The following is a 57,671-nucleotide window of genomic DNA, read 5'->3' as shown; positions in this document are numbered from 1 at the left end:
CAGGACGTCATCAGGATCCTCGGAGCCTCATTCGACCTGGCGCATCTGCCCAACCGCGCGGAGATTCGACTCAAGCCATCCGGCAAGGTCATCGGCTACACGCTCTCGCTCATCCTCGATGAACGCGGCGAACCCGAAGGGGCGGCGCTGTTCTTCAAGGACCTGACGCTCGTCGAGCAGATGGAGGAGCGTGAACGGCTGCGCGATCGGCTCGCAGCGCTGGGCGAGATGGCGGCCACGATCGCGCACGAGGTCAAGAACCCGCTGGCCGGCATCGAAGTCATGGCCGGCCTCCTGCGCCGGCGGATCCCCGACTCGCCGGATGCGCAGTCCCTGCTGAACGACATCATCAGCGAGGCGAAGATCGCGAATGCGATCGTCCTCGAGGTGCTCGACTTCGTCCGGCCGATCCGGTTGCAGGTCGAGCGCACGTCGATCGCACAGGTGCTGCACGACGCGGTCACGACAGCCGAGCGCAAGGTGGCGCGCGGCGGCGTCAATGTCACGATGAACATCCAGGAACAGCTGCCGCTGATCCAGGCGGACCATCATCAGCTGTGCCAGTTGTTCAGCAACCTGATCATCAACGCCCTGGAGGCGCTGGGCGGCAATGGCACGATCGCCATCACGGCCGCTCAGGGCGAAGAGTACCAGGAACCGGTCGCGATGCCTGGCGGGCAGGATCCCTCTGCGACGCTGGTCGTCGAGGTGGCCGACGATGGGCCGGGCGTGCAGGCGGAGTTGCTCGAACGAGTGTTCAATCCGTTCTTCACGACCAAGCCACAGGGTTCAGGCCTCGGTCTGGCGATCGTGCGGAAGATCGTGGACGCGCACAACGGCCACATCGACCTGGCGACGGCGCCGGGGCAGGGGACGCGCTTCCGCGTCACCCTGCCGCTGACGACCGGCGAGGACTGGCTGCGGTAGGAAGTTGCCGGGCAGGACGGCACTCCTGGCCCGACAGGTGGGACCGCGAACACGCGGCCTCAGGCAGCGAGGACGACTATGGGGCGGATTCTGGTTGCGGACGACCATGACGCGTTGCGGCGTGGCCTGGCCAGGGCATTGACCGAGGCGGGGCACGACGTGGACGAGGCGCCCAACGGCAACGCGGCGATCGAGCGGTTGCACTCGGGCTTCTACGACGTCGTGCTGAGCGACCTCAAGATGGGTGGCAGCGACGGCATCGAGGTGCTGCGCACGACCAAGGCGCTGCATCCGTCCACCGCGGTCATCCTGATGACGGCGTTCGGCTCCGTCACGACCGCCGTCGAGGCGATGAAGAGCGGCGCGTTCGACTACGTGCAGAAGCCGTTCGAGATCGAGGAGATGGAGGTCAAGATCGAGAAGGCGCTGGAAGTCCGGCGCATGCGCCACGAGCTCGACTACCTCCGCCACACGCAGAACGACATCTACGAATTCGACCGGATCGTCGGCAGCAGCGGCGCGCTGGCCAAGGTGCTGGGCGTCGTGCGCAAGGTCGCGAAGAGCAACACGACCGTGCTGATCCGCGGCGAAACGGGCACCGGCAAGGAGCTGATCGCGGGGGCGATCCACCACAATTCGCTGCGCGCGTCGCGCAACTTCGTGCGCGTCAACTGCGCGGCCCTGCAGGAGAACCTGCTCGAATCCGAGCTGTTCGGCCACGAGAAGGGCGCGTTCACGGGCGCCGACAAGCAGCGCATCGGCCGCTTCGAGCAGGCCGACGGCGGCAGCCTGTTCCTCGACGAGGTCGGCGACATGGCCACGAGCACCCAGGCGAAGATCCTGCGCGTGCTCCAGGAGCACGAGTTCGAGCGGCTCGGCGGCACGCGCACGCTGAAAGTGGATGTTCGCCTGATCGCCGCCACGAATCGAAACCTGGCGACCATGGTCACCAACGGTCAGTTCCGCGAGGACCTGTACTACCGCCTCAACGTCGTCTCGATCGAAATGCCGCCGCTGCGCGACCGCAAGGACGACATCCCGGCGCTCGCCGACTGCTTCGTGCGCCGCTTCGCCGGCGAACTGAAGAAGAAGATGGATGGCCTGAAGCCGGAAGCGCAGAAGCTGCTGCTCCGCTACAACTGGCCGGGCAACATCCGCGAGCTCGAGAACTCGATCGAGCGGGCCGTGCTGCTCACCGAGAGCACGTTCATCGAGATCGATGATCTCCGCCTCGGTGAGGCCGTGACCGTCGGCTCCGGCCCGGAAGGCGCGCCCGTGGTCCGCATACCGCCGGTCGGCATCCCGCTCGAGGAAATCGAACGGCGTGCGATCGTCGAAGCGTTGAAGATGTCGAACTGGGTGCAGAAGGACGCGGCAGAACTGCTGTCGATCAGCCCGCGCGTGATCAACTACAAGATCAAGACGCTGAAGATCGAGTTCCCGAAGAGCCGACGGGAGGCCGCAGAGGAATTCTGACGTCGACGTGCTACCTGGCCCTGGGGTGCGCGCGGCGGTAGACGTCCATCAACTGCGCGGCGTTCACGTGGGTGTAACGCTGGGTCGTGCTCAGTCGGACGTGGCCGAGGAGTTCCTGGATCGCTCGAAGGTCCGCGCCCGCTTCGAGCAAGTGCGTCGCGAACGAATGGCGGATCGCGTGCGGGCTGATGCCGAAGCGGGTGCTGCACGCCGTGACGTAGTGGCGCACGAGGCGGTGCACGTGGCGTGACGACAGCCGCGTCCCCCGATAGTTCAGGAACAAGGCGTCATCGCCGGACCGCCGCCGCGCGGCTCTCGCCCCGGGGGCGACCCTCGGCGCGCGGCTGGACGGGCCGGCGCCCGCGATCGCACCGCCGCCACGACCCTGCAAGGCGGCACGGTCGGGCAGCCAGGCGCGGATTGCCTCGGTGGCGCTCTGGTTGAACGGCACCACGCGCTCCTTGCGCCCCTTTCCCATCACCCGCACCATTCGGCCCCCGAGATTCACATCCTCGAGATCGAGGCCGACCAGTTCGCTCAATCGAAGCCCCGAGGCGTAGAGCAACTCGAGGATCGCCCGATCGCGGCGCCCGAGCGGTGTCGCGGTGTCGGGCGTCTCGAGCAGGCGCGACATCTCCTCCACCTCGAGGTGCAGCGGGATCTTCTGCTCGCGCCTGGGCGTCGCCACCAGCAGACCAGGGTCCTGCTCGATGAACCCCTCACGCCGCAAATACTTGAGGAACGTACGAACGGCTGCCAGCTTCCGCGCCGCGCTTGCGCGCGACTCCCCCTGCCGGAACAGGTCGGCGAGGAACCCGCGGATCACGACACGGCTGATATCCGACGGCTGCAGATCCGGACGCGGCCGCTGATAGTGGCCCGCCATGTAGGTAATCAACTGCGACAGATCGCTGTCGTACGCCCGGACCGTGTGCTCCGAAGCGTTCCGGTTCAGCCGGATGAACGCGAGGAAGGCACGCAGTGTGTCTTTCACAGCCTCGCTCAGCCCTGAGTCGTTCGGGCGGCCTAACGCGTCACCGGGACAGGCGGGACGCCTGTCCCACTCATCAGTTCCCGAGAGGCACAAGCGTCTCGCCCGTGCTCCCGGTGCCACACGTCCAGTTCTGTCAGCGCCCGCGCCGAGATCGCCTCGTTGCGGGCCTTGCGATCGCGCCGCAACCGTCGGTCCATCGGCTCGAGAGGCGCCATGATCCCGAATGTGACATTGCTCGGCTGGTAGTGTTTCGGCTCGGCGTGCGACACATAGTACCCCAAGGCCCCGATGGCCGTCGTCCTCGGCGGCGCCGACGTGGCTCGTCCGTGCGCCACCGCAGCCGCGTTGATTCCAGCCAGCAGCCCTGAGGCCGCCGACTCCACGTAGCCTTCCACGCCGGAGACCTGTCCCGCGAAGAACAGCAGCGGCCGCGTACGGACTTGCCACGTGTCGGCCAGCACGGTCGGGCCGTTGATGTACGTGTTGCGGTGCACGAGGCCGAACCGCACGAACTCGGCATGCTCGAGCCCCGGGATCAGCCGGAACACACGCGCCTGCTCGGCCCACTTCAACTGCGTCTGGAACCCGACGAGACTGTAGTGATCCGCCGCGAGGTTGTCCTGACGCAACTGCACGACCGCGTACGCCCCGCGTCCGGTCTTCGGATCGACGAGCCCCACGGGCTTCATCGGGCCAAACCGCAGCGTGTCCGGCCCGCGATGTGCCATCACCTCGATCGGCAGGCAGCCCTCGAAGAACTTCTCCTTCTCGAAGTCGTGCAGCGCCGCGCGCTCGGCCGTCATCAGGGCGTCGTGGAAGCGCGCATACTCCTCCGCGGTGAACGGACAGTTCAGATAGTCGCCTTCGCCATCGTCCACGCCGCAGGCCCTGGCGGGGCCGGAGCCGGACCGATCATCGGCGGGGCTGAGGTCCTGCGCGACGTTCGCGGCCTCGGCGCCTCGAAGGCTTCGTGCCCATCGTGACGCCCGAAACACGCGGGATTGGTCGACCGTCTCGGCGAGAACGATGGGACTGACGGCGTCGTAGAAGTAGAGGTGGGCCCGGCCGACGAGCGCGGCAATGCGGTCCGACAGCGGCTGCGAGGTCAGCGGCCCGGTTGCGATGATGACGGGCCCATCCGCGCCTTGCGGCTCGGGAATGTCGGTGATCTCTTCCCGCACCAGCGTGATGAGCGGATCGTGGGTCACCAGTTCGGTGACGCGATCGGCAAAGCGCTCGCGATCGACGGCCAGCGCCGCGCCGGCCGGCACGCGCACCTCATCGGCCACGCGCATCACCAGCGAGTCGAGATGCCGCATCTCCTCCTTCAGGAGCCCGACGGCGTTGTCCAGCTTGTCGCTTCGGAAGGAGTTGCTGCAGACCAACTCGGCCAGCCGGTCGGTCTTGTGGACATCGGTCGGACGGACCGGCCGCATCTCGTGGATGGTGACTGCCACGCCCCGCCGCGCGAGCTGCCAGGCGGCCTCGCACCCCGCCAGCCCGCCGCCGACGATGTGCACCATGGTCAGGAAACCCCGGCTGCGGCCCGCTTGCGCCGCGCGCCACCCTTCTTGCGTGGTCCGAGAGCCGCACGCGCGTCGATCAGTTCGACCGCCTCGCGCAGGCCCAGGGTGGTGGGATCGGTCCCCTTCGGCAACGACGCGTTGGTCTTGCCGTCCGACACGTACGGGCCGTAGCGGCCCTCGAACAGCTTGACCGTGGCGCCGTCTTCGCGGGCGCCCAGTTCGCGCAGCACGGTCAGTGCCGCGGACTGGCGACGACGGCTCTGCTTGGGCGCCTGGAGCAGGGCGACTGCCCTGTCCAGCGTAATCGTATAGACGTCGTCGTCCGGTTCGAGCGACCGGAACTCGTCGCCGTGTTTGACGTACGGACCGAAGCGCCCGACGCTGGCCGCGATCGACTCGCCACTCTCGGGATGCGTCCCAAGGACCCGCGGGAGACTCAGCAGCTTGAGCGCCAGTGGGAGGTCCATTTCCGCTTCGGTGACGCCGCGCGGCAAAGAGGCACGCCTCGGCTTCTCGACCTTCGCGGCCTTCTCGGCCTTCGCACCCTTCGCACCCTTCGCGCCCTTCGCCGGTTTCTCGGGCGTCTCGCCGAGCTGAACATACGGGCCGAACCGGCCCGTCGCGAGGTACACCGTCTGCCCGGTGGCCGGATCGACGCCGAGTTCGCGCGGCCCGGCGGCCTTCGCGCGGACGAGCGACATCGCGCGTTCCACGGAGAGATCGGCCGGCGGGAGGTCGTCCGGCAGCGAGGCGGTGTTCCCGGCACCACCATCGCCCACCTGCAGGAACGGACCGAACTTCCCGATGCGAACCCGAACCGGCTGACCGCTGTCCGGATCCTCGCCGATGTCGATCACCGGGTAGTCGATCCGCTGCTCGCCTTCCTGAGCCATCCCTTCGAGGCCCTTGTGGTGCCGGCCGTCGCCGCGGAAGAACTCACGGATGAAATCGATCCAGGGACGCTCGCCGTTGGAAATCTCGTCGAGGTCCTTCTCCATCTCCGCCGTGAAACTGATGTCCACGAAGTCGGAGAAGTGATCGCGCAGCAGATAGGTGACCGCGAACGCCGTGAAACTCGGGACCAGTGCCTTGCCCTGCCGAAAGACATAGCCGCGCTTGAGAATCGTCTCGATCGTCGGCTCGTAGGTGGACGGCCGGCCGATGCCTTCCTCCTCGAGCTTCTTGATGAGCGACGCCTCGGTGAACCGCGCCGGCGGCGTCGTCTCGTGCTTCTTCGGATCGAGGCCGACGAGCGAGGCCCGTGCCCGTGCGTCCGCTGCGGACCCGGGCGCCACGACCAGATCACCCTCCTTGAATGCAGGGAGAATCGTCTCCTGCGCCTCGAGCTCGCTGTCAGGATCGTCGCTGCCCTCGACGTACGCGCGGCGGTAGCCGGCGAACTCGATCGCCTTGCCTGTCGCCGTCAGCGCGCACGGCTCGTCGTCCGGGCCGGTCGCGGTGAGTTCGACGGTTGTCTTCAGGATGCGCGCGTCGGGCATCTGCGACGCCATCGTGCGCTTCCAGATCAGGTCGTAGAGGCGCAACTCGTCGGCGTCGAGCACCCCGGTGAGTTGCTGCGGCGTCAACCTGAAGTCCGTCGGCCGGATGGCCTCGTGGGCCTCCTGCGCGTTGCGGACCTGCGTCTGGTAGCGGCGTGGGCCCTGGTAGTACTCGTCGCCGAACATCGCGCGGATCGCCCGGCCCGATTCAGTGAGGGCCTTGTCGCTGAGCGTCGTGGAGTCGGTTCGATGATAGGTGATGATGCCTTCGATCGTCCCGTCGGCCAGTTCCACGCCGTCCTTCAGCCGCTGCGCAATCCGCATCGTCCGGCTCGTCGAGAACCCGAGCTTGCGGCTGGCTTCCTGCGTGAGCGTGGAGGTGGTGAAGGGCGGCGCCGGGCGCTCGGTGCCGGGACGCAGGTCCACGGCGGTGACTCGCCACGGCAAGTTGTGGCGAATGGCGGCGGCGACCCGGCGCGCCGCCGGCTCATCGAGGTGTCGCACACCCTTGCCGGTCAGTGCGCCGGTGGCGGGGTCGAAATCGCGACCGACGGCGACGCGCGCGTTGCCGACACGCACCAGCGTGGCCGGGAACTCGCGGCCTTCGCCCGACAGTCTGGCCTCGATGTCCCAGTACGTGGCCGTCCGGAACGCCCGCCTGGCTTCCTCGCGTTCGACGATCAGACGCACCGCAACGCTCTGAACCCGCCCGGCGCTGAGGCCTGTCCTCACCTTCTTCCACAGCACCGGTGACAGGGTGTACCCGTAGAGGCGATCGAGAATCCGCCGGCTCTCCTGGGCCTTCACCAGGTTCTCGTCGAGGTCGTGCGCCTGCGCGATGGCCTCCTGCACGGCCTCGAGGGTGATCTCGTGGAACGTCACACGGCGAACCGGAACCTTCGGCTTCAGCACGTCCTTCAGATGCGAGCTGATCGACTCCCCTTCGCGGTCGGGGTCGGTCGCGAGCAGCACCTGAGTGGCATCCTTCATCGCGGACCGCAGAGCAGTGACGTGGCGCCGTTTCGACGCGGGAATGACGTAGTAGGGCTTGAAATCTCCGTCGGTATCCACGCCCAGGTTCGCCCACTTCTTGTCACGAATCTCAGCGGGAACTTCTTCGGCGCTCTCCGGCAGGTCGCGGATGTGGCCGAAGCTGGCCTCCACGCGATAGTCCTTCCCCAGGAAGCGGGTGAGCGTCTTTGCCTTGGCAGGCGATTCCACGATGACGAGTGATTTGGCCATCAGTCTTCTACCGCCGAACTGACGAGGTTCGACCCCGTCCATCCGACTTACGTTAGCACGTTCGCCCGGCTCGCACGAACCTGCCGCTCCGAACGCGGCGAATCGAGCCCTGCAACTCGAGTTCGAGCAGACCGGGCAGGAGCTGAGCCGGAGTCTGGCCGGTCTGGCGGCCTATTCCGTCCAAGTCGTAGCTCTCGCCGGCCACCATCGCCGACAGGATGGGGTTGTCGAGGACGGTTGATTGGCCGGAGGATTCGAGCAGTGGCCGGAGGGAACTGGTTCGGAGCACCGCCAGCACGTCACCCGACGTTTCGACCAGCGTGGCGCCGTCGCGGAGCAGGTGGTGGCAGCCGGTGTGGCGGCCTGAGAGCACGCTGCCGGGCACCGCCATGACCTCACGGCCCTGCGACAGGGCGAATTCGGCCGTGATGAGTGACCCGCTCTTCTCCGCGGCTTCGATGACAATGACAGCCAGGGAGAGACCGCTGATGATGCGATTGCGCGCCGGAAATCGAAAGCGCTCGGGCGGCGTGCCCGGCGGCCACTCGCTGACGAGCGCGCCCCGCTCGGCTATCGTCGCCGCCAGCGCCCCATGCTCGGGCGGATACACGATGTCCGGCCCCGATCCCAGGACCGCCACCGTGTCGCCATCCGCCCCCAGGGCGGCGCGGTGCCCGGCCGAATCCACGCCGCGCGCCAGCCCGCTGACGATGGTGGCGCCGGCGGCGGCCAGTTCGCCTGCCAGCCGCGACACCACCTCGAGCCCGTATGGCGACGCCGCCCTCGACCCGACCATCGCCACGCAGGGCCTGTGGAGCGACTCGGGCTGTCCCTTCAGCCACAGCACCAGCGGCGGATCGGGAATGGCCCCGAGGAGGCGCGGATACCGCGGATCGCCCCACGGAATCGTCAGGATGTCGAGACTGGCGGCCTTGGCCAGGTCGTGGGCCGCCCGCGTACGCAGCCTTGCGGCAATCGCGTCGGGCGCGAGACCCGGGCGTACCGCGTCGATGACCTGCTCGAGCACCAGGTCGTCGGACGACCGCCGCAGGAAGTCCGGGACTTCCGTTCGCCGCGGTTTCCACCAGCCGGACAGTGCCACGTAGTCTTCGAGCGCCAGCATGTCCCCCCTCGCCTCCGCACGCGGCGGCCGACCGGCTTTCGCGGCTCCGACGTCGCGATTGGGATGAGAACGGCAAACTAGATGGGTGAGCAGGACACTCTGGCGGACAGAGATCCAGCGCACCGCCGGAACCGGCGGCGCCCGACCTCATCGTCAATATAGGGAGCGGAACGTGACGACGCAAGGGGTGGCGGCGATCCGTCCCTCCCGGGTGACGCGTCCGACGAATGTCGTAAACCGGGTCTCAACACGTGCCGGAGAATCGCAGGATCCTCGGTGGCACCGGCTTTGCTGTAGCACCTGGGGAGACGATGGTGTCGGTCAATTGCCAGTCCAGGGGCGAACGACTATAGTGGGATCATCCTTAGGAGTCCGATGCGCAGGATCGTTGCCTTCACTCTGCTGATGATTGCCGTTGCCGCTCCCCTGGCGCTCGCCGCGAACGCCAGGAGCGAGGCGAAGGCCCAGGTCGCGTTCGGCATCGACGTCGCCCAGAAGGGTCTCTGGAAAGAGGCCCTGTTCCGCTGGGAGAAAGCCGTCGAGCTCGACCCGCAATACGCCGCCGCGTACAACAACCTGGCCATCGCGTACGAGCACGAGGGACTGTTCGACAAGGCGCGCCAGGCCTACGAGAAGGCGATGGCGCTCGCCCCGAAGAACGTGCTCGTCCGTCAAAACTACGAATTCTTCAAGGAAATCAATGACCGCGCGAGCCGTCGTCGCACTCGCTAGCCTGGCTGCGGCGCTCTCGGTCGGCGCCTGCGGCACCAGTTCGTACGAGGTGGCCATCGAGACGCCGATCACGCCGAAGCTCGATGTCTCGCCGTTCCAGCGCGTCCTGGTCGCCGGCTTCGTCGCCGGCGGATCCGACGACGTGGATGCGAACATGGAGACGGTGCGGCTCCTGCGCAGCCAGTTGCGCACGAAGTCGAACATGAAGGTGATCGAGGCCGACGTCATCCCGCTGACCGAGGTGGCCGCCGAGCAGAAGCCGGCCGAAGGCGACGGCACGGGCGCCGGCGCGCCGGACCCCGCCAAAGCCTCGACGCTGCCCAAGCAGATCAAGGACGAGAAGGACCTCGAGGCGTACGACACCGTGTTCGCGAACGCCAACTACTGGAAGAAGCTCGGCGAGGAGTTCCAGAGCCCGCTGATTGTGACCGGCACGGTGCTGTTCACGCCGCATGCGCGGTCCGGATACGTGCAGCGCGAGCGGGAGCAGATCGATGCGTACGGCCGGCGCACGGTCGAGCCGGTTCGCGCATACATGGAGCGCAAGGGGTACATCCTCCGGCCGCGGTTCGTCTTCATCGATGGCCGGACGGGCGCGACGCTCTACTCCGAGACGTTCCGCGAAGAGGTGCTGTACAACCCGCAGCAGGACACGCCGGCGCTGTCCTCCTTCTTCGAGCTGATGGATCGCCTGATTCCCGGCTTCCTCGGCACGCTGAGCAGCCAGAAGATCAGGGGCACGAGGACGCTGCTGAAGTAGACGGACTTTGTGCTGAGCGAGCAACACCGGCCGCCTGACGGACACTCAGGCCGCGGACCGGCGCCTCGCCACGTGCCTTTCGCATCGCTGGCAGCAACTCCTCAATCAGCTTCGCCGCAAGCCTGCGCGCCGCACGCGGTGCCGGTTCATGTCGGCCTCCCCTCAGCAGGCCTGATCGCGTGCGTCAGAGCGAACGGCCTGGACGATACGACGCATACACCGCGTCTCCGCGGCGGCGGGTCACGTACTGTGGCGTGATCGGACGCCGTGGGCGCCGTTCGGAAGAGCCGCCCCGCCCGGGCACAGCAGTCGCTGCGGGACGGGGAACGTCGATAGGAATGAAGACTACTTCCGGTGTCGCAGGACGCGCAGCGCGTCTTCGAGGACGGGCAAGATGGCCTTGTCCTCGGGACGACCGGCCCGGCGTGTGCTGGCGATGATGCGATCGAGCGGCAGGACAGGAACCAGGAGCTTGCCGACCTGGATGGTGACCGCCTTGCTGAACTCGTCGCGAAAACTCTTGAGGCCGTGCATGTGCATCTCGATGTCGAAGAGATCCGTGCCGCCGCCAGCGCCCGCTGAGCCACCGATCTCCTTCCTCTCCATGGTCACCCGCGAGACGGATTGACGGACCGCGCACGTCCTCCCGGTCCCCAAGAAGCCGCAAACGCTCAGGCGGCCTTCACAAACCAGCCAAGTACTGGTAACCTAGTTGTTTCCCAGTGTCCGGGATGCCCCGGCAGGGGCTTGTGCGCTCGCGCGCAGCACCGCGGGCCGAGTCGCCCGCGGCCACTGCGACATCGACAGGAGATACAGGCGTGTACGCGATTGTTCAATGTGGCGGGCACCAGGTGAAGATGGTCCCGGGCGAAACGCTCGTGGTCGATCACCTCGGCAAGGACAAGGGCGCCGAGGTCAATTTTGACCAGGTGCTGGTCGTGGAAAAGGACGGCGGCGAACTGATGGCCGGCGCCCCCTTCGTGGCGGGCGCGCGCGTCGTGGCCGTCGTGGAAGGTACCTCGCGGGGCCCCAAGATCCGCGTCTTCAAGAAGAAGCGGCGCAAGGGGATGCGGCGGACCAAGGGTCACCGCAGCACGTACACGCGGGTCACCGTCAAGGAAATCGTTCTGTAGGTTGGGGTCATAGGTCATGGCACACAAGAAAGGACAGGGCAGCTCCCGCAACGGCCGCGACAGCAATTCCCAGCGGCTGGGCGTGAAGCGCCACGACGGCAACATCGTGACCGGAGGGTCCATCCTCATCCGGCAGCGCGGACGTCGCTTCAGCGCGGGTCTCAACGTGGGGCTGGCGAAAGACGACTCGCTGTTCGCCAAGGTGACTGGCCGCGTGCGTTTCGAGGATCATGGGGGCCACGGCCGCAAGATCAGCGTCCTGCCCATCGAATAGCGCGGGCCCGGCCCGCGCCGTGATTGCGACCTACTGAATGTTCGTTGACGAGGTCGACATCCGGGTGTCCGCGGGCGATGGTGGCCGCGGGTGCGTCAGCTTTCGCCGCGAGAAGTTCGTGCCCCGCGGCGGCCCGAACGGCGGCGACGGCGGCGACGGCGGATCGGTGTTTCTCGTCGCCAGCCCGCACCTCAATACCCTCGTCAACTTCCGCTTCCATCCCGAATTCCATGCCCGCCGCGGCGGCCACGGCGAGGGATCCAACCGCCACGGACACAACGGCGCGGACCTCGCCCTCGAGGTTCCGGTCGGCACGGTCGTCCACCGGATCGACCCGGAGGGCGGCGAGCCGACCCTCGTCGTCGATCTGACCGAGGAAGGTCAGCGGGCGCTCGTCGCCCAGGGCGGGAAGGGCGGACGCGGCAACGCGCAGTTCGTCAGCTCGACCAACCGCGCCCCGCGGCGCGCCGACCCCGGCACGCCCGGCGAGATCTGGGCGCTTCGTCTCCAGCTCAAGTTGCTGGCTGACGTGGGCCTGGTCGGTTACCCGAACGCCGGCAAATCGACGCTCATCTCGCGCATCTCGGCGGCCAAGCCGAAGATCGCGGACTATCCGTTCACCACGCTGACACCGCACCTCGGCGTCGTCCGGCTGGGCGACGACCGCAGCTTCGTGGTCGCCGACGTGCCAGGCCTGATCGAGGGCGCGCACCGGGGGCAGGGCCTCGGCCACCAGTTCCTGCGCCACATCGAGCGGACGAAGGTGATTGTCTACCTCGTTGACGTGTCATCCGCTTCCGGGCGCGAACCGGATGCCGACCTCGATGTCATCCGCCACGAACTGCTGCTGTTCCAGGCGGAGATGCTCGACCGTCCGCAGCTCGTCGCGGCGAACAAGGTGGATGCGCTCGACGATCCGGAACGCCTCGCGCGCCTGACGGCGAAAGCCGAGAGCCTCGGCCTCCCGCTGTTCCGCGTCTCTGCGGTAACGGGCGAAGGCGTGCGGGAGCTGCTCGAAGCCATGTGGCGCGGCATCATCGGCCGGCTCGCGGAGCCGGACGAATGACGGGCGCGGGCCTGACGGGGATTCTCGGCGGCACGTTCGACCCCGTGCATCTTGGACATCTCGCCGCGGCCCAGGCGGCCAGCGCCGCGCTTGCGCTCGACCGTGTCCTGTTGATCCCGTCTCACCATCCGCCGCACCGTCCCCGTTCGCCACACGCATCGGCGTTTCATCGGTTCGCGATGGTCTCGCTGGCGATCGGAGGCCATCCGCAGTTGACCGCGTCCGACGTCGAGCTGCGGCAGCCGGGGCCGTCGTACACCGCGGTCACACTGCGCGCGCTTCACCGGTCCGGCACGCCGGCATCGCAACTCTTCTTCATCACGGGCACCGACGCGTTTGCAGATATTGCCACCTGGCACGACTATCCGGCCGTCCTCGACCTCGCGCACTTCATCGTCATCTCGCGGCCGGGACGATCGTTCGACGCGCTCGAGTCGCGCCTGCCGGACCTGGCCCCACGGATGCGCATGGCGGAATCGAGGGCGAAAATGCCGGCCGGAGTGGTCGAATCCCCGCGCATCTTCCTGGTGACCGCCGACACGCCGGATGTATCGTCGACGGAAATCCGGGCGAGGGCACGGGCTGGTCAATCGCTCGAGACCTTCGTCCCGGCCGCGGTCGAGGACCACATTCGGCGGCACGGCCTGTATCGGGAATAGCCGCCAACGGGGAAAGGCGGACAGGCCGAACGCCAAGCAGGCGCGCTTGCCCCGCCGAAACGCGGACGGACGGTTGAGGCACGAAGGCGGCTCGCCCTGAGTGAGCGGAGCGAACCGAAGCGGAGAGCAACTTGCATGAGTACAACCGACGGTCGGAAGGCACACTCGAAGAACGAAGGCTTGCCCGCCGCGATTGAGCAGGCCGTCCAGGCCGCGCGCGACAAGAAGGCGGTGGACGTGGTGGCGCTGGATTTGCGCCAACTCGCCAGCTTCACCGACTTCTTCGTCATCTGCTCCGGCCAGAACACCCGGCAGGTGCAGGCGATCGCGGATGCAGTCGAGGACTCGCTCCGGAACGCCCAGGTGAAGCCTGCCCACGTCGAGGGCTTCGAGCGGGCCGAATGGATCCTGCTCGACTACTTCGATTTCATCGTCCACGTCTTCAACACCGAGCGCCGGGAGTTCTACGCCCTCGAGCGCCTGTGGGGCAGCGCCGAGCGCGTGGCGTTACCTGACGAGCCGAAGGCGAAGCGGAAGACCTAGCGCCCACCGCGGAGCACGGAGCACGGAGAAGGGCAGATGCAGTCAGCGACGACGGGGCATCGTTCCTCTCCGGTCTCAGTGGTTCGCTTTCGGGTCGCCGTTCTCCGCTCGCCGCTCTCCCTCCTCCGGTCCGCCTTCTCCGTGCTTCGTTCGACGTGCGTCGAACCCGTCCTGGGCATCCTCCTCGCCCCCCGCTGCCTCGCGTGCGATGTGCCTCTCGACACCCCGTCGGCCGGCCCCGTCTGCGCCGCCTGCTGGCAGTCCGTTCACCCGCTGACTCCGCCGCTCTGTGACGCCTGCGGCGACGCGGTGCCGCGCGAGGATCGTGTCGGGGCGTGCATCTGTGCCCGCTGCCTGAACCATGCGCCGCTCATCGTCCGCAGCCGGGCGGCTGGCGCCTACGACGGCGCGCTCAGGCAGATCGTCCACGCGCTGAAGTACGAGGGACGGCGCACGCTGGCTGCGCCTCTGGCCCGCCTCATGCGCGTCCGAGGGGCCGATGTGCTGGCCGGCGCGGATCTGGTCGTCCCGGTCCCGTTGCACTGGCGCCGCCGCTATACGCGCGGCTTCAACCAGGCGGAGGATTTGGCGCGGCACCTCGGGCTGCCCGTCTGCTGCGCGCTGCGCCGCGTGCGGTACACCCGGGCACAGTTCGGGTTGACGGCGACCGAACGGCGTCGGAACCTGGGACGTGCGTTCGCGCGGCGCCGCCGGTGGTGGCGAACGGGTGACGCGAACGCGAGACGCCTCGAAGGCGCGTGCGTGGTCCTGGTGGACGATGTGAACACCACGGGCGCCACGCTGGAGGCGTGTGCGAACGCGTTGCTGGAATACGGCGTGCGGGAGGTTCGCGCGCTCACGGCTGCGCGAGCGTTGTCGACGCGGCACGGGCCACATCCGCAGCCACGGCCTCGATCGAGCGCTCCCCGTCGACAGCGATCCAGCCCGGGCGGGTTGCCTGGCGCCGGTAGCTGACGCGGACACGGGCGAGCATGGCGAGGTCCTGCTCGAATCGATCGCGGTTCGCGCGCTTTCGGCCGGCGGCCGTCTCCGGGGCGATGTCGATCATCACGGTGAGCGCCGGCGCCGGCAGGTACTTCTGGGCGTCGAACAGCCAGTCGGCGTCGAGGCCCTGCGCCTCGCCGTACGCCACGCTCGACGCGAGGTAGCGATCAGCGATCACGACCTGCCCTTCGCCCATCGCCCGGACGATTGCCGGCTTCCACTCGTACCGGTTCGCGATCATCAGCATCTGGATCACGTCAGGCCCGTAGTCCCGTTCGCCGTGCAGCGCGCGGTGCAACTCGGTGCCGATCGGCGTCGAGTAGTCGGGAAACGTGACCGGCAACACGCGCCGGCCCGCCTCGGTCAGCCGCGCCCCGAGGAGCCGGGCTTGCGTCTCCTTCCCGCTCTGATCCAGTCCTTCGAACGCGATGAGAATTCCCGTCATGCAAGCTCGCCTCTCCGCCTCGCCGCCTGCTCCTTCGACTCGCTCCGCTCGCTCAGGGCAAGCCGCCTTGCCGCCTGCCCGCTACACTTCGAGCGCCGTCATGTCCTCGATCGTCTGCCGGCGACGGATGACGTCCCACTGGCCGTGGTCCACCATCACCTCGCAGGGCAGGGGCCGGCGGTTGTAGGTGAAGGACATGGCCGACCCGTACGCGCCCGCGTCGAGCACGGCCACCAGGTCGCCAACCTCCAGCGGCGGCAGCATCCGGTCCTTCCCCACCGTGTCGCTGCTCTCGCAGAGCGGCCCGACCACCTCGCACAGCGCCGGCTCGCCCGGTCGGGGCTGCACCGGCTCGATTCGGTGATAGGCGCCGTAGAGCGCGGGCCGCAGCAACTCCGTCATGCCGGCATCGAGCACGACGAACGGCTTGTCGCCGTCGTTCGACTTCACGTCGATCACGCGTGCGAGCAGCACCGCAGACGGTCCCACGATGACGCGGCCGGGCTCGAGGAGCACGGTGAAGCCGGTGTCCTTGACGATTGGCAGCAGCGCGTTCGCGTACTCGTCGACGGTGGGCGTCGAACTGCCGTCGTACGGGATGCCCAGCCCCCCGCCAACGTCCACGTGCTCGATGCCAATGCCGTCGGCTCGGAGCTCGAGAGCCAACGCGACGAGCGCCTCGGCCGCGCGCTCGAGCGGGTTCAGATCCGTGATCTGCGATCCGATATGGATGTGGACGCCGACGGGCCTGAGGCCGGGGCGCGCGGCCGCCTCCCGGTAGAGTTGCCGGGCCCGATCGATTGGAACGCCGAACTTGTTGAGGCGCCGGCCGGTCGAGATGTGGGGATGGCTGCCCGCGTCGATGTCGGGATTGAGGCGAATGGCGACGCGTGCACGCACCCCGCGGGCCGTGGCCAACTCGTCGATTCGCTCCAGCTCGCCCGCCGACTCGACGTTGATCGTCTTGACGCCCAGCTCGACGGCGCGCCGTAGTTCGTCCTGCCGCTTGCCGACGCCGGTGAACACGAGGTCCTCCGGGCCGAACCCGGCACAGAGCGCGACTTCGATCTCGCCAACCGAGTTCGCATCGCCGCCGCTTCCGAGCGCGCGCAGGAGGCGCAGGATCGCGCGCGTGGAGTTCGCCTTGAGCGCATAGTGCACGGCGTGGGGCACGGACGCGAACGCCGAGTCGAGCCGCGTCCACGCCCCGCGGATCGACGCCGCACTGTACACGTAGGTTGGAGTGCCGACGCGCGCCGCGATCTCGGCGAGCGGGATGCCGTCGCAGGTGAGCCCGAGCGTGGCGTCGAAGGCGAACGTCTGGTCGCGTCGTTCCATCACGTGCGTGATTCTACCCGACGGCGGCAGTTTGACATCGCGAAAAACGCTCTGCTATCATCCCCATTCCCGCCACGGCGCTACTGAATGACAGCCCAGCTCCTCACCCCGCAGCCGCCCGTCGTCGACGACCTGATCGAGCGCTGCCTCGGCGGGGATCAGTACGCGTGGGAGCAGATCGTCCGACAGTACTGGCGCAAGGTCTTCAATGTCGCCTACAAGTTCGTCGGATCGCACGATCAGGCCGAGGATCTGACGCAGGAGATCTTCCTGAAGATCTTCCGCTCGCTCGACACCTTCGATCGCCGGGCCAACTTCCAGACGTGGCTCATCAGCGTGAGCCGGAATCTGTGCATCGACCACTACCGCAGCGTCCGCAAGGAACGCCAGACGATCGACCGCGACGTCACAGCCGAGGACACCTCCCCGGTGTCACCCACGGCGAGCCCGCTGGCCACCCTCGAGAACCGCGACCTGGCGGCGCTGCTCCGCCAGGCCCTGCAAACGCTGCCACAGTCGCTGCGGATGGCCGTGCTGCTGCGCGACATCCAGGAACTCTCCTACCAGGAGATTGCCGAGCGCCTCCGTCTCCCCGAGGGGACGGTGAAATCGCGGATCAACCGAGGCCGGAAGGAACTGGCCCGGCAGATCCTGAAGCTTCGCGAGGAGGCCGATGGGCGCCGGGTGGAGGCGCGGCCGCTCGGCGGCACCTCGCGTGGGACGCACGTGCACCGGACCGGAGGGGCTGAATGAACTTGACGATCACTCGAACGGGAGACATCGCGATCGTCCGCGTCGGCGAGGCGCGGCTCATGTACCCGCTGCTGTCGGACTTCGCCGGTTCGGTCGCGTCGCTGCTCGCGAGCGGCGACAAGAAGGTCGTGATCGATCTGGCGGGTGTCAACTACATCGACAGCGCCAGCATCGGCTGCCTGATGGACCTGTACCGCCAGGCCACCAGCGCGGGCGGCAAGCTGAAGCTCGCCGGGGTTCAAAAGCGCGTCGAAACGATGCTCACCATGACCGGCGCGCAGAATTTCCTGGAAATCCATCCCGACGAGGCGAGCGCGATCACGAGCTTCGGGGGGTAACCATGCGGAACATCACCACCACAACCGGCGCCGATATCGCCCTCGACGGCGACCTGCTGGCCATCATCGAGACGCTCTTCCAGGAGGTGACGGCCAAGCGCCAGCTCGATCGGTCCTACGAGGACATGATGCAGGAGATCCGGCACCTGATCGACCAGATGACGGACGTCGAGCGCCGCGACTATCTCGCCGAGAGCCTGTTCCACAACACCGTGCGGTTCGAGAACGAACGGCTCGCGAGCTACATGCAGAAACTGGCGAGCACCGGAACCAAGAAGCACGCCCGCTGACCGACGCCCGCTCGCGCTGCTCGAAGGAGAACGGCGAACGGAAGACGGAAAAGCAAAACGCGGAACCAAACGGCCGTTGAGCCGGTTCGTTCCGCGTTGTCGTCTTCAGCCGTTCAGCGCACCGTGTATCCGGTTCTGAAATCTCCTCGTCCGCCAGGACCCGGCCGCCAGTGTCCCGTCACGGTGGTTCGTTGCCGAAGTCCCGGAGCAACGCCGCCAACCGGGACGCCCCGCCCGGGAATTCGGTGGCAGATTACGGTTACAGGACGCTAGCTGCCGACCGTGGCCGCGCTCCCGAGCGGAGAGGTGGCCGGGACGCCCAGCGGCGCGATCAGCGGCTGCTCGACGAACTCCCACGCGTCGCGCTCTTCCATGAGCCTCGCCGCGAACGCCGTGTGCAGCGCGTGACCGCCCCGGTGCGCGACCAGGTGGCCGATCACCGGGTGACCCAGAAGCGCCAGGTCGCCAATCGCATCCAGAATCTTGTGGCGGACGAACTCGTCGTCGAACCGCAGCGGGTTGTTCAGGACGCCCGTCTCGCCGATGACCACCGCGTTCTCGAGCGACCCGCCGAGCGCGAAGCCGTGCTGCCGCAACAACTCGACTTCCTTGAGGAACGTGAAGGTGCGTGCGGGCGCGATCTGCTCGGTGAACGCCGCCTCGGTGATGCTCATCGTCCGCGCCTGGTGTCGGAGGAGCGGGTGGTCGTAGCTGATCGAGTAGGTGATCTTGAAGTGATCGCACGGAAACAGGGCGATCCGCTTGTCACCACGCGTCAGCTCGATCGGCCGCGTAATCCGGAGGAAGCGCTTCGGCACCGCCAGCGGCTTGATGCCCGCCTCGTGGATCAGATACACGAACGGCGCCGCGCTGCCGTCCATGATCGGCACCTCGGGGTAGTTCAATTCGACGATGACGTTGTCGATGCCGAGACTCACCAGCGCCGCGAGCAGGTGCTCGACCGTCTCGACCGACCCCTCGTTCTGTGTCAGCCCGGTCGCATACTGGATGCCGGCCAGATTGCCGACCGTCGCGTCGATCTCGAGACCGCCGAGATCGGTGCGACGAAAACGGATCCCCGAATTGGCGGGTGCGGGCTTGAGTGAGAGGGTGACCTTATTGCCGGAGTGAAGTCCAATCCCGGCGCAGGAGACCTGTCGACGAAGAGTCCGTTGTGAGTCCATTAGCCTCTCATACGCACGAGTAGGGGAATAAGGCAACTAGCGGAAGAGCAAGCGCCATACCATCACGCCCTACTCCGGGACCCACTCGCCAATGAACTCTGCAGTAACGACTTAGCGTCAGAACGCGCTCCGATTTGCGGGGCTGGCCGAACCGCTTGTGGTGTCTCAACCACAGGTGCCCTGCCCATGAGTGTGGCGATATTACCACAGTTGACTATCCAGCCAAACGGGTCACCAGCCTCAAGGGCTTTCGCCCAAACATCTCGGCCAGAAAGCGGCCGGTATGAGATGCATGGATTCGCGACACCTCTTCCGGCGTTCCGCTCGCGACGACCCGCCCGCCCTCCTCGCCGCCTTCCGGGCCCAGATCGATGACGTGATCGGCCGACTTGATGACATCGAGGTTGTGCTCGATGACGACGACCGCGTTCCCCTGGTCCACCAGACGGCCGAGCACATCGAGCAACTTGCGCGTGTCCTCGAAGTGCAGGCCGGTTGTCGGTTCGTCGAGGATGTAGAGCGTCTTTCCGGTTCCCCGGCGCGACAGTTCCTTCGCCAGCTTGACCCGCTGCGCCTCGCCGCCGCTCAGCGTCGTCGCTGACTGTCCCAGCTTGATGTACCCGAGACCCACTTCCTGGAGTGTTCGAAGCTTGTTCGCGATCGGCGGGAAGTTCTCGAGCAGTTCGAGCGCCTGCTCGACCGTCAAATCCAGCACCTCGGCGATCGACTTGCCACGGTAGCGGATCTCGAGCGTCTCCCGGTTGTAGCGACGGCCCTTGCACTCCTCGCACGTGACGTAGACATTCGGCAGGAAGTGCATCTCGACCGCGATGACGCCGTCACCCTGGCACGACTCGCATCGGCCGCCCTTCACGTTGAAGGAGAACCGGCCCGGCTTGAAACCGCGCGCCTTGGCTTCGGGCAGCACCGCGAACAACTCGCGGATGAACGTGAAGAGCCCGGTGTAGGTCGCCGGGTTCGAGCGTGGGGTCCGTCCGATCGGCGACTGGTCGATCTCGATGACCTTGTCCACGAGCGTGATGCCGTCGATGGCGTCGTGCGCACCCGGTTCGTCCGCCGCGCGGTAGAGCACCTTCGCCAGCGACCGGTAGAGAATGTCGTTGACGAGCGTGGACTTGCCGGATCCGCTCACGCCCGTCACCGCCGTCAAGACGCCGAGCGGTATCCGGACGTCCACGTTCTTGAGGTTGTTGGCCCGCGCGCCGCGAATCACCAGTTCCCCGCGATCGGTCGGCCGACGCGACGCCGGCGTGGCGATGACCCGTTCGCCGCGGAGGTACTGGCCGGTCAGCGACACCATTCCCGGAGAGATGTCACCCGGTCGCAAGGACGTCTCTCCCGGAGTGATGTCGCGGGCGGCAGCCGCCAATAGCGCCGACGGTCGCCCCTGGAATATCACGTGACCACCGTGCTCCCCAGCTCCAGGCCCGAGATCGACGAGGTAGTCGGCCGTGCGGATCGTCTCCTCGTCGTGCTCGACGACGATCACGCTGTTGCCGAGATCGCGCAGGCGCCGCAGCGTCGCGAGCAGGCGGCGGTTGTCCCGCTGGTGGAGGCCGATCGACGGCTCGTCGAGCACGTAGAGCACGCCGCGCAGGCTCGCCCCGATCTGCGTCGCCAGCCGGATGCGCTGGCCTTCCCCACCGGAGAGCGTGGCCGCGCTCCGCCCGAGCGTCAGGTACGCGACGCCGACGTCGGTGAGGAAGTGGAGCCGCTCCTGGATCTCGCGCAGGATGCGGCCGGCAATCAACTGTTCGCGGTCGGTGAGCGGCATCGCCTCGAACGCGGCCAGCGCGTCGCCGAGCGGCAAGTCGACGTACTCGGTGATCGTCCGCCCTTTGACGCGCACGCTCCGGCTCTGCGGTTTGAGCCGCTCGCCGTGGCAGACCGGACACGGGCGGAGCGATCGATAGCGTTCCAGTTCCTCCTGGTCGCTCCACGTGCCCTGCTCGAACCGTCGGCGCAGGTTCGGAATCAGCCCCTCGAAGTCCCGCCCGTACGGATCGGCGACGCGACGGGGGCGCGTTCCGTTCCCGTTCCCGTTCCCATTGCCGTGTCCGTCCCCGCTGCCGTCGCCATTCGCGTGCCTGGCGGCGTCGGGTCCGAGCAGCAGCACGTCCCGCGAGCGGCGCGGCAGCTTCTCGAACGGCACCGCGAGGTCGATCGCGAAGTGCTGGCCGAGCGCTGTCAGCGCCTCCCGCACCAGTCGCTTGTCGCCTTGCGCCCACGGCGCAATCGCACCGTCGAGCAGCGACACCGACGGATCGGGGACGAGCCGCACCGGATCGAAGTCGAACATCGACCCCAGGCCCTGGCATTCCGGGCATGCGCCGTGGGGCGAGTTGAACGAGAAGGCGCGCGGCGTCATCTCCGGCATGCTGATGCCGCAGTCGACGCACGCCAGCCGCCGCGAGAACAGGCGGTCTCCGGCCTCGACGCTGTTGATGATGACGATGTCGTCGGAGAGCGAGAGCGCCATCTCGACGGAATCCGTGAGCCGGCGCTCGATGCCCGGGCGAACGAGCAGCCGGTCCACGACGACTTCGATCGTGTGGTTGCGGCGGCGATCCAGCGCAATGTCCTCGTCGAGCGCCCGCACCTGGCCGTCGATCCGCGCCCGCATGAATCCCCGCGCCCGCAGCGCCGCCAGGTCCTTCTTGAACTCGCCCTTCCTGCCGCGAACGATCGGCGCGAGCACGTTGATGCGTTCGTCCGACGGGAACGCGAGCACGAGGTCGATGATCTGGGCAAGTGACTGTGACGTGATTTCGCGGCCGCACGCATGGCAGTGCGGCACACCGATGTTGGCGAAGAGCAGCCGCAGGTAGTCGTAGATCTCGGTGACGGTGCCGACGGTCGACCGCGGGTTGGAGGCGGTGGTCTTCTGCTCGATGGAGATGGCGGGCGACAGGCCGTCGATCAGGTCGACGTCCGGCTTCTCCATCTGCTCGAGGAACTGCCGGGCGTACGCCGAGAGCGACTCGACATAGCGGCGCTGTCCCTCGGCGTAGATCGTGTCGAAGGCGAGCGACGATTTCCCGGAGCCGGACAGTCCCGTGATGACCACGAGCTGCCCGCGCGGCAGGTCCACGTCGATGTTCTTGAGGTTGTGGACGCGGGCGCCGCGAACGGCGATCCAATCGTGACCCATGTACCCCGGCTGCCGGCCCTAGGCCAGCGTCCTTTCCTGTCGCCCAAACAGGAAATTCTACCACGGTCGCCGGGTCGAGCCGCTCATCGGCGCTGCTACTCCCCTGACCAGCCGGCCCGCTCTATCTTGATCTCATCGAGCCGGCTCGTGCCGAGGCCGAACTTCTCGTCGGCCGCGGAGATGCAGAGCGGCGGCGGCGACAACGGCCAGTCCCCGCCCCTCAGCGCTTTCCGTTTCGCCATGATGATCTGCATCCCGACGGCGTCCACGGCCACAGGGTCGGTGCCGGCGATGAGTCCCTTGTAGTCCCACATGTACCGCGGGTCGGGCTGGGGCCCCTTGTCGCACAGGGGGCGCAGCGCGTCCACCAGCACGAGCTTCGTCTTCCCTTTCACGTCCGGCAGCAGCCAGGTCTCCGCGAGATTTGCGGCATCCTCCCCGTGATAACTGCTCGGCCGGCCGGAATACATGATGTAGAGCTTCATGACGGTGCCGATGCCGGTCAGCCAGTGGGCTTTCAGGCCTGGCATCGCGATGAGCGCGGTGCACGCCCTCGGCTTGTCGATGCCGCCCTGGGCCTCCATGATTCGGCCCGCTGGCACGCCCGCCTCGACGAGCGCCTTCCGCACGGCCTCGACCAGCTCGCGGTGCGTCGGGTTGAGGTGCGGCGTCGGCACGAGGCCGACCGTGTCCGTCGGTTTCACGAGCGACAGCCACGCGGCCTTTGCGCTGCGCTCCCCGGTGACCCGCATCACCGTGTCAGCCAGCATCCGATCGAGCACCGCTCGATTCACGTCGTGCGCCGCACCAAGCGCCTGCTGGTCACGCACGATGACAACGCGGGCCGCGCGCGGCGAACGCCTGGCCGGCTGCGGCAGCGCCGACACCGTCATCGCCCCCACCGTCCCCCTCACGAAATCCCGCCGCGTGATCGTGTGCTTGCCGCTCATACGTGCTCCACTCCGTTCAGTGTGACCGCGCGGCGGCATCGGCCAGTGCGCGCCCGGTCTGGGAATCGGCGGCGTCGACGACGATGGCCAGGGCATGTCCCTTCTGCGCCCACGCCACGAAGCCGTGTTCGACCTGGACGGCGCCCGCAGCGGCATGGCTCTCCTTCTTCGCGGCTTCCGGAACGTACGCCTGGACGAACGCCGTCAGCCCTGCCGCTGCGGCCTCAGGGGTCTGATAGCGCACGAGGATCAGGCGCATCGGCCGGTCCATGCCTCCCGGCCTGGCGTACTCCGTCGTCACCGCGTCCACGGCCGGACCGAGTCCGAGAATGTCCTTCGACGCGACGAAGAACGCCGAGTTGAGCACCAGGTGCGAGCGGAAGAAACAGGTGCGGTCGGTTCGAAGGACTGCGCCGTTGGCACGCTGCGGAACCGACACCAGGAACGCCGGCTGGAGCGTCGTCCGCCGTGGTTCGACGATGGCCCTGGCGAGCTGGAGGACGGCCCCGCGCGACGCCGGCGTCTCGCGCGACGCGAGGATTCTCACGTAGAGGTTGTCCGACCAGAGGCGCAGCAGCCCCGCGCCGTACAGCGCGCGATGCGGCGGCACGGTCGGCAACGAGTGACCGGCCTCGCCCCCGACGGGAATCGGTTCACCCGTCCAGTCGGTGGACAGCAACCCGAAGGCATCGTCCGATCCCCGCATCCAGTAGAGTTCGACGAGAATCGTGCCGACCGCCGCGTCGGCCGCCACGTACTCGAAGACGTCGAGATGGTCGAAACGGTAGGCGAGGTAGAGCTCGCCGCCGCCATCCATGTAGTCGAAGATCGTGGCTGCCGTGACGCGCCTCGGCGTCTCAGCCCGCGTCCACCCACCGACCCGCGATGGCAAGTTCACGGTCGGTCCTTTCGTGTCGCCTCGAGACGCGACGGCCGCAGAGGCCCGAGGCATCGACTGGCCCGCCGCCGGGGTCTTGGCCGGCCCCGAACACCCGGCAGCCAGCGCCACACTCATCAGCACAATGACAGATCTCATCGTCCGCTCACCCGCACACCGAAACGTGCGATCACCACGCCGCCATTATCCATAGGTTTTGCCGGAGCGGGTAGGTCCGTGACTGGCGCCGGGCGCACCGGGTCGGAGTGGCTTGCCCCGTCGCGGCCCCCTCCGGCATACTTGCCTCCCAGGAAAGCGAGAGTGCCATGCGTGAGAAGACCAGGGAGGTGGCAGCGCGGGCTGCGGCCTATACCGGCGAGATGACGACGTTCCTCCGCGACATGATCGCGATTCCCTCCGAGAGCGCCGGGGAACGGGCGGTCGTCGCCTGCGTGGCGCGGGAAATGCGCCGGGTCGGCTTCGACGAAGTGAAGATCGACGGGCTCGGCAACGTGCTCGGACGCGTTGGTGAAGGCCCAGTCGTGCTGGCGATCGACGGGCACCTGGACACCGTTGGCGTTGGGGACGCGTCCACGTGGAGACGAGACCCGTACCGAGGCGAACTGAAGGACGGCGTCATCTATGGGCGGGGCGCGTCCGATCAGGAGGCCGGTATTGCCGCGGCGGTCCATGGGGCGCGCATCGCGAAGGAGCTGGGGTTGCTCGATGGCGTGCAAGTCTGGGTGACGGGCACCGTCATGGAGGAGGACTGCGATGGCCTGTGCTGGCAGTACATCCTCAGAGAGGGCGTCCTGAAACCGGAGGTCGTCGTCATCACCGAGCCGACGAACCTCAACGTGTACCGCGGGCACCGCGGCCGCATGGAGATGGAGGTCCGGACGCAGGGCCTGTCCTGCCACGGATCGGCGCCCGAGCGGGGCGTGAACGCCGTCTACACGATGGCGCCGATTGTCGCGGACATCGAGCGGCTGAACGACCGGCTGGCCGAATCCGCCGATCAGTTCCTGGGCAAGGGTTCGGTGACAATTGCCGAGATCCGCTCGACATCCCCATCGCTCTGCGCGGTGGCGGATAGCTGCACGATCCACCTCGATCGTCGGCTCACCCGTGGCGAGACGCTCGAAAAGGCGGTCGCGCAGATCGGCGCGCTCGAGAGCGTGGCAGCGGCCGGCGCGACGGTCACCGTGCTCGACTACGCCCGCGAGTCCTACACGGGCCTCACGTATCCGACGAAGAAGTACTACCCGACCTGGGTGGTCGAGGAAGCCGATCCCGCCGTGCGGGCAGCGGTATCGGCGGCAGAACAGGCGCTCCACCGGCCACCGGTCGTCGACAAGTGGACGTTCTCGACCAACGGCATCGCGACGTGCGGGCTGTTCGGCGTGCCGACCGTCGGCTTCGGTCCGGCCAACGAGATCCACGCCCACACGCCGGAAGACCAGTGTCCGGTCGAACACCTGACGCTGGCGGCGGCATTCTACGCGGTGTTCGGTTCCGAATACTTGAAGACGAGGACGCGGTGATCTCTACAGAGAGGCCGCCGCGCCCCCTGTGTGGAATGACCCTCAATCCTGACCACTGACCCCTGACGTCTATGTCCAAGATCTCCACTGCACTCTCCGCGCTCGCGTCGATGCCGACCGGGCTGCACGACAAGGACTTCCTGCTCACGTGGCAGTACCCGGAGCAGACGATCCGCAGCGTGTTGCTGATCGCCGAGATCCTGCAGGACCTCGCGGCCGCCGGCGTGTCGGCGCGCGTGTTCGAAACCGGCCTCGGCATCTCGATCTTCCGCGACAAGTCCACGCGGACACGGTATGCGTTCAGATCCGGCTGCAACCTGCTCGGCCTGATGACCGAGGAACTCGATGAATCCACGTCGCAAATCGCGCACGGCGAGACGGTGCGCGAGACGGCGGCGATGATCTCGTTCCTCACCGAGGTCATCGGCATTCGCGACGACATGTTCCTCGGCGAAGGCCACAAGTACATGATGCAGGTCAGCGACGCGCTGTGCGAGAGTTCGCAGCATGGCGTCTTGCTGCAGCGGCCGGCCGTGGTGAACCTGCAGTGCGACCTCGATCATCCGACACAGAGCATGGCCGACCTGCGGCATCTCATCTCCACCTTCGGCAGCCTCGACGCGCTGAAGGGCAGGAAGATCGCGATGACCTGGGCCTACTCGCCGAGCTATGGCAAGCCGCTCTCGGTCCCGCAGGGCATCGTGTCGCTGATGTCCCGGTTCGGTATGCACGTGGTGCTGGCGCACCCGGAGGGCTACGACCTGGTGGACGAACCGCTGGACGCCGCTCGCAAGTTCGCCGCCGCGAGCGGCGGATCGTTCTCTGTCGCCACGTCGATGGACGAGGCCTTCCGCGATGCGGACATCGTCTACCCGAAGAGCTGGGCACCGGCGCGGGTGATGCGTGATCGCACCCGCCTGCTGCGCGCCGGCGAGTCGGCGAAGCTGGCCGACCTCGAGCGCGAGGCGCTCGCCAACAACGCACGGTTCAAGCACTGGGAGTGCACCGAGTCGCTGATGAAGCTCACGAAGGGCGGACAGGCTCTCTACATGCACTGCCTGCCGGCCGACGTGACCGACGTGAGCTGCCCGGCCGGCGAGGTGGGCGCGTCGGTATTCGAGCGCTATCGGCTGCAGACCTACCGCGAGGCCAGCCACAAGCCCTTCGTGATCGCCGCGATGATCCTCGCCACGAGGTTCAAGGACCCGGCGGCCGTGCTGGGCGCGTGCGTCGAGCGCAACGTCCAGCGTCGACAGGGGGGGACACGAGGATGACGGCGGCAAGGCGGCGGGCGGATGGGCGAAGGCGGACGGGTGAAGAATGACGGGTGGGCCATGAGCGCGCAGGGGCTGTTCCTGTTCCTCTTCATTCCGCTCGTGCTGTTTCTCTTTCTTCGCCAGCCGTTCGGGCCGGCATGGTCGGTGGGTCTCGGTCTCGCGGTGATGTTCGGCCACCGGATCGTCGCCATGCCGTGGGTGGCGAAGTTCGCTGACGTCCGGTGCCTGTGGTGCGGGCGCGTCGGGGTGAACGTCCGATTGCCTGTCGAGTCCGGTGGCCGCACGTGGTCGATGGCGGCGTGTTCGGAGGCGCACGCCGCGTCGGTCACGCGGTTCCTGGCGTTCGTCGTGCGCCACCGCTACCTCATCGCGATCGGGATCTTCGTGCCGCTCCTCGTGCTCCTCGGCAACTCGCTCGTTACAGCGGTCGGCCGACCGTTGCTCTCGCACGACCACGTCGCGGTGTTCTTTCGCGTCACCGTGGCACTGACGGTCGTCGCGGCCTCGGTCGGGTCGTTGCTCCGTTCTCCGGTTTCCGTTCCCGTTCCCGTTACCGGTGCGTCGTCGGCCATTCTCGGGGCGCCAGGCGAAGAGGCGCCCGGCCTCCGCTGCCCCTTCCCGATCCACAACCTGGCCCTGCTCGGGATCGGCCGCACGCTCTGGGTCTTTCGCCTGGTCGGCGCGTGGTGGATCGCCGATGCCGTCTGGCGTCTGTGGAACTGGTAGCGGCCTCGAGTGTTGGCCACACACACGTCCAGCCGTGCCGTGTGGCACGGGCGTCCCGCTTGTGAGGGAGTTCAGCACGACGCGTGGCCTCGGGTGACGATCGACGCCACGATCGCGCCGATCACGCCGATGAGAAACGTCAGCGGCGAGACGATCACCGCGAGGATGAAGAACACCGGCTCCTCGGCCCGGAGCAGACCGCTGACGAGATTGTGCAGGAGCACGCACACAACGAAGGCGATGACCGACACGGCGGCCAGCCACGTGAAGCGCCACGCCCAGGACGCGCTCATTGGCCGGACCTTCGCCACGAGGTAGATCGACGTGAGGGTCAGTACAAGCAGGGCGCCGACAACGTAACCCGATCGCAGCAGCATGGCAGTCCTCCTGTCGGGAGGATCTGACGGGCTCGCGGATGAAGGTTACGACCGGGTGGAGTGTACGGCCACCGGGCGGCGCAACGGACTGGTGCTGACGATGTTCTGCCGCAGTGCCCCAGGCACGCGAGATGCGTCTCCTCGTCCGCGAGCGTGCCGGGTGGCAGGCGTCTGTCGTTCGGTGTGAATCTGAGTGTTCAGCCCATCCAAATACCTGGGCGCCAACGTCCAACGAGTGTCGGTCGGACGTCAGGGGCCTACTTGATCTTCTTCTCGTCGACCTGCTGAGCTGCGGTTGCCAGCGCGCTCAGCACCTCGGCGGCCGCATACACCTTCCCCGTGTTTAAGCCAAAGCGCTCGGGGTTGGTCTCCGCCGGCAGCAGGAACTCGCCGCCCGATGTTTCGGCATAGAGCAGGGTGACACCAAGCGCCGGCACTCGAACGAGCGCCGGGGCAAAACCTGCAGCCCGAGCGATGCCTCGCTCCTCGAGCCGAACGGCGAAGTCGCTATTCGCTGCAGCCGTTGCCTGGGCGCTTCTCATGCCTCCGAACTCGCCAGCAATCAGTCTATTGTCCTTCCCCACAATCTCGACCTTCGTGATGACCGCGCCTGCAACGGTCACCGGGAACCAGAGCACCTCGGCATCACGGAGCATCGATTTCACTCCGGCACCAGACCGGTACGCCTTGAGACTCCTGAGGTCGATCTCGAAGACGTGCAGCGGCGTACCGACACGCGCGCTGCGAGCATCCGCGAGGCTCTTGAAGCCGAACCGGGCGTAATTCTCCTGGGTGACAATGTCCCGAACGTACTGGGCCAGTGCTGCTTGCGCGAAGACGCCGGTTCTTGCTTCGGCGACGAGCGCCCGTTCCTGAGCTGCCGTTACGGCAAGCAAGACAACCACGACAATGAGCACGCTTCCAGACGACACCATCATCGTCTTCATAACACCCCCCGGCCTGAAGACGCTTTACCGCGGGCTACGAGCCCTTGTGCTTGAACGCGTAGAAGCTGTCTCCCCAGCTATGACTGCCATCGCTCACGAATGCATCGAACGTCGATACCACATCGTCTCCCGCAGGCGACACGGAGGAGCATTGCTTGTTGTTGGTGCTGCAGCTCGGCGGCCACGGGTTCAGGTAGGACACGTATTTCTGGCCACCGACCTCGACGTAGCCGTACAAGGTGACCACATGCCCGCCGCCGCCGGTCCACCACCAGATTGCCTGTACCGGGCTGCGGCGGCAGAACGGCTGAGTTGACAGCGTCCTCCTCAGTTCATCCCACGCCAGGCTGCTCGAGACATAGGTGAACGTGAAGTTCCAGTGCTTCCAGTTGTTGCTCATGTCGGCGATTGAGGCTCCCCATCCCGATCCCCAACATGGGCAGTTCCCAGTGCAGCCGGTGCAGCAGTCCGGCGGCGTTCCGTGCACGAAGCCGGCTGATGAGCACTGGTCCACGCGGTGCCCGTACAGGGCAGAAATCTGCTCGGTTGTTGCTGCCCAGCACCACCAGTCGCGCTGCTGCGGGCATGGAGCCACTGCCACGCTCGACAGCTTCAGGGGCGTGCAACACCCGGCCGACCAGAGTGGGCCGATCGTACCCAGACAGATCGCGATGATCAGAGACGGCTTGATGACGAGGTGAGTCCGTCGCATCGCGCTTCCTCCTGTAATTCAGTCCGACGAGTCGCTGCGTCCCCTGCCCAGCCCGAACCGACTTCTTGGGGAGGACGCAGACTTGCCACAGGATTGGGGTCCGTTGGGGCGCAACCCGTCTACGGGCAGTTGCTGAGCTACCAGGAGGTGCGCGAGCTCGCGCCCCTGAGATGTGTGACGACATACGGCCTCGTGGATCCGGCGCAACCAGGGAGATACAGCCCGAAGAACACGGCCAACGGCGGGCGGTCAGGTTCGGCTCCGACCTGTCGCAGGGCTACGCCTCGACGATCTCGGGCGGACTGGTATCGAACGTAGGTCTGGGAGCGCTCTTTTCAAGGGGTGTTGCGCGGAATATTTCTCGATGATTACGAGACTGAGACGGACGTGTATTGGATCGCGCCGTCACCGCCGCCCGCGCTGCACCGCTCTCCTGCCGTTCCCCGGCGGACTCCAGAAGTCCGCGGCGCGAGGGTTGCAGTCCCGGATCATCTGGGCACAGTACTCGTTCGATTGCGTGGCGAGCCTGATGAAGGCCGCGATGGGCATGCGGCGGCGGGACAGGAGATCGACGCGAGGCACGCGAACCCACGGAGAACGAACATTCGAAGTCCGTTGGGGCGGCAACGATGAAGGCTACGACCGGGTGCGACCCGAGAAGATCACGGCAACCCGTTCGCCGGCCAGGCGCGTGTCGATGCCAATCGCTTTCATCAGGCCGGCAAGGCCGGCAGAGCCGGTATGGTCCACGTCGATGCCCGTTCCCTGATGGGCGGCGATGTTCGCTTCGAGCAGCCGGTCCTCCCCGACGACGAGCGGCCACCCGCCCGACCGCAACATCCCTTCGACCACCGCGGCCCAGTCGTAGGTTTCATCGTCCAGGATGCCGTGGGCGATGCTGTGCGGCTCCTTCTCCCACGGCCGCATGAATGCCGACCGGTGGGTGCGCGCGTGCTGCAACTCCTCGTCGATAATCGACGGGTGGGCGGCCATCAGGTCCGCGCGTTCACGATCGGCGGCCGGGCTGAAGCCCTGCTCGACGACCAGCGGCACGCGCTCGAGAATCCGCTCCGCCACCCCGTCGTACGCCCGCTTCAGCGGATACCCGCCGCTCGTCTGGACCGTATAGAACCGCGGCAGCCACGTCACCGCGCCCAGGCGATAGGCGTCCACGAATCCCTGGACGAGGGAACTGGCGAGAGCCCCGCCGCCGACCTGGACGAAGACCGCGTCGATCGGACGCCGCTGCGACTGCCAGTTGATGTCGGGCGACTGCTGCAGGCTGGAGATCATCTCCCACGCCACCGTTTCACCGCCCTCGATGGTCAGGCCGTTGTCGCTCCCCTGGCAGCAGAACGGCAGGGCGCCCGCCGACAGCGATTCCCGGAACGAAAGATAGCAGGGATCGCCTGCAACGCCGTCTCGGCGATGGGCGAGGTGGATCTGCGCCTCGAGCGCGATGAGTCGCGCGACGACCGCGGCGTCAGCCGACGGCGGGACGAAGACCTCGAGCGGCCAGCCGGCCGCGCGCGCCACGACGCCGGCCGCCAGCGCCGCGTTGCCGCAACTGGCGATGGCGAGCGTCGAGCGGTCCGTCGTGCCCGTGACACGCTGCAACACCTGCAGGTAGAGCATCACACCCATCAGGTGTCGCGCCTTGTGCGAGCCCGACACGTTCGCGGTCTCGTCCTTCACCCAGACCATCCCATCGTCCGCGCAACCGAGCTGTCGACTGAGGGCGGGCGCGGGAGCGAACGGCGTGGCCCGGAATCCCGCGCCGTCGACCGTCGCCACCGACGCGTCGAGTTCACGCACGATGCCGACGAACTGCTCGTCGGTCAGACCCCGTGCGAGCGCGAGTTGGTGCGCCGAGGAGAGGGCCCGATAGCGGACGAAGGGGTTGGCTTCCTCCGACGGCGGAAAAGAGCGCCCGGCGGGATCGAAGTGCCGCCGGACGACGTGGTCGATGTCGTCCCCGGGCCGTGCCGCGGAACACGCGAAGGGCGCGTGACCGCCATCCGCCGCCGGCATCATCGCGCCGCAGCCTGCGCAGGTGAACGTCGGTTCAGTGAGACAGGTCGGATCCATGGTTCAGTCTTGGACGGGAACTCAGACCACCACGCCGGTCCGCGCGTTGAACTCATCGATCATCGCATCCCAGGCCGGCAGGATGTGGCGTAGATCCTTCCAGAACGTCTGTTGGCGACGCGCGTTGAATTCGTGCACGGTAACACCCTGCTGCTCGACCCACGTGTAATAGCCGAGGTTGAAGATGCGCGTGCGATCGACCGTGGACAGTTCCAGCAGGTGATCCGTCGCCGCGCCGAGAAGGTGCTGCGCGAAGACTTCCCCGGCGTTCACCTGATCGAATCTGCCGCCGAACCGCCGCGTGAGCGCCTTGTCACGTTCGCTGCCGTACATCTCGGCGCCGTCGGTGGCCACGGTCAGCACCATCTCGTCGGGGCCGAGGTCGTAGTATTTCGCCGTCTTGATGGCCGCGAGCACGTTGCAGATGCTGGACAGGCCGAGCGACACCAGCGCGTCCACGACGGTCTGCGGCACCTCGCGGCGATTGACGAGATACTCGCGGCCGGCGGGCGAGCTGAACAGCACGCCGAGACCGTCCGTCGCGGCGTCCGACACCGCAACCGCCACGTCGGTGTTCATCACGTTGTGGATGAACGGCACGTGCTTGTCGCCGATGCCCTGGATGTTGTGCTCGCCAAATCCGTTGTAGAGGAGCGTCGGGCACTCCGCCGCCTCGACGGCGACAATACGCGCGCCGAACCGGTCCTTCAGGTAATCGCCGGCACCGAGCGTTCCAGCCGAACCCGTGGCCGACACGTACGCCGCCACGCGCTGATGACCAGCCGGATCGTGCGCGTCGACAATCCGCTCGAGGGCGCGGCCGGTGCACGTGTAGTGTGCCAGGTAGTTTCCGAACTCGCAGAACTGGTTGAAGATGATGTTGTGCGGGTCGCGTTCGAGCGCGGCGCACGCGTCGTAGATCTCCTTGACGTTGCTCTCCGAACCGGGCGTCCGGATGATGTCGGACGGGGCGCTGATCCACGCCTCCAGCCAGCGGAACCGTTCCTCGCTCATGCCTTCCGGCAGAATGGCGACCCCGTGACAGCCCATGATCCGTGAGATGGCGACGCCGCCGCGGCAGTAGTTCCCGGTGGACGGCCAGATCGCCTTGTGGACGGTTGGATCGAACTGGCCGGTGATGACCCGTGGCGCGAGGCAGCCGTACGCCGCGAGCACCTTGTGGGCGCGGATCATCGGGAAGCGATTGCCGAGCGCCACGATGATTGGCGCGCGAACGCCGGTCAGCGACTCGGGCAGGACGAGATGGTCCGGTGTCGGCACGCCGTGCCGGCGGTCACCCCCGTTGTACCAGTGCACGCGAAACAGGTTGAGCGGGTGCGGTGCATCCGGATCGATGCTTGCGAGCGCCTCCTGGATGGACGACGGAATCCGCGTCGGGTCGGCCAGTTGGGTGATCGTCGGCAGAAGAATGCGGGCGTCACGGAACCGCGAGACGGAATGGTCGTAGACCGACCGATCGATGATGTCCTTCTCAATCCCAAGTCGCTTCATGATATGTCCGCCAGTTGACTGAGTACGTGGCAGCCCCGCGTGGCACGGGCGTCCCGTCCCTGCGCCATCGGTCATCGTACTGGCGAAGGCTCACCATGTCCACAGAAGTGACACATGCCCCGATGGTGGGTGGCACGGGCGTCCCGCCCGTGACCGAGATCCTGAGTGGCACGGGCGTGCCGCCCGTGCACGAGATCTTGGGTGGCACGGGCGTCCCGCCCGTGCACGCCGCTCCGCCTACCGTGCCACCGCCGGCGGCCACACCCACCGGTACGCCTTCAGATTCGACCATCGCTTCCATGGATTTCCTGTGATGTACTCGAGCTTTTCGTCCAGCTCTCCGTCGGTGCGCAGGAGGCGATCGAAGTACTCGTCCTGCCACATCGGCGGCCGTCGCTCTCCATGGCGGCAGAATCGGTGCGACGTGAACGACTTCCAACTGTGCAGCAGACGTTCGAGGCGCTCGCCTGCCCTCGGAACAACCACAACGTGCACGTGGTCATCCATGACGACGAAGCCGATGAGTTGATATCGACGGCCGTCGAAATGCCGCAACGCATCGGCCACCACATCTCGCTCTCCGTCGGTCAATGCGGCCTGGCCGCGGGCGAGGCGCCATGTCACGAAGTAGGCAGGTGTGCCGTGCTCCTCACGCCAATGGGGGAGATTGCGCCGGTAGAAACGATCCACGCGGAGGCATCAAGCACGGGCGATGCCGGCGAAAACGCGCCGGAACCTGAGTACTTGGTGACACCGGGTGCAGAATTGCACTCAGTGGGGCGATGCGGGGTACGCAGATCCTGCGGCCAACACGGGCGAGACGCCCGTGCCACTCCGCCAAGCCCCACGGGCGAGACGCCCGTGCCACTCCGCCAAGCCCCACGGGCGGGACGCCCGTGCCACTCCGCCCGTGCCGCTCGAGAACCTCACCATCTGGCCCACAAGCGGGCCGCTTGCGCGCGCGCCTCGGCCTCGATTCCGGCGAGCGTGGAGTCGTCGATGGGCGGCGCTCCCTGACGAGCGCTCGCGATCTCCGCCTCCGGTAATCGGTCGGATGCCAGGCGCCAGCCGGCGTCGAGCCGCCCTTCGAAGGCGCCCAACTGTTCGCCGTGGTCCACCGCGGTCTCGGTCAGCGCGGCCGCTTCCTCCCGCATGTCCGACGGGAAGCCGTCGGTACCGAGTGCCACCCTCGACGCCGACCGGATCGCGGCCGGATAGCCGACGCGGTTGTTCCGGTTCGATCGCGGGTTCTGCACGAACCAGCATCCGGCGTCCGACGCCGCGCCGACCTGGGCGGCCGTCAGGTACACCCCGTGCGCGAGGATCGAACCGGCCGGCAGCGCATCGAGGGCGAACAGCCGTTCCAGAGGGCCAGCGTATCCTCGTTGTCGGGCGTCCTCCACGTCAGCGGAATCCTCGGCGACATGGACGTGCAGCACGGTCCCAAGCTCGCGACACAACCGGCCCGCCTCCCGAATCGTCTCGTCCGATACCGTGAACGACGCGTGGAGACCGACGACACCAGCCACGCCAGGCCGGCGGTTTGCCAGGATGAAACGCCGGCATTCAGCCAGACCGCGGCGCGCTTCGTCGCGGCCGCCGTTCCGTTCCGTCGCGCCGTAGCTGAGCACCGCACGCGCGCCGAACTCCGTGCACGCCTCCGCGAGCACGTCGAGCGAGCCGTCGATGAAGCCCGGCGACTCGTGGTGATCGACGAGGATCGACGTGCCAGCGCGCGCCGCGTGCGCGACGTAGAACCGCGCCGCCGCCCGGAGCGACGCCTCGTCCAACGCGCGGTCGAGACGCCACCAAATCTGCTCGAGTATTTGCGCGAACGTGCGGGGAATCTCCGCCGGCGCCGGCATCCCGAACGGCGCCAGGCCGCTGTAGAGATGGGTGTGCGCGTTGACGAACGATCCCCTCATCGCCGACGCCCGACACTCATCGCCCGCGCGGCGGGAGAGTCCTTCATCGGCAGCGTGTAGCGGCGGATCCCATCGAAGGCCTCGAGCGCGCCAGCCACGGCGGCGGCCGTCGGCACCAGTCCGATCTCGCCGACGCCCTTCGCGCCAAACGGCCCCTCCGGCTCCGGGTCCTCGACGATCAACACGTCGATCTCCGGCATGTCCCGCGCGCGCAGCGCGCCAATCTCTCGCAGCGCGAACGTCACCGGCATGCCGTCCTCGCACACCAGTTCCTCGGTCAGCGCGTACCCGAGGCCCATGTGGATCGCACCCTCGATTTGACCCTCGCAGAGCGCCGGATTCACCGCCCGGCCGACGTCGTGGGCCGCGACGATACGTGCCACGCGTCCCTGCCCGTCGAGGATGCAGAGCTGCGTCGCGTACCCAAACGCGGTGTGCGTCTTCACCTTCTCGACCGGCGCGCCGAGTTCGGTCGTGTCGTCCACCAGCACGTCCGCCGCATAGACTCGTCCGGCCAGATCGACCAGCCGGTGCCCTGCATCGAGGTCCGCGCGCAGCTTTTCTGCCGCGCTCGTCACCGCCCGTCCGCCGAACAACGTCGCCCGCGATCCGGTCGTCTGACCGCAGGCGAGTTGGAACGTCGAGTCCACTTTCGGACGGAAGCATGACGCGGGCAGCCCGGTCACTTCCACGGCGAACTGGACCAGCACCGTGAGCAGGCCCTGCCCCATCTCCGTGTAGCCGTTGTAGACCGAGACGGTGAGGTCGGGCTCCACGACGAGCCGCGCCTTGCCCCACTCCTTGGCGCCGTTGCCGATGCCGCTGTTCTTCAAGCCGCACGCGATGCCAACCGCCCGCCCCGCGGCCTTCGCCGCGTCGTAGTGCGGTTTCACGGCTTGCAGGGTCTTCCTGATGCCGACCGACTTCTCGAGGATCTGCCCCGTCGAGAAGACGTCGCCCACATCGAGCGCATTCCGCCAGCGGATCTCCCAGGCGTCGAGGCCGGCCTTCTGCGCCAGCAGATCCATGCACCCTTCCATGGCGAAGTGCGCCTGGTTCGCCCCGAAGCCGCGCATCGCGCCGCACGGAGGGTTGTTGGTGTAGGCCGCAATCGACTCGATGTCGATGTTCGGGACGCGATACGGCCCCGCGCCGTGTCCCGCCGCGCGCTCGAGCACCTTGGCTCCAACCGACGCGTACGCCCCCGAGTCGCCAATCATCCGAGCCTTCACCGCCGTCAGCCGCCCGTCCCCGTCGCAGCCCACCACGTATTCCATGCGGACCGGGTGACGCTTCGGATGCAGACGGATCGATTCCTCGCGGCTCAGTGTCAGCTTCACCGGGCGCCCGGCCACCTTCGCGAGGAGGGTCGTCTGGGCCTGGACCGACATGTCCTCCTTGCCGCCGAAGGCGCCACCGTTGGGCACGAGTTCGACGAACAGCGCTTCTTCGGGGACGCCGAGGAACGCGGCCACCTGACGACGGTCGTCGAAGATCCCCTGGCCCTGGGTGTAGAGATGGAATCCGCCGTCGGGAAGCGGCACGGCCAGCGCGCTCTCGGGCTCGAGATAGAGGTGCTCGATGCGCTGCGTCTGCCACGTGCCGTGCACGACGAAGGCACTCGCGGCCAGCGCCCCGTCGGCGTCCCCGCGCCGGATCCGTGATCGGGACAGGAGGTTCTCGTGCTTCGGATTCACCTGCGGCGCGCCGGGACGAATGGACGCCTCGGGGTCGAGCACGGCTGGCAGGACCTCGTACTCGATGTCCACGAGCGCGGCGGCCTCGCGGGCCGTGTGACGGTCCGTCGCCGCCACCGCCGCGAGCACGTCGCCGACGCATCTGACCTCTTCGCCCTCCGCGACCAGGCCCGGCCAGTCGCGCTCGATCAGACCGTACCACCGCTCACCCGGCACGTCCGCGGCCGTCACGACCGCGACAACGCCCGCGTGTGCCTTCGCGCGCCTCGTGTCGATTCGCACGACCTTCGCTCGCGCGTGGCGCGACAGCGTCACGGCGCCGTGCAACATGCCGGACAGCACGAGATCGTCGACGTAGGGACGGTCGCCGAGCGCCGACCGTACGGCGTCGTAGCGGGCCAACCGGGCGCCCACGCCTCCGTCCACGACGATCTCCGGGATCGACTCGCCTCTGCGACCGCGTGCCATCAACTCGATGGCGTCCACGATCTTCTTGTACCCGGTGCAACGACAGAGGTGAACGTCGATCGCGCGGGCAATTTCGGCGCGAGTCGGATTCGTGTGGCGATCCAACAGGTACTTGGCCCTCATCGCAATGCCAGGGATGCAGAACCCGCACTGGATGCCGGCCGCCGCCACGAACGCCCGCGAGAACAGGTCACGGTCGTCCGGCGACAGGCCTTCGAGCGTCAGCACCTCGTGGCCGTGCGCCGAGGCGGCGGTCATCGCGCAGGTCACCTTCGCGTTCCCGTCGACGAGCGCGAGGCAGCATCCGCACTGGCCCTGCGGCGAGCATCCATCCTTCAGCGTCCGGATCCCGCATCTCTCACGCAGGGTCTCGAGCAACGACTCGCCGTCGCGCGTCTCGACCCGCACTGGCTTCCCATTCAGGACGAACTCAACGGTATTCATCTGCGTCACGAGTATAACTCCAGCCCCCTCCGCACGCCCCACGGCCGTATAATCGCAGCGGCCATGCGTACCCTGATCCGCGACGGGACCATCGTGAATGCCGACGGACGCCAGGAGGCCGATCTGCTGGTGGTCGATGAGGCCATCCGCGAGATCGGCCCCGGGTTGCGCGGGCCCGCCGACCGCGTCATCGAGGCCTCGGGCCGGCTGGTGCTGCCCGGCGCCGTCGACGTTCACACGCACCTCGATTTGCCGCTCGGCGCCATCCGCACGGCCGACGATTTCGAGAGCGGGACGATCGCGGCCGCCTGCGGCGGGACGACGACCATCATCGACTACGCGACGCAGGAGAAGGGTGGATCGCTGCGCGAGGCGCTGGACACATGGATGGCGCGCGCCACAGGGCGCGCGGTCGTCGATTTCGGCTTCCACATGTGCATCTCGGATCTCCGGCCCGAGGTGGAAGCGGAGATGGGCGGGATCGTCGCCGATGGCGTCCCGTCGTTCAAGCTGTTCATGGCCTACCCGGGCCGCCTGATGCTGGACGATGGGCAGATCTTCCGGGTGCTGCGGAGCACGGCGGCACTCGGCGGCCTGGTGTGCGTGCACGCGGAAAACGGGGCAGTCATCGACGTGCTGGTGCGCGAGGCGCTCGCGGCGGGCCACACCGGCCCGCGCTTCCACGCGAGCACGCGGCCGCCCATTCTCGAGGCCGAGGCCGTGCACCGCGCCATCGCGCTGGCCGAAGCGGCAGCCGCACCCGTCTACATCGTGCACCTCTCGACGTCGGGCGCGCTCGAGGAAGTTGCCGCGGCGCGCCGCCGCGGACGGCCGGTGTACGCGGAAACGTGCCCACAGTATCTCGTCCTGTCGGAGGACGCGTACGATGCCCGGGGCTTCGATGGGGCGAAGTACGTCATGAGTCCACCGCTGCGACCGGCCGCCATGCAGGCGTCGCTGTGGCGCGGCCTTGCGGTCGGCGACCTTCAGGTGGTCGCCACGGACCACTGCCCCTTCCGGCTGAGCGACAAGGCCGGCGGCCGCCACGACTTCTCGAAGATCCCGAACGGCGCGCCGGGCATCGAACCTCGCCTGAACCTGATTTATGATGGCGGCGTGGCAGCGGGACGTCTTTCGGTCGAGCGGTTCGTGGACGTCACGGCGACCGCACCCGCCAGGTTGTTCGGTCTCTCTCCGCGAAAGGGTGCGCTCGCCCCGGACGCCGACGCGGATATCGTCCTGTTCGACCCGGCCGGAACGACGGCCATCTCCGCCTCGACGCACCATATGCGCGTGGACTACAACCCGTACGAAGGCCGGCTGACGCGGGGCGCGATCGAGATGGTGCTGTCGCGCGGCGAGGTGATCGTGGAGCGCGGACAGTTCGTCGGCCGCGCGGGCCGAGGGCGGTTCGTGCGGCGGGAACCGATGTCGATGTAGGGCGGCGGAGGCAGCGAGTGGGAAATCACTCCCGGAGCGTCATGCACGTGGTCGGCCGCAGTGTCCCGCGCCGCGATGGTCTCGACAAGGTGACCGGCGCCGCGAAATACGTCGACGACCTGAACTTCCCGGGGATGATCTACGGCCGTACCGTGCGGTCCACCATCCCGTGCGGGCGTGTGGCGTCGGTTTGCCACAACTTCGACCACGCCGGCTTCACGATCGTCGATCACCGGGATATCCCGGGGCGGAATCTCGTCGCGCTGATCGTCGAGGATCAGCCGTGTCTGGTCGAACGCGACGTGCGGCACTTTGCCGAACCGATCGTCCTGCTGGCGCACGCGGACCGCGAGATCCTCCAGGCTGCCGAGGTGGCCATCGAATACGAGCCCGCTGATCCGGTGCTCGATCCCCTCCTGTCGCCGACGACCTTCAAGGCGATCGCGATCAACAAGGGCGACATCGACGCCGGCTTCGCGCGGGCGGACGTCATCGTCGAGGGCGAGTACCGCGTCGGGCACCAGGAGCACGCCTACATCGAGCCGAACGGGGTGATTGCCGTGCCGGAGAACGGCGGGGTGACGCTCTACGGCTCGTTGCAGTGCCCCTACTACGTGCAGAAGGCGCTCCACGTCGTCCTCGCGCTGCCAGCCGAGAAACTGCGCGTCGTGCAGGCCGAGACCGGCGGAGGCTTTGGCGGCAAGGAAGAATATCCGTCGATCATCGCCGCTCACGCCTGCCTGCTGGCGCTGAAGTCCGGCAGGCCGGTGAAGATCGTGTACGACCGTGCAGAGGACATGGTCGCGACCACCAAGCGCCACCCGGCCATCGTCCGCTACAAGAGCGGCGTCATGAAGGACGGACGCCTCACCGCCATCGACGTGGATGTCGTCCTCGACGCCGGCGCGTACGTGACGCTCAGCCCGGTGGTGTTGTCGCGCGGCGTCATCCACGCGTCGGGCCCGTATCGCTGTGACAATGTCCGCGTGAACGGGCGCATCGTCATGACGAACACGCCGCCGAACGGGGCATTCCGTGGCTTCGGGGCGCCGCAGACACAGTTCGCCGCCGAAGTGCAGATGGAGCGCATCGCCGAGACGCTTGGTCTCGATCCGGTGAAACTGCGCGAAGTGAACGCCTTGCGGGCGGGCGACACGACGGCGACCGGCCAGGTGCTGGGCAAGGACACGAGCGCGCTGGCGGTGCTGCGCGAAGCGGTGAAGCGGACCGACTTCAAGCGGCGGCGGCGCGAGTTAGGTGGGACGAACCGCGGACTCGGCCTTGCGCTGTTCTTCCACGGTGCCGGGTTCACCGGAGCAGGCGAAGTGCGGCTCGCGTCGAAGGCCTCCCTCGAGCTGACCGAGCGGGGTGCGCGAGTGCTGGTCGCGAGCGCGGAGATCGGGCAGGGTGCGCGCACGGTGCACGCGCAGATCGTCGCCGATACGCTGGGGCTGCCGTACGACGCGGTGGAGGTGGCTCGTGCCGACACGGCGCACGTGCCGGACAGCGGACCGACCGTCGCGTCGCGGACATCGATGGTCGTCGGCGGACTGCTGCAGCGCTGCGCCGAGGAGATGAAGGAGAAACTCGGACACCTGACGCCGCTCGAGTATCTCCGCCGCCATGGTCCGCTCGTCGTGACGAGGCAATACGAGGCGCCATCCGCGGCCGCCTTCGACGAAGAGACGTATCGCGGCGACGCGTACGGCACGTATGCGTGGGCGTGCGACGTCGCCGAAGTCGAGTTCGATCCGGTGACCTACGAGATCCGCCCGGTGCACTTCACGGCGGTCCAGGAGATCGGCCGGGCACTGAACCCCACGTTGCTCGCGGGGCAGATCGAGGGCGGCAGCGCGCAAGGCATGGGCTACGCGCTCCTCGAAGAGGTCGTGATGCGCGACGGGCGAATGGCGAACGCGCAACTGACCAACTACATGGTGCCGACGACGATCGATACGCCGCGAATCGACGTGGTGATCGTCGAGAACCCGTATCGGCACGGCCCGTTCGGCGCGAAGGGGGTTGGCGAACTACCCTTCGACGGGGCTCCACCGGCGATTGCGAACGCCGTGCGACATCTGGGATTCGACGTGCGCTCGCTGCCGTTGACACCGGAACGGATCATGGACGCAAGCGCGACCGACCGGGCGGACACTGAGTGGCACGGGCGTCTCGCCCGTGCAAAGCGTGGGCACTGAGGCGCGGCGCCAGGGAAGGGTTGTCCGGGAGGATATCGTGCGATTCGTGCTGAACGGAAGACACCTCGACGTGCGGGCGCACCCGATGAGGCGGCTGCTCGATGTGTTGCGGGAGGACTGCGGCCTCACGGGCACGAAGGAGGGCTGCGGCGAGGGCGAGTGCGGCGCCTGCACGGTCCTGCTCGACGGCGTCGCGGTCAACGCGTGCCTCGTGCCGTTCGGCCAGGTGCGCGGCCGGACGGTACTGACCATCGAGGGGCTCGACGGACGGCATCCCCTCCAGGACGCATTCGTCGTCGAGGGCGGCACGCAGTGCGGCATCTGCACGCCGGGCATGATCATGGCGGCGGCGGCGCTGCCGCCGAACGCCTCGCTCGAGGACGTCCGTATCGGACTCGCGGGCAACATCTGCCGGTGCACCGGATACACCGGCATCTACAGGGCGATCGAGGCGGGACGGAAGAAGGGCGGAAAGGCGGCCAGGCGGCCTGCCCGGAGCGAGTCGAAGGGGAAGGCGTAGCGATGCATCCCGCCATCTCTTCGCTCGAGCTCGTCGAGCCGCGGTCGCTGAAACACGCGCTCGAGGTGATGCGTGACGGTCAGCCGATCGTGCCGCTCGCGGGGTGCACCGACGTCTACGTCCTCCTCAATGCCGGGACGCGACCCGGCACCCGTTTCCTGAACCTGTGGGGACTCGACGCGCTTCGTGGGATCACCGTCAACGGCACGGTGCTCTCGATCGGCGCGCTCACGACCTTCAGCGATCTCATCCGCTCGCCGCTCGTGCGCCGACGGCTCCCGTCGCTCGTCGCAGCCGCTCGCGAAGTCGGCGCCGTGCAGATCCAGAACCGGGGCACGATCGGCGGCAACATCGCCAACGCCTCACCCGCCGGCGACACCCTGCCCGTGCTCGCCGCGGTCGATGCCGTGCTCGTGCTGCGGAGCGCGTCCGGCGTCCGACGCGTGCCGTTCCACGAGTTCTACACCGGATATCGCGCGAGCGTGAGGCGCCCGGACGAACTCATCGCAGCGGTCGAAGTCGCGCCCGTCGCCGGGCGGCAGTACTTCCGAAAGGTCGGGACGCGCGCCGCGCAGGCGATCTCCAAGGTCGTCATCGCCGCCGTGCGTGCGCCGAAGCCGCGCATCGCCTTCGGCAGCGTTGCGCCAACCGTCGTCCGCGTACCGCAGACTGAGGACATTCTCGCCTCCGGGGGATCGCTCGACGAGGCGACAGCCGCGCTGCTGACCGAGATCCATCCAATCGACGACATCCGATCGACCGCGGCGTACCGCCGCCGCGTCGCGTGCAATCTCCTGCGCGCCTTCTGGAACGAAACCGCATGACCCCACAGTCGCAACGCCAAACGCCCGCGGCCAGCCGCCAACCGCAGGCTCCTGTGACCACCTACCGGGCTCACATCCTGACGCCGGTCGGCGAGTCGGGCTGGGCGGACTGGAACGACGGCCGTCTCGATGTGCAGGACGGCTTGATCCTGCACGCCGGACCGTGGAAGCGGCCCAGCAAGGCGGCACCACGCCACTGCACCGATCTCCGGCCGCACATCGTCTTTCCCGGCCTCGTCGACACGCACGCGCACGTTCCGCAGCTCCCTGTCTGCGGCGTCCACCCCGAGAGCCTGCTCGAGTGGCTGCGCAAGTGGACGTTCCCCCTCGAGCGCCGGTTCCGCGGCGAGCGCGCGCGTATCCTGTCCCGGAACTTCATGCACGAGATGCTCGTGCAGGGCACGACGACCGCCGCGCTCTACACGTCGGCGTGGCCCGACTCGGTGGAGGCCTGCTTCGATGCCGCAGAGGAGGTGGGCATCCACGCGTGGATCGGCCCGCCGCTCATGGACGAAGGCGCGTACCGGAGCGTGACGACAAAGCGCGTGCTCGACGAGGCGTACGCACTCGCGCAGCTCGATCGTCCCAGGCTCCGGTTTGCGGTTACGCCGCGCTTTGCGCTGTCCTGCACCCGGGAACTCCTCGAGGGGTGCGGCACGCTGGCGCGCGAGAAGCAGTTGCCGATTCAGACCCACCTTTCCGAGCAGCAGCCCGAGTGCCAGGCGGTGCGCGAGCGGTTCGGGGAGGAGTACCTCGAGGTGTACGAGAACGCGGGGCTCGTCACGCCGCGCAGCCTCTTCGCGCACGCCATCTGGCTGACCGCCCGCGAGTGGCAGCACCTCGCGCCATGCGCGATCGCCCACTGTCCGACCTCGAACGTGTTCCTCGGCAGCGGCGTCATGAACTGGCAGCGCGCACAGGTGGCGCGCGTCGGTCTCGGGTCGGACGTCGGTGCCGGTCCGGACCTCTCGGTCTTCCGGGTCGCACGCATGTCATGGACCGTCCACCTCCTCGATGGCCACGCACCCAGCCCGGCAGAACTTCTGCGCACGGCCACGGTTGGCGGCGCGAAGGCCCTCGGATTCGACGATGTCGGGAGCCTGGAGAAAGGGAAGGCGGCGGATTTCATCGTGCTCGACGCGCGGCACATCGTGCCCGCTGGCGCCCCGACGACCGAGTCGACCGACGATCTGCTATCGCGCATCCTGCACCGGGCTGGCCGCTCGGCTGTCCGCCAGGTCTACGTCTCCGGCCTCCTGCGGCACCAACGCGCATAGTTGGACAAGAGGGGGACAACCGATGTCGAACCAGGAAGACGTCCGCACGTGCTCGAGCGTCGAGAGCCTGAGGCGAGCCGTCATCGAGCACCTCTTCTACCTGCAGGGACGCCATCCACGCACGGCGTCACTGAACGACCTGTACCTGGCGGCTGCCTACGCTGTGCGCGACCGACTGTTCCGGCGCGGCGTCGACACGGTCGACGAACTGGTCCGTGAGTCGCGAGTCCGAGGCGTGGCCTATCTCTCCGCGGAATTCCTCATGGGGCCCCAACTCGGCGCGAACCTGGTGAATCTCGGCATCTACGATGCGATGCGTGAGGCCATGGCCGGCATCGGCGTCGACCTCGACGCAGTCCTGGACCAGGAGGAGGAGCCGGGGCTTGGCAACGGCGGACTCGGGCGCCTCGCGGCGTGCTACATGGACTCGCTCGCCACGCTCGAAGTCCCCGCCATCGGCTACGGTATCCGCTACGAGTTCGGCATCTTCGACCAGGAAATCCGCGATGGATGGCAGGTGGAGGTGGCGGACAAGTGGCTCCGCTGGGGCAACCCGTGGGAGATCGCACGACCCGAACTGACGCTGGAGGTGAAGTTCGGCGGAACAACGGAGGGCTATCTGGACGCGGAAGGCCGGTTCCGCGTGCGATGGATCCCCGGAGAGATCGTGCGGGCCGTGCCGCACGACACGCCCGTCCTCGGCTACCGCGTCGGCCACTGCAACACGCTGCGCCTGTGGCGTGCGGAAGCGATCGAGTCGTTCGACTTCGCCGAGTTCAACATCGGCCACTACGCGCACGCCGTCGACGACAAGGTGAAGTCCGAGACGATCAGCAAGGTCCTCTACCCGAACGACGAGCCGGTGCAGGGCAAGGCGCTGCGGCTGCAGCAGCAGTATTTCTTCGTCTCGGCGTCGGTGCAGGACATGATGCGGATGCACCTGCGCTTCGGCGGCCGGCCCGAGACGTTCCACCAGCACTGGACCCTTCAGCTGAACGACACGCACCCGGCAGTGGCTGTGGCCGAACTCATGCGGCTCCTGCTCGACGATCACGGCCTGAGCTGGGAGTCCGCGTGGGCCGCCACGGTGAGCGCGACCGGCTACACGAACCACACGCTGTTGCCCGAGGCGCTCGAGACGTGGCCGCTGGATCTCTTCGGTCGCCTGCTCCCGCGGCACCTCGAAATCATCTTCGAAATCAACCGGCGCCTGCTGGACGAGGTCCGGCGACGGTATCCGGGCGACGAGGCGCGCGTCGCGAGGATGTCGCTCGTCGACGAGCACGGCGGCCGGGCCGTGCGCATGGCCTACCTCGCGTGCGTCGGCAGCCACGCCATCAACGGCGTCGCCGCTCTCCACACCGAACTCCTGATGCGAGAAGTCCTGCCCGACTGGGTGGGGATGTTCCCGGAGCGGTTCTGCAACGTGACCAACGGGGTCACCCCCCGCCGCTTTCTCGCGCTCAGCAATCCCGCACTGGCCTCGCTCATCACCAGCCGGATCGGCGATCGCTGGATCCGTCACCTGGAGGATCTCCGCCGGCTCGAAGACCACCAGGACGACCCCGGCTTCCGCGATCTCTGGCGAGAGGCCAAGCTCGCCAACAAGCGGCGTCTGGCCGGGCTGATCGAGAAGCGGACCGGCGTCGTGGTCGATCCGACGTCGCTGTTCGACATCCAGGTGAAACGGATCCACGAGTACAAGCGGCAGCACCTGAACGTCCTGCACATCCTCACGCTGTACCGGCGCCTGAAGGAGAACCCAGGCCTCGACATCGTACCGCGCACGTTCGTGTTCGCCGGCAAGGCGGCGCCGGCATATCGGATGGCGAAGCTGATCATCAAGCTGATCACCTCCGTCGCCGACCTCGTCAACCAGGACCCGGACGTCCGCGGCCGCTTGAAGGTCGTGTTCTTTCCGGACTTCAACGTGAAGAACGCGCAGCCCATCTACCCGGCCGCCGATCTGTCGGAGCAGATCTCCACGGCGGGCAAGGAGGCGAGCGGCACGGGGAACATGAAGTTCTCGCTGAACGGGGCGCTGACGATCGGCACGCTGGACGGCGCGAACGTCGAGATCCGCGAGCAGGTGGGCGCGGATCATTTCTTCCTCTTCGGGCTCACCGCGCAACAGGTGGAGGCCACGTGGGCCCATGGTTACCAGCCGCGGACCATCTACGAGCAGAATGCCGCCCTTCGCGGCGCGATCGATCTGATCGGATCGGGCGCGCTGTCGCACGGAGACACGGAGCTGTTCCGCCCGATCGTCGACAACCTGCTGTGGACCGACTCGTTCCTGCTGCTGGCGGACTACCAGCCCTACGTCGATTGCCAGGATTCGGTCAGCGCTCGATGGCGGACCCAGGACGTCTGGACGCGTCACTCGATCATCAACGTCGCCCGCATGGGCGAGTTCTCGTCCGATCGGTCGGTCCGCGAGTACTGCGAGCGGGTCTGGCAGATCGAGCCCGGCACGACCGATTGAGCCGGGGCGCCGTCCGGCGCGCATACAATGGTCCAGTCTGTTCTCGTGTCGGCGAAGGCACTCTTTCCAAGGAGCTGCAAGACCATGTTTCTGAGCCGCCGTCAGTTCCTCGCGTCGTCGTCGTTGGCCGCTGCGGCCACTACCCTCGACTGGCGGGCGTTCGTCGCCGCCTCGCCTCAGGCCGCGCAGGCGCGGCCACAGACCGCGTTTGCCACGGTCCGCGGTTCCGTGGGCTACTTCACCGGCCAGGGTGGAACGATCGGCTGGCACCTGGACAAGAAGAGCATCGTCGTCATCGATTCGCAGTTCCCCGCGACCGCGACGATCTGCCTCCAGGGTCTCAACGAACGATCCGGCTCGCGGCCGGTCGACTTTCTCGTCAACACGCACCATCACGGCGATCACACCGCGGGCAATGTCGTGTTCAAGCCGGTGGCGAAGAAGATCCTCGCGCAGGTCAATGAACCGAGGCTGCAGCTCGAAGCCGCGGACCGTGCCGCGAAGAGCGCACAGGCGGGCGCGCCGCCGCAGCCCGAACAGGTGGTGGCCAATGTGACGTTCGAGAAGACGTGGCGCGAGAGCGTCGGCGACGAGTTCATGGCGCTGAAGCATTACGGTCCCGCGCACACCGGCGGCGACGGCGTGGTCACGTTCGAGAAGGCCAACGTCGTCCACATGGGCGACCTGGTGTTCAACCGCCGGCACCCGTACATCGACAAGCCGGCTGGCGCGTCGATCGCCAACTGGGTCAAGGCACTCGAAGCGACCGTCGCCGACCATGGGAAGGACACGATCTACGTCTTCGGGCACGCGGGGCCGAAGTACGACGTCACAGGCGGCAGCGCCGATCTCCTCTACCAGCGCGACTACCTGATCGCGCTGCTGGAGTTCGTGCGGGGCGAGCGGAAGAGCGGCAAGCCGCGTGACGCGATCGTCAAGATCACCGATCCACTGAAGGGATTCCCCGACCACGGCCCTCTCATCGAGCGCGTCCTCGGCGCGGCCTACGACGAACTGGCTGGTTAGCGCGGCGGCGGCCTGGCTTTTGCGACGGGCAGGGGGTCGGCAGGCGCCGGCCCCGTGGCCCGTTGGAGCACTGATGACTCGGAACCGCGTGTGTCCACTCGTGCTGACGGCAGTACTGGTCGCGGCCGCCTGCGGCACGGCCGAGCGAGCGCTGCCCTCGAAGACCGCATCGGCCGGAGCCCGTCCGTCGATCTTGCTCGTCACGCTCGACACCACCCGTGCGGACTCGATCGGGCCCGAGGCCGTTGGCATTCAGACGCCAGCGTTCACGGCCCTGGCCGCGCGTGGATTGCGCTTCCGTCAGGCGTATGCCACCGTGCCCGAGACGCTGCCGTCGCACACGTCGATGATGACCGGCCTCTACCCGGCCGGCCATGGCGTCCACGAGAACGCCCGGCCGCTGGCCCCCGACCAACCGGTCGTCGCAGAGGGGCTGCGCCGGGCCGGCTATCGCACCGCGGCGTTCGTCTCGTCGTTCACGCTGGCCCGACGGTTCGGCCTCGCCCGCGGCTTCGACACGTACGACGATGTGCTGCCGGCCGGGCAGGCGGAACGGCCGTCGCGGGACACGACCGAGGCGGCGATCGCGCTGCTGAATCAGGGCGGCCCGCAACCGCTCTTCCTCTGGGTCCACTACTTCGACCCGCACGCTCCGTACACGCCGCCCGAGCCGTTCAAGACCCGCTTCGCGGCCAAGCCGTACCTCGGCGAAGTCGCGGCCATGGACGAGCAACTCGGCCGCCTCGCGGCGGCCTTCGAGCAGCGAGCACGCGGGCCGATCGCGATGGTGGTCGTCGGCGATCACGGCGAAGGTCTCGGCGACCACGGCGAACTCCAGCATGGGAACCTGCTCTACCAGTCCACGATGCACGTGCCGCTGGTGATCCTCGGTCCCGGCGTGACGCCCGGCACGAGCGATACGGCCGTCAGCACGCGGCGCGTCTTCCACACGCTCCTCGACTGGGCCGGCGTGGAGGCCACGAGCAGCCTGCGGACGCTGGATCGCGAGGTGGTGTTGGGTGAGGCGATGAAGCCGTTCCTCGAATTCGGCTGGCAGCCGCAGGTCATGACGGTGGACGGACGGCACAAGTCGATCCTCGCTGGACGCGTCGAGATCTACGACGTCGCCGCCGACCCGGCCGAGGCGCGCGACCTTGCCGATGACCCAGCCGTCCGCTCGCGCGTACCAGCGGCGCTGCGCGATTACCCGGTGCCGTCACCGGCGGTGGCCCGCGCGGCCGATACGCTCGACGACAATGCGCGTCGATCGCTCGCGAGTCTCGGTTACGTGAGCGCGACGGCGACGCCCGAGGTGAGGAGGGACGCGCCGCGTCCCGCCGACAGGACCGGGCTGTTCGAGGTGATCGAGAAGGCGTCGGGCCTGTTCGTGGCAGGGGAGTACGCGAAGGCCATCCCGCTGCTCGAGAGGATCCTCGCAGCGGACCGCTTCAACCTCGACGCGGCGCTTCGGTTGGCGACGGCGCACTCCTCGCTCGGCCACGAGCGACAGGCGATCGCGATGTTCAGGCGGGCGGCTGAGATCTCACCGACGTCACCCGACGTACGCACCTACCTCGCGCTGTACTACGCGCGCGGCAGGCAGTGGGAGCAGGCGGTACCGCTGCTCGAACGGATCGTGGCGGACACGCCGGACCGACTGCCGGCGCTCGAGGCGCTCGCCAGTCTTCGCGAACGGCAGGGGCGGATGGAGGAGGCGATCGCGCTGCGGCAGAAGGTGTATGCGCTGCGCACGCCATCGGGGGCGGAACTCGGTGAACTCGGTGAACTCGAGATGGGCGTGGGTCAGACCTCGGCGGCCATCGAGGCGTTCGAGCAAGCGCGCACACTGGACCCGGGCCGCTTCGACCGTGATCTGGAACTGGGCCTGCTGTACGTCGCGGCGCGCCGATTCCCGGCAGCCCGCGATGCGCTCGATCGCGTGCCGGCGTCACATCCCGAGTACCCGATGGCGCTGTTCAAGCGTGCGCAGGTGAGCGTGCTGCTGAACGAGCCCGACCGTGCCGCGCGTATCGATCGCGCCCGCCAGCATGCCGACGCCACGACCCGCCCGCTCATCGCGACAGAGCGCCTCTTCCAGCAGTAGCGCAGGCCAATGAAAAGGGGCCGGCCCGGTGCCGACCCCTTCTGCGCGATGCCGTGTCAGAGCCCATGACCTGGAGCCCAGGGCCTGGAGCCGATCAAAACTGGAACCGTGCCGCGATCTGCAGGCGCCGTGGGTCGAACCACGAGCGTGGCTGGCCGAAAAGCGCGCTGTGCACGCTCGGCTGGTAGTTGTACCCCGTCTGCTTGTTGAACACGTTGAACAAATCCAACGCGACCTGGAGCTTGTACCGCTGGGTGAACTTGATGTCCTGCGTGTAGTTCAGATCGAGCTGGTAGTGCGTCGGCGTACGTCGCGCGCCGGCAGATTCCGCGAACCGTGACGTGTCGCTCGTGTTCGTCGTCAGCGTGATATACGGCTCGTAGCTCCACGCTTCCCACGGCTGGCCGGACTGCAGGATGCCGTAGGCGCCCACGCTGGCGTTCCAGTTCAGCTGGTAGTAGCCGTACAGCTTCAGCATGAAGGGGCGATCACCGCGCAGGGTGCCGTCTTTGAAGTTCCACAACTGACGCCCCGCGCCGTCCCCGATGAACGACGACCCGATGAAGATGTTCGCGTCGTTGCCCGCCGTCGTGTTGTCCTGGTCGAAGTTGCCGCGGTACCGGCTCCACGTATAGGACGCGCGGACGAACGATTTCCGTGTCCGCCACTCGGCTTCGGCGGTTGCCTCCCAGAAGTTCGTGTAGGCGCCATCGAGTTCCGCGATGACGTAGCTCGACCCGCTCCCGATCTGGCCCAGCCGGGCGGTCAGGTCGGAAATGTAGAGTTGCTGCGGGATACCGGCGGGCGGGCTGAAGGCCACCCGGGCGTTGTTGTTCGTGTCCTCCCAGAAGTGCGTGGCCTCGCGGTGCCGGACATAGACACGCGCCGTCAGGTTCGGCGAGAACTGCTTGGCCGTCCCGATGAGGAACTCGTCCGTCGTTCGAGGCGTCATGTCCTGGACGAAGAGTTTGCCCGAGGACCCTGCCACGGGCGAGTTTCCGTAGAGAACGCCGTTCGCGTCGAAGTACGCGTTGATCGTCGTCGCCAGGTTCCTGGCCCAGGAGGCGGCACGCGGTAGCGAGCTGGCCGCCGGAACGTACCGTGCGTAGCTGGCGTAGACCGTGTCACGGCCGTTGTACGCCCAGGTCGCCCCGAGGCGGGGCTGAAGCGTCTTGCTGAACGGAACCTGGTACATCTGGTACTGGTTGCCGGCCGCGGAGACGAAACCCGACAGCGCCGTCGAATCCTCCCTCAAGCCCTGGCCGTAGAGTGTGTCCCGGCTCATGACGAGACCCGCATTGAACGACCAGTTCTTCCAGGTGATCGAATCGTTGAACTCGAGGTTGAGTTCCTTGTACACGGAGTGGATGGTCGGCGCGAGGCCGATCGTCTGCTGCTGGAATGCGGCGACGTAGTAGGCGGGGATGCCGTTGACCCCGATGCTGGCTGTGCGGCCACCGGGCACAGTGATGGAACCCCATCCGTTCGTGCTGCGGAACAGGTCTTCCGAGTCGCTCGACCACTGCAGGCCGGCGTGGAGGTCCTGACGAACCGCGCTGCCGAGCGTGAAGTTGTAGCCGATTTGGCCCGCGTCCCTGAAGAAATTGTCCTCGTCGAACAGGGTGCCGTACCCCACCGCGCCGCCGCCCGTCTGCACGCCGTTCGACGCATACCCGTAACGGGCGATGAGCGGCTGGATGAACGTGTTGAAGGCCGTCGCCCCCGCCACCGGCGTCGGCACCGAGAGCAGCCCGATCGTGTCCAGATTGGCCGTGTCCAGCCTCGCTCCCGGCGTGGTGCTGATGGTCACGTTCGCCACGTGGTCCGGACGGCTCCGGTTCGGGTTCTCGTAGTGCGTGTACTTGAAGGACACGAAACTACGCGCGTTGATGATCCACGACCCCTCGGCGGTGCCGATCTTCTGCCACGCCTCGCTGCCCGCACCCGTCGTCGCCGACGCATTCGACGCGAAGGTGTCTCCCGTGTCGAGGCGGTGCGATTGGCGCCAGGTGAGGTTGAGCAGGACGGAACCGACTGGCGAAATCGTCAGCTTGCCGAAACCCTCGTTGCGGGTGCTCTCGTAGTTCGGCAGGTTGCCGTACAGATTCGCCTGGTTCTGGCGCGTGCGCGTCGGCCTGTAGTACGACGCGTAGAAATACATCTTGTTCGGGATGACCGGACCGCCGCCGTTGATCGTGAGCCAGGCCCGATCCTGGTCGTACTTCGAGAGGCTGCCGTTCTGGAGGCCCGCGGCCATGCCGTTGCTCTGCAACTGGTAGCTGACCTGGCCGGCGAACTTGCTCGTGCCGGACTTGCTGACCGAGTCCACGGTGAACCCGCCCGAGCGATCGAAGTCCACCGCCTTGGCGCCGCCCTTGATGGTGGTCACCTGTGCGATGTCATGCGATGCGGGTTCGGCCGCCAGCGTGCCGAACAGCGGCATCGTCACGTTGACGCCGTCGAACTTGTAGACGTTGTCCTGGCCGCTGCCGCCGGCGCTCGGTCCCCGTGTCGTGTCCTGTGAATACTGGACGCCGGGGATCAGCTTGATGAGGTCGCGGTACTCCTGGCCGACCGGGAGCGACTGAATCGCCTCGGACGAGACGCCGCTCTTGATGGCGGTCGAGTCCTTCTCGATGGCCGGCACGATCGCGGCGGTGACGGTCACCGTCTCGGTGACGCCCTGGACACTCATCGTGACATCGAGAACCGTGTCCTGCTGCAACTGCACGAGCAACTGCTTGGTGACCTTGTTCATGCCCTGGAGCTCGAACGTCACCGTGTAGCTGCCAGGCTGAAGCGCCGGGAGGCGATACTCGCCGGTCCCGCCGCTGACCGTGACGCGGGGCGCCGGCAACGATTCCGACCGCGCTTCGATGGTAACGCCTGGAATCACCAGGCCGTCCGTCCCCACGATCTTCCCGCTGATCGTGCCGGTCTGCTGCGCTGACGACACGGCGGGGGCAATCGCAAGGCACAACACCGCCCAGAGGGCTGCCTTCCGAATCATGGTTCCTCCATCCTCGCTGGAGTCGAGACACGTCGGCGACGCCGCGGACAGCGCCACCGCCCACACACATGGGAGAATGGTGGATCGTACTGCCACGAGCGCGAGGCGTCAACCAGCCCGAAGATTCCCCGGTGCATCTTCGCGCGCTCTGAACGATAATCAGAAGGCCTTGTCTGGACAGTATGGAGGAGAGACCCATCATGAAACCCTGGCGGCGGCTGGCGCTCACGGCCGCGTGCATTCTGACCGTGGGTGCCGGCATCGGAACGGCGCAGACCGTGATTGTGCGGCACGCGCCGCCGGGGTCGGCGGTCGAGATCGGACTCAATGCGAAACGGGTCGCCACGGGAACGGTGGACGCCTCGGGCAACGCCACCTTGTCCGCGGACATGTCCGCCCACCTCGGCAAGAAGGAAACGGACGCGCGGATCTACGTGGACGTGTGCGCGAACCTGGAGCGCGTCTGGCTCGTCGAAGGCGGCGTGGACGCCCCGGCGCGCGCCGACGGCTGCGAGCGCCGCGAGGTCTCCGGCGTGTTCGTCGTGCGGCCGGTCACCACGCTGCTCGTCGATGTGGCGGCAGGCAGGCCGGCGTTGTGGCTGCGGCAAGGGCCTGTGCCCAAGGAGTGGCTCGGCGACGAGCAGCCGGGTTCGTCGGGAAGTGCCAGGGCCTGGAGAAAGGCCCCCACTCGCCTTGTGCTCTTCGGCGGCGGCGGTGGCGCGAGGTACAGCGATACCGGCGACGTGATGTGCGGCACGGCGTCGAAGTGTACCGCCAACGACATGAAGGGGACCTACGCGGCCGGAGGAGACTACTGGTTCAACCAGTACGTGGCCGTGGGCGCCAGTTACCTCAGACCGGGCAAGTTGACGGCCGACGGAAGCGGGGGCACCTACAGCTTCAACGGTTCGCTCGATGTCCAGTTGTTGACGATTGCCGGAAAGGTCGGCGTGCCGGTCGGGCCGGTGAGGATCTACGGCATCGGCGGCGCCAACTACCACCGCGGGACGTTCTCGACGACCGAGACGATCAACCCCGTGACGGTCACCGTCGATGGCGTCGATCAGACCTTCCCCGGCGGGACGCAGGCGTTCGTGTTCCGAACCGCGGGCTGGGGCTGGTTGTTCGGCGGTGGCTTCGAAGGGTGGCTGACGCGCACGGTGGCCGTCTACGCCGAGGGTGGGCGCGCGGAAGTCAAGGGCGGTCCGCGCACGGGGGGAGAAGGAGAACTCAACGAACGCCTGACCTTCCTGGCGGCCGGCGTCAAGCTCCATCTCGGGCGCAAGTAGGCTACTGCTGCACTTCGACCAGCTCGATTTCGAACAGCAGCGTTGTAAAGGGCGGAATCAACCCGTTCCGCGTCGAGCCGTACGCGAGCGAGGGCGGGATGACCAGGCGGCGCAATCCGCCAACCTTCATGCCCGGTAAACCCTGCTCCCAGCCGGAAATCACTTGTCCGCCGCCGAGCGTGAAGGTGAACGGCGTGCCTCCGGTCGTCGAGTCGAACTGCACGCCCTTCTGATCGGTCGCCGACGCGTCGTAGAACCAGCCGGTATACTTCACCGTGATGACCTTGCCGACGGTCGCGTCGGTTCCACCACCCACGCGCAGGTCGGTCGAGTTGAACGCCGCGTAGTTGGTCGGGGCGGTCACCGAGTCGCCGCAGCCGGCCGTCACCACGACGGCGGCCAGCACGACGAACAAGAGGGTCGGACGCAACTTACGCACGAGCATCACGGGCGCTCCAGGAAGAAGGGCAGGCAGTGCCCACGATTATGGCACCAAATGACCGCCGCGCGACAGACCCCGTGGACTTCTTCAGCCTGATCGAGTCGCGCTACAGCGTGCGCGGCTACTCGGACCGTCCCGTCGAGGTCGACAAGCTGCAGCAGGTGCTGCGCGCCGCACAACTGGCACCGACCGCCGCCAACCGGCAGCCGTTCCGCCTCGTCGTGCTCGACACGCGCCGGCACGAGGCCGAGCTGGGCCGTCTCTATCCACAACCATGGTTCACTGAGGCTCCGCTCGTCGTCGGGATCTGCAGCGTCCCGGGCGAAGCCTGGATCCGCCGCGACGGCAAGAACTACGCGGACGTCGATGCGACGATCGCCATGGACCACCTGATCCTCGCAGCCGCCGCGCTCGGCCTCGGCACCTGTTGGGTGGCGGCGTTCGATCCGAAGGTGGCTCGCGATCTGCTGCACCTGCCCGACGGCGTCGAACCGCTCGCCTTCACCCCGCTCGGCTACCCGACCGACAAGCCGGGGGAGAAGCCCAGAAAGCCGCTGGCCGACCTGATGCTCTCGCGCGGCTGAGTGCTCCGAGTCGCACGAAATCCCGCCTCCATGGTGGGCCGAATGCGCGCCACCGGTGTCCAATCCGTCCAGAGTCGATCAGGAAGGAGCCGATTTCGCCATGCTCGAGGCCCGCCATCTCACCAAGCGGTACGCCGGCGTGCCGGCGGTCAAGGACGTCAGCTTCCGCGTCGAGCCGGGTGAGGTTCTCGGCTACCTCGGGCCGAACGGCTCGGGAAAGTCCACCACCGTCAACATGATGATTGGGCTGGTCGAACCGACGAGCGGCGAGGTGTTCTTCGAAGGCCGGGACATCCAGGAGGACCTCGTCGGCTTCAGGCGACGGGTCGGATACGTGCCAGAGGAGCCGAACCTCTATCCGTTCCTGTCGGGCCGGGAGTACCTGCAGCTCGTGGGCCGTCTGCGCCGGCTCGGCGCAGCCACGATCGAGCGGCGGATCGACGGCCTCCTGCGCCTGCTCGGTCTGGACCACGACGGCGATCAATCGCTTGGCTCGTACTCCAAGGGCATGCGGCAGAAGATCCTGATCTCAGCTGCGCTCATCCACGACCCCGACGTCCTCATCTTCGACGAGCCGTTGTCGGGTCTCGATGTGACCGCCGCTCTGGTCTTCAAGCATCTGGTGCGGACCTTGGCCGACCGCGGCAAGACGATCCTCTACAGCTCACATGTTCTCGAGGTGGTCGAGAAGCTCTGCTCGCGCGTCGTCGTGCTGACACGCGGGCAGGTCGTGGCCGACGATTCCGTCGAGCGCCTGCGCGAGCTGATGTCGCGCGGGACGCTCGAGGAAGTGTTTGCCGAGCTCGTTTTCAGGGAAGATCCCGAACGCGTGGCGCGCGAGATTGCCGACACCGTCCGCGCTTAGCAGGAGGCCGCATGGCCGGCGAGATCGGTGAGGTACGACTGCTCCGACGGATCTTCTTCCGGCGGTTCTTCGACAACGACCTCGTCGCCCCGAACGGCGGCGGCGAGGAGAAGATCGGCTTCGTGTACGCCGCGCTCGCCGTGCCGGGCCTGCTGGCTGCGGCGCCGCTCCTGCTGAAATACATGAACGCGTGGATCACGCCGGGACAGCGCCTCCTCATCGCGCTCGACGACAAGCTGACGTGCGTCTCGATCTCGATGATCGTCATGGGCATCGCGACGCTCGTCGAATGGGATGCCCTCGTGCTCGATGCGCGCGATGTCGCGGTCGTCGGTCCACTGCCGATCAGTCGGCGCACGCTGCTCGTCGCGAAGATGCAGGCGCTCGGCCTGTTCGTGATGACATTCGCGGTCGCGGTCAACGCGATCCCAAGCGTGCTGTACCCGGCCATCCTGCTCGGCACTTTGCAGGTGGGTCTCGGATGTGGTGTCTGGCTGATGGTCACACACGCCGGCGTCTCCCTGGCGGCCGGCGCCTTCGGGTTCTTCGTGGTCCTGGCATGCCGGGAGACCCTGGCATTCTTCACCAGCGCGCGAGCATTCCGGCGCCTCTCGGTGATCGTCCAGTCGGCGCTCGTGCTGCTGTTCGTCACCGCGCTGCTGCTCGTACCCGCCCGTCCCAGCGTGCCGACGTCCCTCCTTCCGACGGGTGGACGCGGGGTATCTCTCAGCCCGCCGATGTGGTTTCTTGGGTTGTACGAAACCCTGACCAGCCGGATGATTCTCGATTCGCCCGGAGTGGTGGCTCCCAACGGACGACAGCGATGGAGCCCGGAGGCCGCGGAGCACTATCGTCGCGCCTATCTGGCGCACATGCCCACGTTCGAGCGGCTGGCTGCGACGGCCGCGAGCGGCCTGGGCCTCGTCATGCTCGTGGCGGTCGGCGGCTATGCGTTCGAAACCCGACGGCTCGCCCGCCGCTTGCCGGAGCCGCGGTCGGTCCTTCCGCGCCCGGTGGTCGCCGCGGTGACCGCTCTGCTGTCGCGGACGATCCTCCGAGATCCGCTCTCGGGCGCGACGTTCTTCTTCACGTTGCAGACGCTCGTTCGCGGCGCAGGGCAGCGCATGTACCTGGCGGGTGGAGCGGCCGTAGCCCTTGCCACGCTGATCGTTTTCGTGCCCGCGAGCGATCTTCACACGCTGCTCGGTCCCCCGGTCGCGCCCTCGGCAGCGTTGCTGACCGTGCAGCTGATCCTCGTCTGTGCTGCGGTCGGGACGGTGCGGTTCGTCTCCGTCGTGCCCGCCGACCTGCGCGCCAACTGGGTGTTTCAGACCACCTGGATGCGTGATCCTGGAGCCTCCTTCGCCGGTGTCCGCCGCGCGGCGTGGGTCGTGGGCGTCGTCCCGGTCGTGGCGCTCGTGCCGGTGCACGCGCTGGTCTGGGGAGGTCACTTGGCGGCCGTGCACCTGCTGTTTGGCGTGGTGGCCGCCGCTCTCGTCGTCGAGTGGGCGTTCCTGAATCTCAGATCATTACCCTTCACCTGCGCGGGAGACTCCGGGCGCTCGCGGTCATCCGCCTGGCATG

General features: G+C 67.4%; 49 protein-coding genes (2 of these 49 only partly in view). 28 read left to right on the top strand and 21 right to left on the bottom strand.

Features of this window, described 5'->3' with window-relative positions; all coding sequences use genetic code 11:
• Both VGK32_15855 and VGK32_15850 read left to right on the top strand, forming a co-directional pair.
• Positions 1–927 carry the 3' portion of an ATP-binding protein gene (locus VGK32_15855; GenBank protein HEY3383246.1) on the top strand. Its footprint begins 279 nt before the window's first position, so only the last 927 of its 1,206 coding nucleotides appear in the window; the start codon falls outside the window, past its left edge; its stop codon occupies positions 925–927.
• A gap of 78 nt (positions 928–1,005) precedes the next feature.
• Positions 1,006–2,403 carry a sigma-54 dependent transcriptional regulator gene (locus tag VGK32_15850; protein ID HEY3383245.1) on the top strand — a complete coding sequence of 466 codons (1,398 nt, stop codon included), beginning with the start codon at positions 1,006–1,008 and terminating at the stop codon, positions 2,401–2,403.
• A gap of 10 nt (positions 2,404–2,413) precedes the next feature.
• On the opposite strand, the gene VGK32_15845 is transcribed toward VGK32_15850, so the two are convergent.
• The 4 genes from VGK32_15845 to dprA are packed head-to-tail and all read right to left on the bottom strand — an operon-like array spanning position 2,414 to position 8,787.
• Entirely contained in the window at positions 2,414–3,397 is a 984-nt protein-coding gene (locus VGK32_15845) for a tyrosine recombinase XerC (protein HEY3383244.1), read from the bottom strand.
• A 32-nt stretch (positions 3,398–3,429) separates the two neighbouring features.
• The gene (trmFO, locus tag VGK32_15840; protein HEY3383243.1) at positions 3,430–4,920 is read right to left on the bottom strand and encodes a methylenetetrahydrofolate--tRNA-(uracil(54)-C(5))-methyltransferase (FADH(2)-oxidizing) TrmFO; all 1,491 of its coding nucleotides are present in this window, start codon (positions 4,918–4,920) and stop codon (positions 3,430–3,432) included.
• Between the two features lie 2 nt (positions 4,921–4,922).
• Entirely contained in the window at positions 4,923–7,664 is a 2,742-nt protein-coding gene (gene topA, locus VGK32_15835; protein ID HEY3383242.1) for a type I DNA topoisomerase, read from the bottom strand.
• A 52-nt stretch (positions 7,665–7,716) separates the two neighbouring features.
• Positions 7,717–8,787, bottom strand: coding sequence for a DNA-processing protein DprA (gene dprA, locus VGK32_15830; GenBank protein HEY3383241.1), 1,071 nt, complete (start codon positions 8,785–8,787; stop codon positions 7,717–7,719).
• Positions 8,788–9,162: 375 nt separating this feature from the next.
• On the opposite strand from dprA, the gene VGK32_15825 reads away from it, so the two are divergent.
• Positions 9,163–9,519, top strand: a complete 357-nt coding sequence (locus tag VGK32_15825) for a tetratricopeptide repeat protein (GenBank protein HEY3383240.1) — start codon at positions 9,163–9,165, stop codon at positions 9,517–9,519.
• Positions 9,488–10,279 carry a hypothetical protein gene (locus VGK32_15820; GenBank protein ID HEY3383239.1) on the top strand — a complete coding sequence of 264 codons (792 nt, stop codon included), beginning with the start codon at positions 9,488–9,490 and terminating at the stop codon, positions 10,277–10,279. Before VGK32_15825 ends, VGK32_15820 begins: the two co-directional genes overlap by 32 nt.
• 345 nt (positions 10,280–10,624) lie before the next feature.
• Here the strand turns inward: VGK32_15820 and VGK32_15815 are convergent, their stop codons facing one another.
• A complete protein-coding gene (locus VGK32_15815; GenBank protein HEY3383238.1) occupies positions 10,625–10,885 on the bottom strand; it encodes a hypothetical protein in 261 nt (86 codons plus the stop codon).
• A 212-nt stretch (positions 10,886–11,097) separates the two neighbouring features.
• Here VGK32_15815 and rplU point away from each other — a divergent pair, with 212 nt between their 5' ends.
• The 6 genes from rplU (at position 11,098) to VGK32_15785 (ending at position 14,929) form a co-directional block, all read left to right on the top strand.
• Positions 11,098–11,412 (top strand): 50S ribosomal protein L21, encoded by a 315-nt coding sequence (gene rplU / locus VGK32_15810; protein HEY3383237.1) that lies wholly within the window; start codon positions 11,098–11,100, stop codon positions 11,410–11,412.
• Positions 11,413–11,428: 16 nt separating this feature from the next.
• Positions 11,429–11,686, top strand: coding sequence for a 50S ribosomal protein L27 (gene rpmA, locus VGK32_15805; protein ID HEY3383236.1), 258 nt, complete (start codon positions 11,429–11,431; stop codon positions 11,684–11,686).
• Between the two features lie 37 nt (positions 11,687–11,723).
• Entirely contained in the window at positions 11,724–12,752 is a 1,029-nt protein-coding gene (gene obgE / locus VGK32_15800) for a GTPase ObgE (protein ID HEY3383235.1), read from the top strand.
• A complete protein-coding gene (gene nadD / locus VGK32_15795; protein HEY3383234.1) occupies positions 12,749–13,411 on the top strand; it encodes a nicotinate-nucleotide adenylyltransferase in 663 nt (220 codons plus the stop codon). The genes obgE and nadD overlap by 4 nt, the downstream gene beginning before the upstream one ends.
• Positions 13,412–13,546: 135 nt before the next feature.
• Complete coding sequence (gene rsfS, locus VGK32_15790) at positions 13,547–13,954, top strand: ribosome silencing factor (protein HEY3383233.1); 408 nt, start codon at positions 13,547–13,549, stop codon at positions 13,952–13,954.
• Positions 13,955–13,990: 36 nt separating this feature from the next.
• Positions 13,991–14,929 (top strand): ComF family protein, encoded by a 939-nt coding sequence (locus tag VGK32_15785; protein ID HEY3383232.1) that lies wholly within the window; start codon positions 13,991–13,993, stop codon positions 14,927–14,929.
• On the opposite strand, the gene tmk is transcribed toward VGK32_15785, so the two are convergent.
• Positions 14,811–15,404: a dTMP kinase gene (gene tmk, locus VGK32_15780; GenBank protein ID HEY3383231.1), complete on the bottom strand. Its 594-nt coding sequence runs from the start codon at positions 15,402–15,404 to the stop codon at positions 14,811–14,813. The two genes, VGK32_15785 and tmk, sit on opposite strands and share 119 nt — an antisense overlap.
• 81 nt (positions 15,405–15,485) lie before the next feature.
• Entirely contained in the window at positions 15,486–16,742 is a 1,257-nt protein-coding gene (lysA, locus tag VGK32_15775; protein HEY3383230.1) for a diaminopimelate decarboxylase, read from the bottom strand.
• An 87-nt stretch (positions 16,743–16,829) separates the two neighbouring features.
• Between lysA and VGK32_15770 the strand changes: the two genes are divergently transcribed.
• From VGK32_15770 to VGK32_15760, 3 genes are read left to right on the top strand one after another with little or no spacing between them, the layout of a single operon-like run.
• Positions 16,830–17,495, top strand: a complete 666-nt coding sequence (locus VGK32_15770; GenBank protein ID HEY3383229.1) for a sigma-70 family RNA polymerase sigma factor — start codon at positions 16,830–16,832, stop codon at positions 17,493–17,495.
• Complete coding sequence (locus tag VGK32_15765; protein HEY3383228.1) at positions 17,492–17,833, top strand: STAS domain-containing protein; 342 nt, start codon at positions 17,492–17,494, stop codon at positions 17,831–17,833. Before VGK32_15770 ends, VGK32_15765 begins: the two co-directional genes overlap by 4 nt.
• A gap of 2 nt (positions 17,834–17,835) precedes the next feature.
• On the top strand, positions 17,836–18,123 hold the full coding sequence (locus VGK32_15760) for a hypothetical protein (GenBank protein ID HEY3383227.1): 288 nt from the start codon (positions 17,836–17,838) through the stop codon (positions 18,121–18,123).
• Positions 18,124–18,392: 269 nt separating this feature from the next.
• Here the strand turns inward: VGK32_15760 and lpxC are convergent, their stop codons facing one another.
• From lpxC to VGK32_15740, 4 genes are all read right to left on the bottom strand, one after another.
• The gene (gene lpxC / locus VGK32_15755; GenBank protein HEY3383226.1) at positions 18,393–19,307 is read right to left on the bottom strand and encodes a UDP-3-O-acyl-N-acetylglucosamine deacetylase; all 915 of its coding nucleotides are present in this window, start codon (positions 19,305–19,307) and stop codon (positions 18,393–18,395) included.
• A 214-nt stretch (positions 19,308–19,521) separates the two neighbouring features.
• Positions 19,522–22,479: an excinuclease ABC subunit UvrA gene (uvrA, locus tag VGK32_15750; GenBank protein ID HEY3383225.1), complete on the bottom strand. Its 2,958-nt coding sequence runs from the start codon at positions 22,477–22,479 to the stop codon at positions 19,522–19,524.
• A gap of 95 nt (positions 22,480–22,574) precedes the next feature.
• A complete protein-coding gene (locus VGK32_15745) occupies positions 22,575–23,429 on the bottom strand; it encodes a DUF362 domain-containing protein (GenBank protein HEY3383224.1) in 855 nt (284 codons plus the stop codon).
• A gap of 16 nt (positions 23,430–23,445) precedes the next feature.
• Complete coding sequence (locus VGK32_15740) at positions 23,446–24,465, bottom strand: DUF6599 family protein (protein HEY3383223.1); 1,020 nt, start codon at positions 24,463–24,465, stop codon at positions 23,446–23,448.
• Between the two features lie 167 nt (positions 24,466–24,632).
• On the opposite strand from VGK32_15740, the gene VGK32_15735 reads away from it, so the two are divergent.
• From VGK32_15735 to VGK32_15725, 3 genes are all read left to right on the top strand, one after another.
• On the top strand, positions 24,633–25,850 hold the full coding sequence (locus VGK32_15735; protein HEY3383222.1) for a YgeY family selenium metabolism-linked hydrolase: 1,218 nt from the start codon (positions 24,633–24,635) through the stop codon (positions 25,848–25,850).
• Positions 25,851–25,921: 71 nt separating this feature from the next.
• The gene (ygeW, locus tag VGK32_15730) at positions 25,922–27,124 is read left to right on the top strand and encodes a knotted carbamoyltransferase YgeW (protein HEY3383221.1); all 1,203 of its coding nucleotides are present in this window, start codon (positions 25,922–25,924) and stop codon (positions 27,122–27,124) included.
• A gap of 39 nt (positions 27,125–27,163) precedes the next feature.
• A complete protein-coding gene (locus VGK32_15725) occupies positions 27,164–27,853 on the top strand; it encodes a hypothetical protein (protein HEY3383220.1) in 690 nt (229 codons plus the stop codon).
• A gap of 71 nt (positions 27,854–27,924) precedes the next feature.
• Here VGK32_15725 and VGK32_15720 read toward each other — a convergent pair whose 3' ends face one another.
• From VGK32_15720 to xdh, 8 genes are all read right to left on the bottom strand, one after another.
• Positions 27,925–28,230, bottom strand: a complete 306-nt coding sequence (locus VGK32_15720; GenBank protein ID HEY3383219.1) for a hypothetical protein — start codon at positions 28,228–28,230, stop codon at positions 27,925–27,927.
• A gap of 257 nt (positions 28,231–28,487) precedes the next feature.
• The gene (locus tag VGK32_15715; GenBank protein HEY3383218.1) at positions 28,488–29,147 is read right to left on the bottom strand and encodes a hypothetical protein; all 660 of its coding nucleotides are present in this window, start codon (positions 29,145–29,147) and stop codon (positions 28,488–28,490) included.
• Between the two features lie 64 nt (positions 29,148–29,211).
• Positions 29,212–29,889: a hypothetical protein gene (locus VGK32_15710; protein HEY3383217.1), complete on the bottom strand. Its 678-nt coding sequence runs from the start codon at positions 29,887–29,889 to the stop codon at positions 29,212–29,214.
• Positions 29,890–30,525: 636 nt separating this feature from the next.
• Positions 30,526–31,977 carry a pyridoxal-phosphate dependent enzyme gene (locus VGK32_15705; GenBank protein ID HEY3383216.1) on the bottom strand — a complete coding sequence of 484 codons (1,452 nt, stop codon included), beginning with the start codon at positions 31,975–31,977 and terminating at the stop codon, positions 30,526–30,528.
• 21 nt (positions 31,978–31,998) lie between these two features.
• Positions 31,999–33,489, bottom strand: a complete 1,491-nt coding sequence (locus VGK32_15700; protein ID HEY3383215.1) for a pyridoxal-phosphate dependent enzyme — start codon at positions 33,487–33,489, stop codon at positions 31,999–32,001.
• A 237-nt stretch (positions 33,490–33,726) separates the two neighbouring features.
• Positions 33,727–34,179 carry a transposase gene (locus VGK32_15695; GenBank protein HEY3383214.1) on the bottom strand — a complete coding sequence of 151 codons (453 nt, stop codon included), beginning with the start codon at positions 34,177–34,179 and terminating at the stop codon, positions 33,727–33,729.
• Positions 34,180–34,415: 236 nt separating this feature from the next.
• A complete protein-coding gene (locus tag VGK32_15690; GenBank protein HEY3383213.1) occupies positions 34,416–35,414 on the bottom strand; it encodes an amidohydrolase family protein in 999 nt (332 codons plus the stop codon).
• Positions 35,411–38,023, bottom strand: coding sequence for a selenium-dependent xanthine dehydrogenase (gene xdh, locus VGK32_15685; GenBank protein HEY3383212.1), 2,613 nt, complete (start codon positions 38,021–38,023; stop codon positions 35,411–35,413). The genes VGK32_15690 and xdh overlap by 4 nt, the downstream gene beginning before the upstream one ends.
• 63 nt (positions 38,024–38,086) lie before the next feature.
• On the opposite strand from xdh, the gene hydA reads away from it, so the two are divergent.
• The 8 genes from hydA to VGK32_15645 all read left to right on the top strand — a co-directional run bounded on the left by hydA (position 38,087) and on the right by VGK32_15645 (position 49,897).
• A complete protein-coding gene (gene hydA, locus VGK32_15680) occupies positions 38,087–39,463 on the top strand; it encodes a dihydropyrimidinase (GenBank protein ID HEY3383211.1) in 1,377 nt (458 codons plus the stop codon).
• A 17-nt stretch (positions 39,464–39,480) separates the two neighbouring features.
• A complete protein-coding gene (locus VGK32_15675; GenBank protein ID HEY3383210.1) occupies positions 39,481–41,661 on the top strand; it encodes a xanthine dehydrogenase family protein molybdopterin-binding subunit in 2,181 nt (726 codons plus the stop codon).
• A gap of 37 nt (positions 41,662–41,698) precedes the next feature.
• The gene (locus VGK32_15670; protein ID HEY3383209.1) at positions 41,699–42,181 is read left to right on the top strand and encodes a (2Fe-2S)-binding protein; all 483 of its coding nucleotides are present in this window, start codon (positions 41,699–41,701) and stop codon (positions 42,179–42,181) included.
• Positions 42,182–42,183: 2 nt separating this feature from the next.
• The gene (locus VGK32_15665; protein HEY3383208.1) at positions 42,184–43,005 is read left to right on the top strand and encodes a xanthine dehydrogenase family protein subunit M; all 822 of its coding nucleotides are present in this window, start codon (positions 42,184–42,186) and stop codon (positions 43,003–43,005) included.
• The gene (locus tag VGK32_15660; protein HEY3383207.1) at positions 43,002–44,282 is read left to right on the top strand and encodes an amidohydrolase family protein; all 1,281 of its coding nucleotides are present in this window, start codon (positions 43,002–43,004) and stop codon (positions 44,280–44,282) included. Before VGK32_15665 ends, VGK32_15660 begins: the two co-directional genes overlap by 4 nt.
• 22 nt (positions 44,283–44,304) lie before the next feature.
• The gene (locus VGK32_15655; protein HEY3383206.1) at positions 44,305–46,767 is read left to right on the top strand and encodes a glycogen/starch/alpha-glucan phosphorylase; all 2,463 of its coding nucleotides are present in this window, start codon (positions 44,305–44,307) and stop codon (positions 46,765–46,767) included.
• A gap of 84 nt (positions 46,768–46,851) precedes the next feature.
• Entirely contained in the window at positions 46,852–47,793 is a 942-nt protein-coding gene (locus tag VGK32_15650; protein ID HEY3383205.1) for an MBL fold metallo-hydrolase, read from the top strand.
• Positions 47,794–47,866: 73 nt separating this feature from the next.
• Positions 47,867–49,897 carry a sulfatase-like hydrolase/transferase gene (locus tag VGK32_15645; protein HEY3383204.1) on the top strand — a complete coding sequence of 677 codons (2,031 nt, stop codon included), beginning with the start codon at positions 47,867–47,869 and terminating at the stop codon, positions 49,895–49,897.
• Positions 49,898–49,991: 94 nt separating this feature from the next.
• Here the strand turns inward: VGK32_15645 and VGK32_15640 are convergent, their stop codons facing one another.
• Complete coding sequence (locus tag VGK32_15640) at positions 49,992–52,907, bottom strand: carboxypeptidase regulatory-like domain-containing protein (protein HEY3383203.1); 2,916 nt, start codon at positions 52,905–52,907, stop codon at positions 49,992–49,994.
• A gap of 200 nt (positions 52,908–53,107) precedes the next feature.
• Between VGK32_15640 and VGK32_15635 the strand changes: the two genes are divergently transcribed.
• Complete coding sequence (locus tag VGK32_15635; protein HEY3383202.1) at positions 53,108–54,196, top strand: hypothetical protein; 1,089 nt, start codon at positions 53,108–53,110, stop codon at positions 54,194–54,196.
• Position 54,197: 1 nt separating this feature from the next.
• Here VGK32_15635 and VGK32_15630 read toward each other — a convergent pair whose 3' ends face one another.
• Entirely contained in the window at positions 54,198–54,641 is a 444-nt protein-coding gene (locus VGK32_15630) for an FKBP-type peptidyl-prolyl cis-trans isomerase (protein ID HEY3383201.1), read from the bottom strand.
• 41 nt (positions 54,642–54,682) lie between these two features.
• On the opposite strand from VGK32_15630, the gene VGK32_15625 reads away from it, so the two are divergent.
• The 3 genes in view from VGK32_15625 to VGK32_15615 are tightly spaced (at most 55 nt apart) and all read left to right on the top strand, a layout consistent with a single transcriptional unit that may run on beyond the window.
• Complete coding sequence (locus tag VGK32_15625) at positions 54,683–55,222, top strand: nitroreductase family protein (protein HEY3383200.1); 540 nt, start codon at positions 54,683–54,685, stop codon at positions 55,220–55,222.
• 55 nt (positions 55,223–55,277) lie between these two features.
• Positions 55,278–56,087, top strand: coding sequence for an ABC transporter ATP-binding protein (locus tag VGK32_15620; protein ID HEY3383199.1), 810 nt, complete (start codon positions 55,278–55,280; stop codon positions 56,085–56,087).
• Between the two features lie 11 nt (positions 56,088–56,098).
• On the top strand, positions 56,099–57,671 hold the 5' portion of the coding sequence (locus tag VGK32_15615) for a hypothetical protein (GenBank protein ID HEY3383198.1). Its footprint extends 221 nt past the window's final position; only the first 1,573 of its 1,794 coding nucleotides appear in the window; the start codon lies at positions 56,099–56,101; its stop codon lies off the right edge, out of view.

Source organism: Vicinamibacterales bacterium, from assembly GCA_036504215.1.
Lineage (GTDB): Bacteria > Acidobacteriota > Vicinamibacteria > Vicinamibacterales > Fen-181 > FEN-299.
The sequence above is the reverse complement of the archived record's forward strand: the minus strand, read 5'-3'. Positions and strand labels throughout refer to the sequence as shown.

Excerpts from the sequence above, each read along its gene's own strand:
- VGK32_15850 (HEY3383245.1), top strand. The coding sequence starts at position 1,006 with ATGGGGCGGATTCTGGTTGCGGACGACCATGACGCGTTGCGGCGTGGC.
- trmFO (HEY3383243.1), bottom strand. The coding sequence starts at position 4,920 with ATGGTGCACATCGTCGGCGGCGGGCTGGCGGGGTGCGAGGCCGCCTGG.
- topA (HEY3383242.1), bottom strand. The coding sequence starts at position 7,664 with ATGGCCAAATCACTCGTCATCGTGGAATCGCCTGCCAAGGCAAAGACG.
- dprA (HEY3383241.1), bottom strand. The coding sequence starts at position 8,787 with ATGCTGGCGCTCGAAGACTACGTGGCACTGTCCGGCTGGTGGAAACCG.
- VGK32_15825 (HEY3383240.1), top strand. The coding sequence starts at position 9,163 with ATGCGCAGGATCGTTGCCTTCACTCTGCTGATGATTGCCGTTGCCGCT.
- VGK32_15820 (HEY3383239.1), top strand. The coding sequence starts at position 9,488 with ATGACCGCGCGAGCCGTCGTCGCACTCGCTAGCCTGGCTGCGGCGCTC.
- VGK32_15815 (HEY3383238.1), bottom strand. The coding sequence starts at position 10,885 with ATGGAGAGGAAGGAGATCGGTGGCTCAGCGGGCGCTGGCGGCGGCACG.
- rpmA (HEY3383236.1), top strand. The coding sequence starts at position 11,429 with ATGGCACACAAGAAAGGACAGGGCAGCTCCCGCAACGGCCGCGACAGC.
- obgE (HEY3383235.1), top strand. The coding sequence starts at position 11,724 with ATGTTCGTTGACGAGGTCGACATCCGGGTGTCCGCGGGCGATGGTGGC.
- nadD (HEY3383234.1), top strand. The coding sequence starts at position 12,749 with ATGACGGGCGCGGGCCTGACGGGGATTCTCGGCGGCACGTTCGACCCC.
- rsfS (HEY3383233.1), top strand. The coding sequence starts at position 13,547 with ATGAGTACAACCGACGGTCGGAAGGCACACTCGAAGAACGAAGGCTTG.
- VGK32_15785 (HEY3383232.1), top strand. The coding sequence starts at position 13,991 with ATGCAGTCAGCGACGACGGGGCATCGTTCCTCTCCGGTCTCAGTGGTT.
- tmk (HEY3383231.1), bottom strand. The coding sequence starts at position 15,404 with ATGACGGGAATTCTCATCGCGTTCGAAGGACTGGATCAGAGCGGGAAG.
- lysA (HEY3383230.1), bottom strand. The coding sequence starts at position 16,742 with ATGGAACGACGCGACCAGACGTTCGCCTTCGACGCCACGCTCGGGCTC.
- VGK32_15770 (HEY3383229.1), top strand. The coding sequence starts at position 16,830 with ATGACAGCCCAGCTCCTCACCCCGCAGCCGCCCGTCGTCGACGACCTG.
- VGK32_15765 (HEY3383228.1), top strand. The coding sequence starts at position 17,492 with ATGAACTTGACGATCACTCGAACGGGAGACATCGCGATCGTCCGCGTC.
- VGK32_15760 (HEY3383227.1), top strand. The coding sequence starts at position 17,836 with ATGCGGAACATCACCACCACAACCGGCGCCGATATCGCCCTCGACGGC.
- lpxC (HEY3383226.1), bottom strand. The coding sequence starts at position 19,307 with ATGGACTCACAACGGACTCTTCGTCGACAGGTCTCCTGCGCCGGGATT.
- uvrA (HEY3383225.1), bottom strand. The coding sequence starts at position 22,479 with ATGGGTCACGATTGGATCGCCGTTCGCGGCGCCCGCGTCCACAACCTC.
- VGK32_15745 (HEY3383224.1), bottom strand. The coding sequence starts at position 23,429 with ATGAGCGGCAAGCACACGATCACGCGGCGGGATTTCGTGAGGGGGACG.
- VGK32_15740 (HEY3383223.1), bottom strand. The coding sequence starts at position 24,465 with ATGAGATCTGTCATTGTGCTGATGAGTGTGGCGCTGGCTGCCGGGTGT.
- VGK32_15735 (HEY3383222.1), top strand. The coding sequence starts at position 24,633 with ATGCGTGAGAAGACCAGGGAGGTGGCAGCGCGGGCTGCGGCCTATACC.
- ygeW (HEY3383221.1), top strand. The coding sequence starts at position 25,922 with ATGTCCAAGATCTCCACTGCACTCTCCGCGCTCGCGTCGATGCCGACC.
- VGK32_15720 (HEY3383219.1), bottom strand. The coding sequence starts at position 28,230 with ATGCTGCTGCGATCGGGTTACGTTGTCGGCGCCCTGCTTGTACTGACC.
- VGK32_15710 (HEY3383217.1), bottom strand. The coding sequence starts at position 29,889 with ATGCGACGGACTCACCTCGTCATCAAGCCGTCTCTGATCATCGCGATC.
- VGK32_15705 (HEY3383216.1), bottom strand. The coding sequence starts at position 31,977 with ATGGATCCGACCTGTCTCACTGAACCGACGTTCACCTGCGCAGGCTGC.
- VGK32_15700 (HEY3383215.1), bottom strand. The coding sequence starts at position 33,489 with ATGAAGCGACTTGGGATTGAGAAGGACATCATCGATCGGTCGGTCTAC.
- VGK32_15690 (HEY3383213.1), bottom strand. The coding sequence starts at position 35,414 with ATGAGGGGATCGTTCGTCAACGCGCACACCCATCTCTACAGCGGCCTG.
- xdh (HEY3383212.1), bottom strand. The coding sequence starts at position 38,023 with ATGAATACCGTTGAGTTCGTCCTGAATGGGAAGCCAGTGCGGGTCGAG.
- hydA (HEY3383211.1), top strand. The coding sequence starts at position 38,087 with ATGCGTACCCTGATCCGCGACGGGACCATCGTGAATGCCGACGGACGC.
- VGK32_15665 (HEY3383208.1), top strand. The coding sequence starts at position 42,184 with ATGCATCCCGCCATCTCTTCGCTCGAGCTCGTCGAGCCGCGGTCGCTG.
- VGK32_15660 (HEY3383207.1), top strand. The coding sequence starts at position 43,002 with ATGACCCCACAGTCGCAACGCCAAACGCCCGCGGCCAGCCGCCAACCG.
- VGK32_15655 (HEY3383206.1), top strand. The coding sequence starts at position 44,305 with ATGTCGAACCAGGAAGACGTCCGCACGTGCTCGAGCGTCGAGAGCCTG.
- VGK32_15650 (HEY3383205.1), top strand. The coding sequence starts at position 46,852 with ATGTTTCTGAGCCGCCGTCAGTTCCTCGCGTCGTCGTCGTTGGCCGCT.
- VGK32_15645 (HEY3383204.1), top strand. The coding sequence starts at position 47,867 with ATGACTCGGAACCGCGTGTGTCCACTCGTGCTGACGGCAGTACTGGTC.
- VGK32_15640 (HEY3383203.1), bottom strand. The coding sequence starts at position 52,907 with ATGATTCGGAAGGCAGCCCTCTGGGCGGTGTTGTGCCTTGCGATTGCC.
- VGK32_15635 (HEY3383202.1), top strand. The coding sequence starts at position 53,108 with ATGAAACCCTGGCGGCGGCTGGCGCTCACGGCCGCGTGCATTCTGACC.
- VGK32_15630 (HEY3383201.1), bottom strand. The coding sequence starts at position 54,641 with ATGCTCGTGCGTAAGTTGCGTCCGACCCTCTTGTTCGTCGTGCTGGCC.
- VGK32_15625 (HEY3383200.1), top strand. The coding sequence starts at position 54,683 with ATGGCACCAAATGACCGCCGCGCGACAGACCCCGTGGACTTCTTCAGC.